This is a genomic window from Parcubacteria group bacterium (genome assembly GCA_041660065.1).
Taxonomy (GTDB): domain Bacteria; phylum Patescibacteriota; class Minisyncoccia; order Moranbacterales.
The window spans coordinates 403,699-461,369 of the sequence record JBAZXC010000001.1; the positions used below are offsets into that span (position 1 = coordinate 403,699).

General features: G+C 42.3%; 63 protein-coding genes and 5 tRNA genes (1 of these 68 running past the window's edge). 8 read left to right on the plus strand and 60 right to left on the minus strand.

Features of this window, described 5'->3' with window-relative positions:
- Together WC819_02065 and WC819_02070 are read right to left on the minus strand one after the other, a co-directional pair.
- Positions 1 to 36, minus strand: partial view of an oligosaccharide flippase family protein gene (locus WC819_02065; protein MFA5986113.1) — the start only. Its footprint begins 1,296 nt before the window's first position; 36 of the gene's 1,332 nt are visible here — the first part of the coding sequence; its start codon is at positions 34 to 36; its stop codon lies off the left edge, out of view.
- A complete protein-coding gene (locus WC819_02070; protein MFA5986114.1) occupies positions 33 to 1,298 on the minus strand; it encodes a glycosyltransferase family 4 protein in 1,266 nt (421 codons plus the stop codon). Before WC819_02070 ends, WC819_02065 begins: the two co-directional genes overlap by 4 nt.
- 70 nt (positions 1,299 to 1,368) lie before the next feature.
- Here WC819_02070 and WC819_02075 point away from each other — a divergent pair, with 70 nt between their 5' ends.
- A complete protein-coding gene (locus tag WC819_02075) occupies positions 1,369 to 2,745 on the plus strand; it encodes an O-antigen ligase family protein (protein MFA5986115.1) in 1,377 nt (458 codons plus the stop codon).
- A 114-nt stretch (positions 2,746 to 2,859) separates the two neighbouring features.
- Here the strand turns inward: WC819_02075 and WC819_02080 are convergent, their stop codons facing one another.
- From WC819_02080 to WC819_02115, 8 genes are all read right to left on the minus strand, one after another.
- On the minus strand, positions 2,860 to 3,399 hold the full coding sequence (locus tag WC819_02080) for a hypothetical protein (GenBank protein ID MFA5986116.1): 540 nt from the start codon (positions 3,397 to 3,399) through the stop codon (positions 2,860 to 2,862).
- A 232-nt stretch (positions 3,400 to 3,631) separates the two neighbouring features.
- Positions 3,632 to 4,549 carry a hypothetical protein gene (locus tag WC819_02085; GenBank protein ID MFA5986117.1) on the minus strand — a complete coding sequence of 306 codons (918 nt, stop codon included), beginning with the start codon at positions 4,547 to 4,549 and terminating at the stop codon, positions 3,632 to 3,634.
- 5 nt (positions 4,550 to 4,554) lie between these two features.
- Positions 4,555 to 5,202 carry a hypothetical protein gene (locus WC819_02090; GenBank protein ID MFA5986118.1) on the minus strand — a complete coding sequence of 216 codons (648 nt, stop codon included), beginning with the start codon at positions 5,200 to 5,202 and terminating at the stop codon, positions 4,555 to 4,557.
- 1 nt (position 5,203) lies between these two features.
- Positions 5,204 to 6,223, minus strand: coding sequence for a hypothetical protein (locus WC819_02095; GenBank protein MFA5986119.1), 1,020 nt, complete (start codon positions 6,221 to 6,223; stop codon positions 5,204 to 5,206).
- A 238-nt stretch (positions 6,224 to 6,461) separates the two neighbouring features.
- Entirely contained in the window at positions 6,462 to 6,965 is a 504-nt protein-coding gene (locus WC819_02100; GenBank protein MFA5986120.1) for a hypothetical protein, read from the minus strand.
- 33 nt (positions 6,966 to 6,998) lie between these two features.
- Entirely contained in the window at positions 6,999 to 7,865 is an 867-nt protein-coding gene (locus tag WC819_02105) for a hypothetical protein (protein ID MFA5986121.1), read from the minus strand.
- 188 nt (positions 7,866 to 8,053) lie between these two features.
- On the minus strand, positions 8,054 to 8,872 hold the full coding sequence (locus WC819_02110; GenBank protein MFA5986122.1) for a hypothetical protein: 819 nt from the start codon (positions 8,870 to 8,872) through the stop codon (positions 8,054 to 8,056).
- Between the two features lie 9 nt (positions 8,873 to 8,881).
- Positions 8,882 to 9,832, minus strand: coding sequence for a glycosyltransferase family 2 protein (locus WC819_02115; protein ID MFA5986123.1), 951 nt, complete (start codon positions 9,830 to 9,832; stop codon positions 8,882 to 8,884).
- 344 nt (positions 9,833 to 10,176) lie between these two features.
- Between WC819_02115 and WC819_02120 the strand changes: the two genes are divergently transcribed.
- Positions 10,177 to 10,419, plus strand: a complete 243-nt coding sequence (locus tag WC819_02120; protein ID MFA5986124.1) for a hypothetical protein — start codon at positions 10,177 to 10,179, stop codon at positions 10,417 to 10,419.
- A gap of 46 nt (positions 10,420 to 10,465) precedes the next feature.
- Here the strand turns inward: WC819_02120 and WC819_02125 are convergent, their stop codons facing one another.
- The 24 genes from WC819_02125 to WC819_02240 form a co-directional block, all read right to left on the minus strand.
- A complete protein-coding gene (locus WC819_02125; protein MFA5986125.1) occupies positions 10,466 to 11,725 on the minus strand; it encodes an ABC transporter permease in 1,260 nt (419 codons plus the stop codon).
- A gap of 4 nt (positions 11,726 to 11,729) precedes the next feature.
- On the minus strand, positions 11,730 to 12,977 hold the full coding sequence (locus WC819_02130) for an ABC transporter permease (protein ID MFA5986126.1): 1,248 nt from the start codon (positions 12,975 to 12,977) through the stop codon (positions 11,730 to 11,732).
- Between the two features lie 18 nt (positions 12,978 to 12,995).
- The gene (locus WC819_02135) at positions 12,996 to 13,790 is read right to left on the minus strand and encodes an ABC transporter ATP-binding protein (protein MFA5986127.1); all 795 of its coding nucleotides are present in this window, start codon (positions 13,788 to 13,790) and stop codon (positions 12,996 to 12,998) included.
- On the minus strand, positions 13,774 to 14,769 hold the full coding sequence (locus tag WC819_02140) for an efflux RND transporter periplasmic adaptor subunit (protein MFA5986128.1): 996 nt from the start codon (positions 14,767 to 14,769) through the stop codon (positions 13,774 to 13,776). The genes WC819_02135 and WC819_02140 overlap by 17 nt, the downstream gene beginning before the upstream one ends.
- Positions 14,770 to 14,990: 221 nt before the next feature.
- The gene (locus tag WC819_02145) at positions 14,991 to 16,124 is read right to left on the minus strand and encodes an NADP-dependent malic enzyme (GenBank protein ID MFA5986129.1); all 1,134 of its coding nucleotides are present in this window, start codon (positions 16,122 to 16,124) and stop codon (positions 14,991 to 14,993) included.
- Between the two features lie 147 nt (positions 16,125 to 16,271).
- On the minus strand, positions 16,272 to 16,820 hold the full coding sequence (locus WC819_02150) for a thioredoxin family protein (protein ID MFA5986130.1): 549 nt from the start codon (positions 16,818 to 16,820) through the stop codon (positions 16,272 to 16,274).
- A gap of 160 nt (positions 16,821 to 16,980) precedes the next feature.
- The gene (locus tag WC819_02155; protein MFA5986131.1) at positions 16,981 to 17,838 is read right to left on the minus strand and encodes a hypothetical protein; all 858 of its coding nucleotides are present in this window, start codon (positions 17,836 to 17,838) and stop codon (positions 16,981 to 16,983) included.
- 172 nt (positions 17,839 to 18,010) lie between these two features.
- The gene (locus WC819_02160) at positions 18,011 to 18,703 is read right to left on the minus strand and encodes a hypothetical protein (GenBank protein ID MFA5986132.1); all 693 of its coding nucleotides are present in this window, start codon (positions 18,701 to 18,703) and stop codon (positions 18,011 to 18,013) included.
- A 335-nt stretch (positions 18,704 to 19,038) separates the two neighbouring features.
- A complete protein-coding gene (locus WC819_02165; protein MFA5986133.1) occupies positions 19,039 to 19,716 on the minus strand; it encodes a hypothetical protein in 678 nt (225 codons plus the stop codon).
- A gap of 366 nt (positions 19,717 to 20,082) precedes the next feature.
- Positions 20,083 to 20,316 (minus strand): 50S ribosomal protein L28, encoded by a 234-nt coding sequence (gene rpmB / locus WC819_02170; protein ID MFA5986134.1) that lies wholly within the window; start codon positions 20,314 to 20,316, stop codon positions 20,083 to 20,085.
- Between the two features lie 29 nt (positions 20,317 to 20,345).
- On the minus strand, positions 20,346 to 20,519 hold the full coding sequence (gene rpmG, locus WC819_02175; protein ID MFA5986135.1) for a 50S ribosomal protein L33: 174 nt from the start codon (positions 20,517 to 20,519) through the stop codon (positions 20,346 to 20,348).
- 390 nt (positions 20,520 to 20,909) lie between these two features.
- Positions 20,910 to 20,981: transfer RNA gene (locus WC819_02180), tRNA-Glu, on the minus strand.
- A 97-nt stretch (positions 20,982 to 21,078) separates the two neighbouring features.
- Complete coding sequence (gene murF, locus WC819_02185) at positions 21,079 to 22,290, minus strand: UDP-N-acetylmuramoyl-tripeptide--D-alanyl-D-alanine ligase (GenBank protein MFA5986136.1); 1,212 nt, start codon at positions 22,288 to 22,290, stop codon at positions 21,079 to 21,081.
- A 31-nt stretch (positions 22,291 to 22,321) separates the two neighbouring features.
- The gene (locus tag WC819_02190; protein ID MFA5986137.1) at positions 22,322 to 24,097 is read right to left on the minus strand and encodes a penicillin-binding protein 2; all 1,776 of its coding nucleotides are present in this window, start codon (positions 24,095 to 24,097) and stop codon (positions 22,322 to 22,324) included.
- Between the two features lie 84 nt (positions 24,098 to 24,181).
- Complete coding sequence (locus tag WC819_02195) at positions 24,182 to 24,559, minus strand: hypothetical protein (GenBank protein MFA5986138.1); 378 nt, start codon at positions 24,557 to 24,559, stop codon at positions 24,182 to 24,184.
- 78 nt (positions 24,560 to 24,637) lie between these two features.
- On the minus strand, positions 24,638 to 25,585 hold the full coding sequence (rsmH, locus tag WC819_02200; protein MFA5986139.1) for a 16S rRNA (cytosine(1402)-N(4))-methyltransferase RsmH: 948 nt from the start codon (positions 25,583 to 25,585) through the stop codon (positions 24,638 to 24,640).
- A gap of 20 nt (positions 25,586 to 25,605) precedes the next feature.
- Positions 25,606 to 26,040 carry a division/cell wall cluster transcriptional repressor MraZ gene (mraZ, locus tag WC819_02205; GenBank protein MFA5986140.1) on the minus strand — a complete coding sequence of 145 codons (435 nt, stop codon included), beginning with the start codon at positions 26,038 to 26,040 and terminating at the stop codon, positions 25,606 to 25,608.
- A 248-nt stretch (positions 26,041 to 26,288) separates the two neighbouring features.
- Positions 26,289 to 26,768 carry a hypothetical protein gene (locus WC819_02210; protein MFA5986141.1) on the minus strand — a complete coding sequence of 160 codons (480 nt, stop codon included), beginning with the start codon at positions 26,766 to 26,768 and terminating at the stop codon, positions 26,289 to 26,291.
- A 77-nt stretch (positions 26,769 to 26,845) separates the two neighbouring features.
- A complete protein-coding gene (locus WC819_02215; protein MFA5986142.1) occupies positions 26,846 to 28,759 on the minus strand; it encodes an alanine--tRNA ligase in 1,914 nt (637 codons plus the stop codon).
- 20 nt (positions 28,760 to 28,779) lie between these two features.
- Positions 28,780 to 29,031, minus strand: coding sequence for a hypothetical protein (locus tag WC819_02220; GenBank protein ID MFA5986143.1), 252 nt, complete (start codon positions 29,029 to 29,031; stop codon positions 28,780 to 28,782).
- 10 nt (positions 29,032 to 29,041) lie between these two features.
- The gene (locus WC819_02225) at positions 29,042 to 29,317 is read right to left on the minus strand and encodes a hypothetical protein (protein MFA5986144.1); all 276 of its coding nucleotides are present in this window, start codon (positions 29,315 to 29,317) and stop codon (positions 29,042 to 29,044) included.
- Between the two features lie 114 nt (positions 29,318 to 29,431).
- Positions 29,432 to 31,210, minus strand: a complete 1,779-nt coding sequence (locus WC819_02230; GenBank protein ID MFA5986145.1) for a CxxC-x17-CxxC domain-containing protein — start codon at positions 31,208 to 31,210, stop codon at positions 29,432 to 29,434.
- A gap of 42 nt (positions 31,211 to 31,252) precedes the next feature.
- A complete protein-coding gene (locus WC819_02235; protein ID MFA5986146.1) occupies positions 31,253 to 32,467 on the minus strand; it encodes a hypothetical protein in 1,215 nt (404 codons plus the stop codon).
- 93 nt (positions 32,468 to 32,560) lie between these two features.
- Complete coding sequence (locus WC819_02240; protein MFA5986147.1) at positions 32,561 to 33,613, minus strand: HTH domain-containing protein; 1,053 nt, start codon at positions 33,611 to 33,613, stop codon at positions 32,561 to 32,563.
- A 255-nt stretch (positions 33,614 to 33,868) separates the two neighbouring features.
- Here WC819_02240 and WC819_02245 point away from each other — a divergent pair, with 255 nt between their 5' ends.
- The gene (locus WC819_02245) at positions 33,869 to 34,396 is read left to right on the plus strand and encodes a carboxymuconolactone decarboxylase family protein (GenBank protein ID MFA5986148.1); all 528 of its coding nucleotides are present in this window, start codon (positions 33,869 to 33,871) and stop codon (positions 34,394 to 34,396) included.
- Between the two features lie 103 nt (positions 34,397 to 34,499).
- Here the strand turns inward: WC819_02245 and atpC are convergent, their stop codons facing one another.
- Positions 34,500 to 34,925: an ATP synthase F1 subunit epsilon gene (gene atpC / locus WC819_02250; protein ID MFA5986149.1), complete on the minus strand. Its 426-nt coding sequence runs from the start codon at positions 34,923 to 34,925 to the stop codon at positions 34,500 to 34,502.
- Positions 34,926 to 34,943: 18 nt separating this feature from the next.
- The gene (gene atpD, locus WC819_02255; GenBank protein MFA5986150.1) at positions 34,944 to 36,323 is read right to left on the minus strand and encodes a F0F1 ATP synthase subunit beta; all 1,380 of its coding nucleotides are present in this window, start codon (positions 36,321 to 36,323) and stop codon (positions 34,944 to 34,946) included.
- A gap of 254 nt (positions 36,324 to 36,577) precedes the next feature.
- Between atpD and WC819_02260 the strand changes: the two genes are divergently transcribed.
- The gene (locus WC819_02260; protein MFA5986151.1) at positions 36,578 to 36,814 is read left to right on the plus strand and encodes a hypothetical protein; all 237 of its coding nucleotides are present in this window, start codon (positions 36,578 to 36,580) and stop codon (positions 36,812 to 36,814) included.
- Positions 36,815 to 37,021: 207 nt separating this feature from the next.
- Here the strand turns inward: WC819_02260 and atpG are convergent, their stop codons facing one another.
- The 10 genes from atpG to WC819_02310 all read right to left on the minus strand — a co-directional run bounded on the left by atpG (position 37,022) and on the right by WC819_02310 (position 45,013).
- Complete coding sequence (gene atpG, locus WC819_02265; protein ID MFA5986152.1) at positions 37,022 to 37,978, minus strand: ATP synthase F1 subunit gamma; 957 nt, start codon at positions 37,976 to 37,978, stop codon at positions 37,022 to 37,024.
- Between the two features lie 2 nt (positions 37,979 to 37,980).
- On the minus strand, positions 37,981 to 39,483 hold the full coding sequence (atpA, locus tag WC819_02270; protein MFA5986153.1) for a F0F1 ATP synthase subunit alpha: 1,503 nt from the start codon (positions 39,481 to 39,483) through the stop codon (positions 37,981 to 37,983).
- Between the two features lie 35 nt (positions 39,484 to 39,518).
- Positions 39,519 to 39,926, minus strand: coding sequence for an ATP synthase F1 subunit delta (gene atpH, locus WC819_02275; protein ID MFA5986154.1), 408 nt, complete (start codon positions 39,924 to 39,926; stop codon positions 39,519 to 39,521).
- A 3-nt stretch (positions 39,927 to 39,929) separates the two neighbouring features.
- Positions 39,930 to 40,424, minus strand: coding sequence for a F0F1 ATP synthase subunit B (gene atpF, locus WC819_02280; GenBank protein ID MFA5986155.1), 495 nt, complete (start codon positions 40,422 to 40,424; stop codon positions 39,930 to 39,932).
- 96 nt (positions 40,425 to 40,520) lie between these two features.
- Complete coding sequence (atpE, locus tag WC819_02285) at positions 40,521 to 40,790, minus strand: ATP synthase F0 subunit C (protein MFA5986156.1); 270 nt, start codon at positions 40,788 to 40,790, stop codon at positions 40,521 to 40,523.
- An 83-nt stretch (positions 40,791 to 40,873) separates the two neighbouring features.
- Positions 40,874 to 41,629: a F0F1 ATP synthase subunit A gene (gene atpB / locus WC819_02290; GenBank protein MFA5986157.1), complete on the minus strand. Its 756-nt coding sequence runs from the start codon at positions 41,627 to 41,629 to the stop codon at positions 40,874 to 40,876.
- A gap of 57 nt (positions 41,630 to 41,686) precedes the next feature.
- Positions 41,687 to 41,917: an AtpZ/AtpI family protein gene (locus WC819_02295; protein MFA5986158.1), complete on the minus strand. Its 231-nt coding sequence runs from the start codon at positions 41,915 to 41,917 to the stop codon at positions 41,687 to 41,689.
- Positions 41,918 to 42,032: 115 nt separating this feature from the next.
- Positions 42,033 to 43,388, minus strand: a complete 1,356-nt coding sequence (rseP, locus tag WC819_02300) for an RIP metalloprotease RseP (GenBank protein MFA5986159.1) — start codon at positions 43,386 to 43,388, stop codon at positions 42,033 to 42,035.
- Positions 43,389 to 43,406: 18 nt separating this feature from the next.
- The gene (frr, locus tag WC819_02305; protein ID MFA5986160.1) at positions 43,407 to 43,964 is read right to left on the minus strand and encodes a ribosome recycling factor; all 558 of its coding nucleotides are present in this window, start codon (positions 43,962 to 43,964) and stop codon (positions 43,407 to 43,409) included.
- A gap of 14 nt (positions 43,965 to 43,978) precedes the next feature.
- Positions 43,979 to 45,013 (minus strand): YCF48-related protein, encoded by a 1,035-nt coding sequence (locus WC819_02310; protein MFA5986161.1) that lies wholly within the window; start codon positions 45,011 to 45,013, stop codon positions 43,979 to 43,981.
- Between the two features lie 110 nt (positions 45,014 to 45,123).
- On the opposite strand from WC819_02310, the gene WC819_02315 reads away from it, so the two are divergent.
- Positions 45,124 to 45,196: transfer RNA gene (locus tag WC819_02315), tRNA-Lys, on the plus strand.
- 56 nt (positions 45,197 to 45,252) lie between these two features.
- On the opposite strand, the gene WC819_02320 is transcribed toward WC819_02315, so the two are convergent.
- Positions 45,253 to 45,705: a hypothetical protein gene (locus tag WC819_02320; protein ID MFA5986162.1), complete on the minus strand. Its 453-nt coding sequence runs from the start codon at positions 45,703 to 45,705 to the stop codon at positions 45,253 to 45,255.
- Between the two features lie 110 nt (positions 45,706 to 45,815).
- On the opposite strand from WC819_02320, the gene WC819_02325 reads away from it, so the two are divergent.
- Complete coding sequence (locus tag WC819_02325) at positions 45,816 to 47,279, plus strand: hypothetical protein (GenBank protein MFA5986163.1); 1,464 nt, start codon at positions 45,816 to 45,818, stop codon at positions 47,277 to 47,279.
- 136 nt (positions 47,280 to 47,415) lie between these two features.
- Here the strand turns inward: WC819_02325 and WC819_02330 are convergent.
- The 9 genes from WC819_02330 to WC819_02370 form a co-directional block, all read right to left on the minus strand.
- Positions 47,416 to 47,489 (minus strand) — tRNA-Ile (locus WC819_02330).
- A 24-nt stretch (positions 47,490 to 47,513) separates the two neighbouring features.
- Positions 47,514 to 47,610 (minus strand) — tRNA-OTHER (locus tag WC819_02335).
- A gap of 99 nt (positions 47,611 to 47,709) precedes the next feature.
- Positions 47,710 to 47,782 (minus strand) — tRNA-Ala (locus WC819_02340).
- A gap of 204 nt (positions 47,783 to 47,986) precedes the next feature.
- Positions 47,987 to 49,384: a UDP-N-acetylmuramoyl-L-alanine--D-glutamate ligase gene (gene murD / locus WC819_02345; GenBank protein MFA5986164.1), complete on the minus strand. Its 1,398-nt coding sequence runs from the start codon at positions 49,382 to 49,384 to the stop codon at positions 47,987 to 47,989.
- A gap of 7 nt (positions 49,385 to 49,391) precedes the next feature.
- Entirely contained in the window at positions 49,392 to 50,942 is a 1,551-nt protein-coding gene (locus WC819_02350) for a hypothetical protein (protein MFA5986165.1), read from the minus strand.
- Between the two features lie 13 nt (positions 50,943 to 50,955).
- Positions 50,956 to 51,654: a site-2 protease family protein gene (locus WC819_02355; GenBank protein ID MFA5986166.1), complete on the minus strand. Its 699-nt coding sequence runs from the start codon at positions 51,652 to 51,654 to the stop codon at positions 50,956 to 50,958.
- A gap of 174 nt (positions 51,655 to 51,828) precedes the next feature.
- Positions 51,829 to 52,788 (minus strand): 4-hydroxy-3-methylbut-2-enyl diphosphate reductase, encoded by a 960-nt coding sequence (gene ispH, locus WC819_02360; GenBank protein ID MFA5986167.1) that lies wholly within the window; start codon positions 52,786 to 52,788, stop codon positions 51,829 to 51,831.
- A 131-nt stretch (positions 52,789 to 52,919) separates the two neighbouring features.
- On the minus strand, positions 52,920 to 53,804 hold the full coding sequence (locus tag WC819_02365; GenBank protein ID MFA5986168.1) for a hypothetical protein: 885 nt from the start codon (positions 53,802 to 53,804) through the stop codon (positions 52,920 to 52,922).
- Positions 53,794 to 54,297, minus strand: a complete 504-nt coding sequence (locus tag WC819_02370) for a thermonuclease family protein (GenBank protein MFA5986169.1) — start codon at positions 54,295 to 54,297, stop codon at positions 53,794 to 53,796. The genes WC819_02365 and WC819_02370 overlap by 11 nt, the downstream gene beginning before the upstream one ends.
- Positions 54,298 to 54,346: 49 nt before the next feature.
- Between WC819_02370 and WC819_02375 the strand changes: the two genes are divergently transcribed.
- Positions 54,347 to 54,517: a hypothetical protein gene (locus tag WC819_02375; protein MFA5986170.1), complete on the plus strand. Its 171-nt coding sequence runs from the start codon at positions 54,347 to 54,349 to the stop codon at positions 54,515 to 54,517.
- Positions 54,518 to 54,552: 35 nt separating this feature from the next.
- Here the strand turns inward: WC819_02375 and WC819_02380 are convergent, their stop codons facing one another.
- The gene (locus tag WC819_02380; protein MFA5986171.1) at positions 54,553 to 55,344 is read right to left on the minus strand and encodes a C39 family peptidase; all 792 of its coding nucleotides are present in this window, start codon (positions 55,342 to 55,344) and stop codon (positions 54,553 to 54,555) included.
- 110 nt (positions 55,345 to 55,454) lie between these two features.
- Here WC819_02380 and WC819_02385 point away from each other — a divergent pair, with 110 nt between their 5' ends.
- Positions 55,455 to 56,030, plus strand: coding sequence for a ribonuclease H-like domain-containing protein (locus WC819_02385; GenBank protein ID MFA5986172.1), 576 nt, complete (start codon positions 55,455 to 55,457; stop codon positions 56,028 to 56,030).
- A gap of 5 nt (positions 56,031 to 56,035) precedes the next feature.
- On the opposite strand, the gene mltG is transcribed toward WC819_02385, so the two are convergent.
- Genes mltG through WC819_02400 form a run of 3 tightly spaced genes read right to left on the minus strand, consistent with a single transcriptional unit; the run spans position 56,036 to position 57,667 of the window.
- Entirely contained in the window at positions 56,036 to 56,527 is a 492-nt protein-coding gene (mltG, locus tag WC819_02390; protein MFA5986173.1) for an endolytic transglycosylase MltG, read from the minus strand.
- Entirely contained in the window at positions 56,410 to 57,042 is a 633-nt protein-coding gene (locus WC819_02395) for an endolytic transglycosylase MltG (GenBank protein MFA5986174.1), read from the minus strand. Before WC819_02395 ends, mltG begins: the two co-directional genes overlap by 118 nt.
- 10 nt (positions 57,043 to 57,052) lie before the next feature.
- Positions 57,053 to 57,667, minus strand: a complete 615-nt coding sequence (locus tag WC819_02400) for a hypothetical protein (GenBank protein ID MFA5986175.1) — start codon at positions 57,665 to 57,667, stop codon at positions 57,053 to 57,055.
- Between the last annotated feature and the right edge of the window lie 4 nt (positions 57,668 to 57,671).

Sequence of the window (57,671 nt, forward strand, 5' to 3'; positions counted from 1 at the left end):
TCGATGCATTTTTTCTCTTGTAAACAGTGTATTCATGTTGTGTGTTTTTTTATCGCTTTATCATATATATCCATGAGACGTGTATAGTATATTTTTTCATTATTGATCGCAGATACGCGTTCGCGTGCTGACACGCCCATACGTTCACCCAATGACGGATCATCGATAAATTTCTGCATTTTATCCGCAAGATTTGCCGCATCTTCCGACTGAAAAACATACCCGCTCACGCCATCTTCGATCATCTCCTTTGTGCCTCCAGCATCCGATACAATCACCGGTGTTGTACATGCCATGGATTCCGAGATTGCGATCGGTGAATTGTCATACCACACTGACGGAAGTACTGCAACCGCCGCCTGTTGCATCAGCATAAACCATTCCCGACTGCCCTTTTGATGAAATCCCGCAAAACTGATCACATCAACCAGTCCCTCTTTGTGCACAAGATCACGTAATCTATTTTCTTCCGGACCTTTGCCGGCGATCACACAGCGCCATTCACCCAGCGTACCGCGTTCTTTGAGTTTTTGTATCGCCGCAATCAATACCGGCAAACCCTTCTCCTGTGCGATCCGCCCCATATACAAGAAGAAATGACTCTTTGGAACGGTTTGCTCGGGATACGACCGAAAATTCAACACGTTGCGCAAAATCACGATCTTCTCTGCGGGTATACCATACGTCACACAGATATTTCGCATAAATTCGCTTGGCGCCACAAAGATGTCCACATCATCATAAAACCGACGCCATCGATTGACATAACCCTCGATCATACCAACGAAACTTTCACTCCATGAATTGTCAATTGATTTGTTCAAAAAGATTTTGTAATATGACCCGTTCTGGCATGAATTATCGATTTTGCCATGGGAAAACAATGTGTAATTTGGACAGATCGCGTGATAATCCGATAATTTAAATACGATTGGCACACCGTGTTTTTTGAGTACGCGAAAAATGCCCGGCGTCAAATAATGATAAATATTGTGCACATGGGCAACATCCGGTTTCTTTTTTTGGAGCAAGAGATCCAATTTTTTCATTGCTTCACGATTGTAGAGCACGCGTGGCAAAAGCCGTATTTTTTGCCACATATTCTTGGTAGCGCGAATATCGAAATGCTCGGCAAAATACACGTTCTCACGCGCATACTCATTATCCGGATCATGCATTGCAAAAACCATCACTTCATGTCCCATTGATTCAAGAAGTTCTTTGGTCTCAAAAAAAGCCGACACTGACCCGCCACCGCGTTTTTTACTGTAATATTTGTGTATTTGTAATATTTTCATATCTCTATCATCTCATCCATGTTATAATAAAGCAATATACAAAAAAAGTCTAAAAAATAATCCCTCCATTATGAACGATGATCTCTCAATTGCCTCAAAAGAAACCTCCGGCATACTCCTCATAATTGGCCTCGTCACCATTCTTCTCGTTCACATCTTTTTTCTCCTTCCCTTTCCCATCACGTGCGGTGTGACAGCGCTTTATGTGCTTGTAATCTTTTTTCTCCATCGACCGCTAGAAGGATTTTTTGCACTGCTTGTCATACGTGCATCTGTTGATTTTTTGGATACATATTTTTCCGTCTCTTTATCCGAAACCATCACGTTAAATGTTGCGGCGATCCTCGGTCTGCTTCTCATCGCCATGACATGTGTACTTGCACTTACACATCGCAAAGACCTGTTTCGTCGCCCACTTGTTGTATCATTTGGACTTTTTATCATTTTCAGCGCAGGAAGTATCTTTTATTCCATTGACCAAGGTGCGACATTTGAAGAAACCTCCCGCATCATCAGTATTTTTGCCGCATTTCTCGGTACGCACATCTTGTGCATAAGAGTACCACACGCACGTAAAACACTCATCACAGCGACACTTTTTGCAGCGATTCTCCCGCTGACATTTGCAATTTTTCAACTGGCATCCGGTACCGGTTATAGCGACAATACCGGTACAGAAGGACGTCTCTTTGGCACATTCAAACACCCCAACTCTTTTGCATCTTTTCTTTTGGTCGTGATCGCACTGCTCACGTATCGTGTCTTTGAAACATTATCCCAGCGGTACAACCGCAACACTGCTTTGACACTCCTCGGTGTTACTGTGACCATTCTTCTCCTCACCTTCAGTCGTGGCGGTTGGTTTGCATTTTTGATCTTTTTTGGACTTTTCGGACTTTTGCGCGCACCAAAAGTGATCTTTGTTATTATTGCGATCGCAGTCACATTCTTTTTTACATCACAAACTGTTCACGATCGCATTGAGGATATTTACAATCCACCGGCCGACAGTTCGATCCGTTGGCGCATTCAGCAATGGAAAAATGCTGTTGCCGCGTGGCAGTTATCACCGATCTATGGCTATGGCGCCGGTACGGAAATTGCGATCTTTGAAAAAGAACAGGGCTATTACGCAGGCAATCCCTACACGCACAATGACATCATCAAAGTACTCCAAGAAACAGGCATCATCGGCACCGGCTTATTTTTACTGCTTCTCGGTGTCACATGCATCCGCTTGATCAAAACATATCACGCGACCCAAAACGCGAGCGAGCGACTCTTTGTATTGATCATTCTCCTGCTCTTTATCGCACAGATCGGCTTTGGCATGAGTTCAAACATCTGGCGTGGTACAGCAGTGCAATGGTTTCTCTGGGCACTTATTGCATGTGCGCTTTCATATAATGCACCACGCAAAAACTCACATCAGCTACACAAAAATTAACTCTTTGGTCATACCAAAACGAAAGGAGCAGGTTACAAACCTGCTCCTGCAAAATCCCACTGTCCTTCGGACATCTCCCTTTACAAAAGGAAGAGTCTTCCATGTTTAGCATTTCTAATAAGCTGCAACCATTGACAATCGATCGATCTCTTCTTGCAATAAGTCCATGTTCTTTTGGATCATGGTTTTTTGTTCTTTGGTAATAGTCGGCGCAAAGACCGCTTGCTCCATACTGCGGATGTATTGCCTGATGTACAATGGTGTGTTGCGCGCCTCGTCAAAATACGCCACCGTGCGTCCTTGTGGCGGAAAGAACATGTGCACAGAATTATCCTCATCATAATAGATCGTCTCACGATCGATCTGCGCCGCGATCTCATCAAGCGTACGCAATTGTCGCATGAATTCTTCTTTATCACTGTCAGTCATTTTTGTTTTTACATTCATCAGTAACGCCTGAGATGTCTGCATCTCATTTACCATCGTGTAGAGACGCGTCATTTTTGCGTGCATGATGTTGTAGTGATCTTGTTGCTCCTCGCGAATGAGAAGTTCACCATACGCCAATCCAGCATTGCACATCAAAAAAACGATGTATATGGTACACGCACCTGCAAAAAGTATTCCCGTAATTAAAAGTATTTTTTTCATCATAATTGATTTGATATATATGCCATTTTTTCTTTTGTATTGAGACTTGCACATTTGTCATCCTGAACTCGTTTCAGGATCTAGTTAAGCCATACATGCGAGATCCTGAAACAAGTTCAGGATGACATGGCTATTAGATAAGCTCTAGCACACATCCATCTTATCAATTTTCTGCTACAAAAGAAAGAAGCCCTGCAAACTGTTATAGTTTACAGGGCTTCGGTTGAGGTCCGTGTTACTTATTCGACACATACGTTTCCGTTTGTGCCGCCCAGAGAGCTCTGAACACATTGTCTACCTTGAGGGTAGCAATGTAGTCGTAGATCCGCGAGCCATCCCCGTTAAACATCCAACGGGGATTGAGGATCCTGATGTCAATCAGCTCCTGTTCGTACCAAGCAAGCTTGGTGCCGAATCCGCCTTGGAGATATCCGGAGTCCTTACCCCAGAGGTACCCGAGATTGGCGTTGAATGTGGGAGTCAGTCTCCAATGATTGACATCATCGAGATACCAGTCATAGAGATCTGCCGACCCAAACAACACGAATTGACGATTATCGTACGGGTCATACTTCCCCTTAGAGTCATGATAACTAACATTATAAGGATGGATGTAGTGAATCCCCACTTCCCAGAATGGAAGAAGTTTCTCACCGGCACCGCGCCCTGACTCATCGCCGTAACGCAGACGAGCCTCGATCTGACTCTCGGTCTGCTGTGAGCTAAGCTTGGAATTCCAGCTATCAGTTTCCTGACGCAGAATACCCAGCTCTGCTTCGGTTTCGCGATGCCTGTCGTGATGATATACACCACTCACGCCACCGCCAACCGTCCTATAGTCGGAATTAGACCATTGGCCTTTTTTCCGATCATAGGTGTCAGCACTCCCTTCGGTATAAGTCACATACCCTCCAGCATCCAACTTGCCCATACGGAGTGGACGGACACGTGCCTTGATGTTTGTGCTCTCACCATGCCGATCCTTATCCCCTCCACCAAATGGTGAGAACTTGGAATGAGTAATGTCGAAAGCGTCCACGGATTGTATTCCGCGGAATTTCACTTTCGGCTCCGGCGGTTGCTCTTCATCACCAGCATACGCCGATGATGCAATGAGCAAACACATTGCGATCAAACATAAAAGTTTTTTCATAATCACTACCTCCCTATTTGTCTTTGATATTCCTTCATAAAATCCCATGTGCTGGCGACTTTGATGACGGCATTGTTTTCCTGTTGTGCCACTTTAGAAGGCTTTGATACCTTTTGTGGCTTTTCAACAACAGCATCTTTTTTCTCCACCACCTGCACAGTTTTGACAACTGGCGATGGCGAAGGAGCTAGCGTTTCCGGCTTTGCAATGACAACCTTCTCCGGCGCCCTTGCAATAACCTCTTGCTTTGGCACTGGTGGCGGTTGCACGCGTGGTTGTGCGATCTCTTGCGAGACTGCACTTCCACGTTGTTCGCCTGCTTCCAGCGTGACGATCTGACGCGTTGCCGCACCGGAACTGTTCACACTGATCGCAAGAGCCGTGATTGGCACTTCTGTACTTACTGGTGTGATGAGTCGCCACCATGTACGATTTTTTTCATCGTACCCGATGACATCACCTTTCACCGTGTAGCGCACAGATGCACTACCGATCTTGCCATTCTTCCACTGCGCTGTATCAGACGACAGGAGCGAACTCCATGCCGACTGCACGACATCAAGACCTTTTAACGTATCTTGCGTCACAGTGGCAGCGAGTAGCATGTGTGGCAGAAGCCACACGAGAAAAGATATAACAAGTATTCTTTTCATTCTACATCCCTCCTGTCATGTTTTGAATATGGGCTTTCTGATACATCCCGAGCAGAAGCTCGAACTGTTCAGAAAAATCCTTCCGTTGACACATACCACGAGCCGTCATCGACTCCCATGCCGTGTCCATAAACGACGCAATACTGCCATCCACCATACTTGACAGAGCACCCAGCCCCATCAATCCCGGCGTACCACCAAGTGGCAACCGCAACCGTGACACAAATTTCTGCCACGGCGTGATAAGGGGGTTTTTGGCAAGCAATTTCTCCATATCCTCTTCGGACAGGTAACTTGCCACAATTTCCCCATCAGGCAACTTCAACTGATATCCGATGTCAGAAAGCATCTTCTTGCGAAAAGCCTCCCACTTCGGATCACCGTCGACGACAGCAATCTCTTGCACATCATCAGTGGTCATCACAACCCCGAAACCTTCAATACGCTTTTTCCACGTATCGTTGATCACAGGAATTGTCTTGCCAAGTTGCTTCATGAGCTCGATCCGATATTTTGGTTCTTTTTCGAATTTCGCCCAATCATAGGTTTGCTCATCTACGATCGTGTACTCGTACCCAGGTACGGCACCGATCGGAGACGCCAGCCACACGCCACCATCCTTATTGGTAACTGCAAAAGCGTATTCACCGCGTAACATATCATCCTTGTCACCAAGGCCAACACACTGCGCAGGGATCATCGCCCACGGATTTTTGTCACCAAATGCCTGACTCGGCACAGAATAACAAAATCCCTTGACCATCGGTGCATTTTCATCTTTCAATGACACACCGACGAATGGGAATACACCCGAGAATGACTTATCCATCTCGACAAGAAATCGCGATGGTACAACACCGGTAAAATTAAAAATTTTACCACCGGCTTTTTCCAGCTGGTCGGGATGCATTACCGTCATCCCTTGCTCTGGTTGTGTAAGTGCAAAATTTGGCATTTGACTAGCACAGCCAGTCAAAAACAAAAACCCTAAACAAATAGAAATCACTGTGATATTTTTCATGATCCTTCTCCTTTTATGTAGATTTATAAAATTTTTAAATTAACACGAACCATTGTGACCTGTGTAGATCACGCATAAATACACAATTTTTTCTGTATTTATGCGCCATATCTCTACAGATTGTTAACCGTTTATTTTATCACAAAATCAAGAAAAAGTCAATAGCTGTGGCAAAAAGAAAAAACCGGGGTAATCCTATTAAGAATTACACCCGGCTCGTGATCACTGACACTGCTACCTACTTATACAGGTTGGCTGGCACGCTGTAGAGCGGTCCCCTGTTGACTGTGAGATGGTGCCCACTTGGTCCACCATCTTCCGATCCATCTTGCCGGAAAGTGTATCCCCGACTTTTCAGCCAGCCAATGGCTGATTCATGGGACGGCAGGTCTCTTGCGCAGTCCAGGTGGATCATCCATCCATCTACGTTGGCGAGAGTCTTGACCTTGTATCCGGAACCTTTCTTAATGATTTCGAATGCGTAGTCATAGTCCTGCGCCCATCCGTCTGCGCGGAACCTTTCACCACACGACAGATTTTCCGTGAATGTGACGTCGGCATTCCTGCTATTTCTTGCAGGCGCCGGTGAGGCACACGCAGAAACGATCAATACCGTCAACATCATAAAAAAGAACCCTGTAACTTTTGTCTTCATGACATTCTCTCCTTGTTTGTATTTTTTTAATATCATGCCATCATGCGATAGCACAAAAAAAATTGGTCTGTCATACTTTAATAGCATAACAGACCATTATACACCTTTTTAGAGTCCTTGTCAAGGGGCTCTGGGAAGGCTTTTCTTGAAAACCAGTGACTCACTGCTTTTGGGCACTGTACTCACTGGCACCGTTGATGTCGGCGATCCGCTGATGATAAAGAGAGAAATCGTATCATAACTCCCTCGATGATCAGTGAATGGCTCTTGTGTACCTGGCTCAAACACTTGTTTGTAACTTTCGCCAGGATATGTCAACTCTGGTAATTTTGCCAAAATAGTGGTTTCGTTACCATAATTGTGCATACAACTACCATCCGGCCATGCGCGAGGATAAAAAACCCCTCCACTCACACGACCACGCTTAGCTTTGTACTGAATGCCCTTTGATTTTGTCGGGCGATACTGCACTTCGATAGCATCAGCGCCATTTGGTTGCAACGCCATGATCGCATCTGGTACACGTCCGCTGAACTCACCTTCATCACACGTCGCCACAATTGCAGCGGATGCAGGATGTTTCACAGCAGGCGTCGGTGGTGGTGCAACGGAAACTGTTGTAGTAACCAGTGGCTGTAAAGCCTCACCCCATACACGCTTGAATTGACTGCCCTGTGTCGGACAAACATCAAGCAGGGTTAATCCTGATTGAGGATTTTTGAGATAATTCTGCAATTTGCGCAGAAGCTTATCACTGATATCAATATTTTCCTTGCCACCAGGTCCGGTAATGATCACCGTTCGACCTGTTCCCGATACTCGCACAATTTCCGTGCCGATCGTGAACGATCGAGTAAGTTTTGCGGCAACATCACCGCGTTGCTTTTCTGCAACAATTGTGACTGTTCTCGCCGCATACGCCGATCTGGCCATGCCAACTAACAGCACACAAAACAACATTACAATACATACACGCCACGTTTTCATACCCAACCTCCCCTATTTAAATTTGGTATTTTCCATACCTTTTTTTTCAAGAACAACCTTTGAAGTCAGACCTCTTCCGACTCTGCATGTGGCGCAACTATTTTGCGCCACACAGCAGAATTGTGATCTTTTGAACACTTTTCTACGGATAGACAAGTGTATCACAGATCACGGGTGCATGCAATCTCTTATGCGTTTCTGGCACGAAAATCACTGATCCGCTTGTGTAATTCATCCATTTCCGGATCAAATTCGATCGTAGCCTCACTGTTTTGAAAGTGTTCCAAAACAACATCCTTTTCTTCATCTTCCTCCTGAACATAAGGAATCGTAGCTATCGGTTCATATACCTCTTCCCGTACTTCATTCACATAATTATTTGTTTTTTTGCCGCCAAATCGTACTGCGGGGAAAAAGTACACGATCACCATCGCGATCATCAAGCCGCCGATTGCACCGGCAATCGTGTTTGGCGCGATGCGTGGCACTGTCGGTCGCAGGGGTGTGTTTGGTCCGTCGATCAGACGCACTTCCACACGCTCGCCACCACCGTGATACGCCTCACTGTTTGTCGTCAGAACATATGCGATCGCCTTGGCTGTTTCTTCTGCCGTTTTGCGCGACCCATCATATACACTAATCTTGAGGATGCCGGTATTATTCACTTTCTTTACATCAATGAATTTTTCCCATTCTTTTTGACGTTGTTCCGGATCGCGGGAAAATGTACGTCGCGCTTCAAACGGCGCGTCTTGCACGCTGTTGAAAAACGATGTGGTATAGATCGCCTGTGCAAAGATATTGCTCAAAAATTCCGCAGATTTGGTCGCGCTGAACGCGTCAACCTTTTCATCGGCTTGTTTTTGGACAACGATCATTTGTATATCGCTCTGGAATTTTGCCGGAAGCAAAGCGGATATGATAAATGCACCAAGTCCAAAGATAATCGTAAATACACAGATCATCTGCCACCGCTCCAGTATATTTTTTATTGTTGTGTGATTCATATGCGTTTATTAATTACTTTTAATGGAAAAATCTTTACCGATATAACTGCCGAAACCTTTTTGCGATTCCCAGAGTGATGTACAGCTTTTTGCCACATACTTCTGGAACGTCAGACGGATCTTTGGCGATTTCTTGCGCATTTCGAGATATTTGGTCTTTGCGACATAATCCTGAAATGCATAGAAAAATGCGATCATAAATCCATAGCGTCCATCCAGAAACCCCAATCGCAACACAAACATATACACAAATCTGATCAGTGGTGTAAACGGGATAAATGTCCATAGATCTTTGACCACTGCTTTTGCATAATACGGATTGGTCATAAACATCGCCAATGAGATCTTTGTCATACCGTTTTCATACACGCGAATCATATAATTTGCCTGCCATGAAGAATATCGGTTGAATTTCTCAAAAAATTGATCCAATGATCGATCGCTGTAATGCAAGATATCTCCTGCGATATTTTTCATACGATCTTTTGCAAGAATGATATGTGCATGCACATTGCGATCCTCATAACGACATTCCTTGCGGAAAAGTCGAATGTTGTAAAGCGGATATCGTCCGCCCCATCGCAAGAACTTCCCCAAGAAATAATGCTTGCGTGCAATACCAAAACCATCGAATTTTTCTATTTCTTCTGATGTAAGCATTGCTTGGATCGTTTTTTGCAATTGATCCGTAACAACCTCATCACTATCCAAAAGAAGGACCCACTCATGCGTTGCTTGCGGGATTGCCCAGTTCTTTTGTTTTGCGCTGTAAACATATTCATGTTGCAAAACACGCGCGCCAAGATCCTTCGCAATTTCCACAGTACGATCTGTCGAGAAAGAATCCACAACCAAAACCTCATCCGCCCATGTTACAGAGCGAATTGCCTGTGCGATCAAATCCTCCACGTTAAATGTAGGAATGATCACAGTGATCTTTTTTTGCAGTTTTTGCGCCATAAAATATGTTATTATTGCTCATTTATTGGTCAATATGCCTCTTCTCCGCACACTTTCGAGATAACAAACTATATTAGCAGAAAAACGCTTATTTGTCAAGTGCTGGTTTTTGGCTAGATTTTGCCATTTTTTGTCGTCCTGACGACCATTGTCATTATCGCAAGAAAACCATTATAGCATAATCCACATATTGACAAGATGTAACAAGACGAAAGAGGCAAGTTGCAAACCTGCTCCTGCAAAATCGCAATGACGATGAAGAAACTACTATCTGCATTTATCCCTTGTTGGTGTTTTGACATAGTGTGCTATAATAAAGATGTTTAATATGTAAAAATACAACAATGGCACAAAAAGTAGCAAAGAAGAAAGTGGACCCACGAGCTCTCGCCAAAAAAGAAGCACAAAAACTTCAAATGATGGCAGAAAAGGAAATGAAGAAAGTCAAAAAAGAACTCGTTGCCGCAGAAAAAAAAGTTGCTGATTTTATCAAAAAAAATCCTGCAAAAGCTGCAGCAATTTCTGCTGGCGCTGGTGCAGTGATCGGCGCAAGTATTGCCGCTCTTCTCACAGGACGCAAAAAATAGATTATTCTATTGATCAAAAAATCGCCCCAATGGGGCGATTTTTATTTTATGAAGAAATCGCTTGCATGGGTGAGATTTCCGCTGCCCGTCGCGCAGGATACACACCAAAAACCACACCAGCCGTCACCGAAAAGATCATTGCGACAAGAATAGCGCGCGTTGGGATAAAAAAGTGAATGTCATCAAACCCCGCATAACGAATCGCACTAAATGCCAGAGAAAGCAGGATTGTCGTGATCACGATCCCGATCACCGATCCGGCACATGCGATCACGATCGACTCAATGACAAACTGTTTGACCACATCTTTCTTGCGCGCACCCAATGCTTTGCGCAAGCCAATTTCCATTCGCCGTTCCTCGATCGACACAAGCATGATGTTCATGATCCCGATTCCGCCCACCACAAGAGAAATGGATGCGAGTGCCAAAAGTAAGATGTTTACACCACCCAAAATCGTATCAAACATATCCTGCGCCTCAATGATCGTCATGGCAGAGAAATCATCCTCGCTTGGTTTATCGATCTCATGGCGCGAACGCAAGATTATGCGCATATCCTCCGCCGTTTGATCGATCTTTGTCACATCCCGTACTTTGAATGTCACGTACCCCAAATAATCCACACCAAGAATCTTTTTTTGTAACGTTGTATGTGGCATATAGATCATATCATCAAAAGAAAACCCAAATGATGCCCCACGCTCCTTCAAGATGCCCACCACTTTATATCGATTGTCATTGAGTGTCACTCGCGTCCCAATCACATCATCTCCTACTGCCGTACCAAAAAGCGCCTCCGCAACAGTAGAACCCAACACGATCACATTTTCCGATGTGCGATGTTCCTCTTCACTAAAAAACCGTCCATATGCAATTTCAACTCCAGGATCAACAAGTGGCGCATCAGCACTTGAGCCGAGCAATGTCACATACCTTTTGACATCCTTATATCGTGCGCGAGCTTGACCGAGTAGACCCGTATTGTATGCCATAACATTTGGCAATAATGCCAAAGCTTTTGCATCATCTTCGGTAAGTGTGGTGATCTGCGCTCCCATCGCCATACTTGACGCGTTTTCTGTCGAAACGTGGCTTGTCTCCGGCAAAGATGGCTCTACTTGGATCACATCAGTCCCGAAAGCCTCAATTTCATTGCTAACATAGGATTGAAAGGATTCTCCCATAGTTACAACGCTCATGATCGCCATCACACTGACAATGATCCCCAAGAGTGTCAAAATCGTACGCGCCGTATGCGAAAAAAGACTTTTGATCGAAATGATAATGAGTGCAAAAATATTCATACAATTATTCGTAACGTAATGCTTCCATCGGCGAAATTTTTGATGCCTTCCATGCCGGGTAAATACCAAAGAAAAACCCCAAAATTGTCGACGTGACCAGCGCCATCACCACCATGTCCCATGAGAGGAAAACCGTCCATGTATAACCTTGCGCACGTGCAATATATCCCACGAGATACACAACGCCCACACCGCACAAAAATCCCATGATCCCGCCAACACTGGCAATTGTCATGGATTCAAAAAGGAACTGCATGACAATATCTCTTTTGCGCGCACCGACAGCCTTGCGCAAACCGATCTCGCGAATACGTTGTGACAACGCGATAAACATGATATTCATCACGCCAATCCCTCCGACAACAAGTGACACAGCAGCAACAGCGGCGAGAAAATATTTCATGATATTTGTGACATTGTTGATGGTCGACAATGCACTCGCCATATTGCGTATGGAAAAATCCCCATCCTCATCATCAGGAATATCATGTCGTGAACGCAACAACGTATCAACATCTTGCTCAGTCTGCGCCATGTATTCTTCACTATCCACACGCAAACGAATAAAATTCAAGTGATTGATACCGAGAAGATTTTTTTGCGCTACATGAAGTGGCACGTAGATCATCTCATCAAAATTAGAAATGAGTGATGACCCTTTTGGCTCCAGCACACCGATCACACGAAATGACTGATCATCGATCTTGATCTTTTTACCCAATGGATCCGCATTATCAAAGATGTCTTTCGCAATTGTCGGCCCTAAAACAGCCACCGGTGCATTTTTTTCGTCCTCCACGACAGAAAAAAACCTCCCGACAGCAATCGTATTGTTTTCCACATTGATCATATCTGCAGATACCCCTTGAAATGTCTGTGATTTTGAATAATTTTTACTTTTGACAACAGCATTACCTGTCACATAACCGGAAATCGCAACAGCGTGTGGCACATTACTCTGCTCTTTCATCGCATCAAGATCATCATTGGTCAGTGTCGTGATCACAATGCCAAAAGCACTCGCAGGTGGCCCATCTTTTTCTGCGGCACCCGGCAAGATGCCGATCAAATTTGATCCCACGGCACGGATCTGCGCCAAGATCAAGTCTTGCGCACTGGCACCAATGCTCATCACAACAAGAATTGCACCGATTCCGATCACAATACCAAGAACCGTCAATGATGTGCGCAATTTCGCTGCAGAAAAATTCTGCCATGTGATACGAAGGGATAGGAGAAATTGACGGATCATAAGAAAAAAATTGTATCATTATTTTACAAGAGTTCCGTTCTGGGCAAAACGACGGTTTTCCACTTTTTCATCAGCGACAATCTGTCCATCACTGATACGCAAAATCCTTTCTGCATGTTCTGCTGTTTCGTGTTCATGCGTGACCAAAATGATCGTATGTCCATGCTTGTGCAACCCCTGCAAAATGCGCAGAACCTGTGTACCCGACTTGGAATCCAAATTACCCGTCGGTTCATCGGCAAAAATCACATCCGGATCATTGACCAGCGCCCGCGCGATCGCAACACGTTGTTTTTCTCCGCCAGACAACTGGTGCGGCATATGATCAATCCGATGCAACATATCCACATCCTCCAGCGCTTTTCTCACACGCTCTTTTTTGTGTGTTGACCCCCACAAACGTCCGAGAAATGTTTTTTTATCCTCTGTATCCTCACTATAAAAATCGTATAGAAGTGGTAGCTCTACGTTCTCTGACACGCTCACCCGAGACAACAGATTAAATGACTGAAAAACAAAACCGATTTCCTGATTGCGGATCCGCGCGAGCTCCTCATCATCGAATTCCAAAGCATTTTTTCCGCGAAATGAATATGACCCACCAGTCGGCCGTTCCAATAAGCTTAGCACATGCATAAATGTTGATTTGCCGGATCCGCTCGGTCCCATGATCGACACAAACTCTCCTCGTCGAATATCACACGACGCATCACATAATGCCTGTGTTTTTGTTTCACCCATATCATACACCTTTGTAAGATGCCGGCATGAGATGATCACTTCCTGCACCATAGAATTATTTGGTTTCATCATATATTGCAAAAATTTCCTGTCCTTCACTCAACCCGCTTACGATCTCCACATTGCCATTATCTCCTTCCAATCCGCGCGAAATGTATTGCTTTTTATATGTGTCCTTGCCGTCAGCAACATAAACAAAATCACCCGCATCATCCGCGCGAACAAATCGAACCGGAATTGCCAAGACAGATTCCTTTTGTGCTACGATAATATCCACATCAACACTCATGCCCGGACGCATCCGCTCTTCCATATGATCCATTGTGAGGAGAGTGCGATAATATGTCACGTCTTGGATCTTTACAGCCTCAGGGTCAATCTGTGTGATCTGCGCGCGAAAAGTCTCATCATCAAAAGCATCAAATGTGATCTGCGCTTCTTGTCCTACATGCATCTTTGGGATATCGGACTCAGACATAAACGCCTCAATGTGCATTGCCGTCGGATCGATCACACGCATCACCGTACCACTTGCCACCTCTCCCACACGTCCATCTTGTTGTGTGACAACACCATCGATCGGCGACACGAGTTCTTTTTTCATCCACTGCGATTGAGTTGCTGATAATTGCGCACGTGCTTGCTCCACATCTTTTAGGATATTATATCGTTCTTCCGGTTTATAGTCCTCCCATTTTCGCCGCGCAAGTTCCTCCGTAGAAATCGCTTTTTCCACAGTTACCCTCGCACTGTGAATTTGTGCTGCCAATTGATCACTGTCGATACGGATCATCGTTTGACCTTTTTTGACCTCATCACCTACATCCGCACCGATCCATTCGATCACACTCGGCACCTCAAAAGAAAGATTGGCATACGATATCGGCTGAACTTCTCCACTGTCGCTCACCGTTTCCACAACGGTGTCCTTACCGACAATTATGGATTCATGTTGTTGATCACTTGATTTACCGCCAAACCGTTGCCACAAAAAAAAGATGACAAAAATGGCAATAAGTCCGTATATGATTTTTTTGATATGTTTTTTCATAGAAGCGTTATATTTCCGTATTCACATTATTTAACTGATTTAACATAAATGTCATTTTTTCTTTTATATAACAATTATTTAAAAGAAAACTTCTGTCATCCTGAACTTGTTTCAGGATCTCACATCTTAGATGCTGAAACAAGTTCAGCATGACATGAATCTTAAATGAACTCTATTAGTATTCATTCTATCACATTCTTGCTGCCATCGCCATCAATTTTTTATTTGATCACCGCCGCAACCGCTTGTGCCACGCGCGCATCAAAAGGATCCGGGATTACCATATCAACAAAAGGCTTCTCCACACACGCAGCGATGGCATATGCCGCGTTGATAAACATGTCTTCTGTAAATTGCGCAATGTGATGATCCAATGCTCCACGAAAAATACCTGGAAACGCTAGCACATTGTTTACCTGATTTGGGAAATCACTCCGCCCAGTCGCAACAATAAGAGCGCCTGCTTTTTTGGCGATATCTGGCATGATCTCCGGCTCAGGATTAGCAAGCGCAAAAATGATCGGGTCTTTTGCCATCAGTGCGATATGCTCTGCCGTAAGCAAATGACCAACTGATACACCAATGAACATATCTGCTCCAACAAGAGCGTCCTCCATCATGCCGGAAACCTTGCGCGGATTTGTTTTTCCCGCCATCATTCTCTTGACATCGTTGAGATTTTCACGATCTGCCGTTACAATTCCTTTGCTATCTGACAAAATAATATCCGTAACACCCCACTGTAATAAAATATTTGTGATCGCAATACCAGCGGCACCTACGCCGTTGATCACTACTTTAAGTTCTTCTTTTTTACCGCCACGAATTTTGACTGCGTTGATGATCCCTGCGAGAACGACAACTGCCGTACCATGCTGGTCGTCATGCATCACGGGTATATCTAATTCTTTGCGCAGACGTTCCTCGATCTCAAAACATCGTGGCGAACTGAAGTCTTCCAAATTGATTCCACCAAAAACCGGCGCGATCCGTTTGATTGTCTCAATGATTTCTTCTGTATCTTGCGTGGTGAGACAAATTGGAAAAGCATCCACATTGGCAAAACGTTTGAATAACGCCGCCTTGCCCTCCATCACAGGAATTGCCGCATACGCACCGAGATTGCCCAAACCCAAAATCGCACTCCCATCCGATATGACAGCAACGGTATTTCCCTTGATCGTTAATTCTCTCGCCATTGTCGCATCTTCACTGATCGCACGCGATACACCGGCAACCCCGGGCGAATATGCCAATGAAAGATCATTTTTTGTGTTGAGATCGACTTTCAGACTGAGAGAAATCTTGCCGTGCGCCTTTTTGTGCAGTGCGATCGATTCCTGGTAGATGTCCATATTTTTTGTAAATTTTTATTTATTAGGACTTATGCATTTACATTTAGAAACGTCATTCCGGACTTGATCCGGAATCTAAGATTATACGAACTGATATTTTTTAGATCCTGACTCAAACTCAGGGTAACAGGTGCATAAGTCATATATTTATTGAATGTGTGAAATAATGTCTTGTAATGTCGTACTATTTGTCCATCGTGCGATTTCATTACCCGCCTGATCAACCTGCACGAATGTGTGTTGTTTGTCCACATGATACTTCTCTCGCAATTGTACATTTGTATCATAATCCACCGCATAGATTGCAACAGCTGTCGGGATTGTTTTTTGCTCCGCAGTCACGTCATTCTCCGCAGTGACACAACTAGGACACCATGGTGCTGTAAAAAAGAGAATGTTCTTTTCATGTTTTGCGATGGAGCTCTCATCAAATTTTTGATAGACTCCTGGCACATCGTTTTCCACCGTAAGCATTTTTTCACCTGTTTCTTTGAGTTTTTCTCCCACTGCCGTACGACCCTCTTCTGCCACTCTATCGATCACCTTTCCCCCGTTTTCTTTGAGCGCTTCCTGGGCTTTATTTTGTACATCTTCTGTGATGTTTTGATCATTGAAGGAAAACATCGTCGCAGACAACCCGATCACGATCACAATGAGCAGAAGAAGGAGTATTTTGATCCCGCCTTTGTGCGTCATAATTATATATTATTACTTATCCTCTCTTATCATACTCGCTCAACACCCATTTGGCAAAACCAAAAGTCGAGGACTGTCCTCGACTTGCATAAATAAAAAAAGACGGAAATGGTTCTTCCGTCTTTTGTACACTTTTCAGTGAATTTAAACCACATGCACTTCATTTTCTCTGTAGTATTTTCCTCCCTATTGCCTCTATACCTAAGCCAATAAGAAAGCAACAGGTGGAGATCATGATAATGAAAATAACATAATTATTTATTGCCGCATTTTCCCATCCTATACGAGCGGCAAAAACACTTGAGTAGCCACTCATGATCAGTCCACAATACGCACCAATAACCGCCCCAATCCAACCAAGAACAGAAGCGCCGACTACGATTCCAAAAAGAAGACTGACGATCATAGCCAGCAAACAACCGTTAGTGGCATAATGTACCCCAAGATATGCCCCGCCTAAAACAACAAGTGGCATGCCTACATAAAAAATCAACAAACGCTTAGTGTGTCGCGTAAAGACCATTATAAACAAAAGGATAACGACCACATCTCGAAAAATTACTTCTGACAGAATTGCATCCCCGATCATGGCAGGTGAAGATTCTTTGGTTACAGAAATTTTTTTCTCCTCATTCAAGACAAACTTCCATTTTTCAAATGATGTCTCAACCTTAAGAGGATGATGCCAAAAATACACTTTTTTTACATTTTCATCTGTCCAACCATAATAACCATGCGTTGGCAGAAACTCTGAAATTTCCCCCTTGACCAATCGACTTAATTCCATCTCATAATGACTGGCTTTGATCTTTTCCACATCGACCGATGCATCAAAGATATCTTTATACGTCTCCAGGATCTTTGGCTTTGCCGGCAATGCATAAACCACCAAATCATTGCCATCGATCTCCACTTGCGGATAAAGATATTCGTCCGGAACGGCATCAGCAATGGAAATCGCGATATTGCACATACTTACGATAACTACCAAGACCATCAATGCGATTATTCTTTTCATCTTTCCTTCCTCCAGTTTTTTATGTAGGATTTTCATCACTGTAGTTGACAAGGTACTTCGACGGAATATAGCACAAATTTTAATTTTTGTCAAGCCACTTTTTCAAAACCAAAAGCCGAGGACTGTCCTCGACTTTTGGTTTATACTCTACTTACAGAAGTATTCAGGAGGTTTATTTGAATTGCGCTTCGCAATCGATCTTGTCTTGTCCGGAAAGCATGTTACAGATCTGTTTCATGTCCACACCGCCACCCGCACCAGCACCCTCTTTTACCGGAGCGCTCATTTGTTCCATCATTGCGCTGAGATCTGTGAATGTCACATTCGTCGGCGGGACAAATAGCGTCGCATCTGCATTCCATTTCTCGCAATCATAATTGTATTTCGCATTCATATCCATTGCACCGTCACCTTTTATGTCCCCAGTATTTTCCTTTTGGATATTTCCTGCCGCTTTTGCGAGGTCTTCTTTTTCCATCTTCATCTTTGTGCCTTGTAGAGATGTTGACGTCCACATATATAACCATGTTCCATCGCTGATCGCATATGCCTCACCGATCTCCCCATTCACACCAACGGGCATATTCATCGTCTTACTGTTCATTTTTTCCCCATCAACATAGGTGATCCCACTCATACCGCTCTCGCCATCCTCCCATGTACATTTCACCGCGCCACCCATGAGCATGATGTCTTTGATGCTTCCTGTCACTTTTTCACTTCCTTCTTTTACCTCTGCCACTTTTTGTTGTGCGGTATTTACCGTTTCCTGTATTTGCTCCTGTGCCGGCAATTTTGCACTGCATGCACTCAACATGATCACTGCTCCAAAAAGCATTGTCATGACAACGATATTCTTTTTCATATGTTGTTATTTAGCTAGTTATTTATATGCCTGTATTATACATGCAGTTTTTTATAGTGACAATATCTATCCTCGTCATCGCGAGTGAAACGAAGCGATCTTTTTGCAATGTGAAATTCTCGTCGGAGATTGCCTGCCTACCGGCAGGCAGGCTTCGTTCCTCGCAATGACAGGTGTGTATTTTCCTATTACCAATTCTATTTCAACATAAAAAAGACCTTATGTATTCACATAAGGTCCCAGATTGTATTCGCACAATCCTAAAGCGTTGACAAAAATTTGCCGATCTTAAGGACAAAGGATCCATAGTTCAAAGATCTCCACAGTTCTCAGGACTAACTTGCGCAACACGCAGACGGACGGTCGGCAGCATACCGAAGGCCAAGCCAAAAGTGGTTCCATGTCCACGTGCCATCATCGCCCCGAAGGAGAAACAGAACATAGCGCCAGCCATTCGAATCGCGAAGAATAAGACCAGAAAAGTCCAGAAAAGTGATTCCGAAATTCTGGTAGAGCCACTCGAGAGCGCCATTGATCCCATTTTCCTGATAATCTTCCCAAATGGCGAGAAAAACATTTCCTCCAAATCGGATGAGATCTGACTTTTTTTCTTTCAGACGACGGATTTTTTCCTCGCAATCGATCGATTTTTCCTTTGTCCGAAGACATGTCTCAAAAACAAACTTTGTGAGTTCAATCTCAGTGAGAGTCTCTGATCGCGGATCGACATCTCTCTCGCCGGTAAGTCCGTCACCATCAGCAGACCCCTTCCAGACAGTCCAACCTTTACCGAGAAACTCAGTTGGGTCAAACGGTTTGGTCAGGAGCAACTTTGAGTTATTGATAGTAAGACGAAATCTATTTTCTATAAAAGCAGCAAACAGCTTTCCTTTTTGATCTGGCGGAAGGTCAATAAAAGGCTGAACATCAACCTTAATTTTGTCCCACGGAATATCAACAGAAAATGATGCAATTAAACTGCGAGCTTGACCACCAGAGATAGCTTTACCCATGACAATTCTCCTCTTTACATGTGCGCTTGACCACATCTGCGATATGCAGAATAAGCTTAACGCATTTATGAACGTAGATATGACACAATATAAAATCCTTTCTTTTGGAGAAAGAATACGAATTTACCATTGTTAATGAGCTAACGTTACATTGTACACCTAAATAGCCTTTTTGTCAATGTTTTTGACTACCCCAAATGCTTTCTTATCACTGTTTTTTTAAACAAATATGTGCGCGCTACATGCAAAAATCTCCCCTGCCCCTCTTTACAAAAGAGGGGGTCTTAAAAAATCATTTTACAAATGATGCAATGCGGAAGCAAGCCTCACAAAAAAACACCGCGTGTTGCGGTGTTCTTCTTTATGCTAGTTTTTGACAAGTTCGCGCAGATCGTACTGCTTGCCTTCTCTTTGCCACTTTTTTAGTGTACGGAGTGCAGTTGTCGATAGACGCACGGACATTTTTGTACCGGTAGCGGGATTGACCAATGTTCTCTTTTGCAAATTGATCATAAATGTTCTCCTTGTTTTCCTCTGGGAATGAGAAACATTATTTCCCACTGCAGTGCCTTTGCCTGTTATTTCACATATGCGAGACATATTTTTCCTTATAGTTAAAAACGAATAATTTATTTCTTTTCACGATATACTGTATGCTTTTTTGCTACCGGATTGAATTTTTTGACCTCAATTTTGATCCCGCGAAGCTTTTTGGTATTTTTGTGCGACCAAATAGTATGGCCTTTGCCTTTGCCTTCTTCATCACCCTGTGATACGAGTTTAATAAGATTGTCCTGTGACATAATTGCTATAAAAAAATAAACAAACATCAACAAACGCACGGTATTATTTCGTGCTTTTCATGTATGAAGGTCATTATACACGATTTCAAAAATATTGCAAGTTCACGCACTTTTTACACAAAAAAACAACTCTACTTCTAAATTCACAATTGTAAACCTGCCTGCCGGTAGGCAAGGTTGAAAATTATACTTGTGTGACCCCACGGAGAAGCTCACACGGTGACACATCACCTTTTAAAAACCCACGCCTGCCTGCCGGTAGGCAGGGTTTTCAATGCTTTCCTCCAGCAGGAAAACAATTGTTTTCCCGACCCCTTTCATTGTTCGATTTTTTCACTGAACAAAAAACAACAAAACGATATGTCCATTCTCATTTTTATTACTTTTTTGTGACCCCACGGAGAATCGAACTCCGGTTTCCAGGATGAGAACCTGACGTCCTAGCCGCTAGACGATGGGGCCGAATTAAGTTAAAAGTCGAAAGTCAAAAGTCAAAAATAAAACATCAAAAAGATACAAAGAGCATTATAGCAGAATCGTGGAAAAAATCAACTTACGCTTACAACGCCTGTGTCGGATCCTCTACGATTGCGCGTACGATCCTTTCCATGTGCATGCCACGCGACCCTTTGACCAAAATCACATCCCCTTGTTCGATATAATCGACAATGCTTGGAATGACCGTCTCCGCATCACTAAAATATTTCTTTTGTATATGTTTTTGTTGCAACTGCTCATATGCATCGCGCATTTTTTCTCCCACAAAAAATACTTCATCAATCTTGTTTTCTTCCATGTATATTGCAACTTTTTTATGTTCTGCAACAGATATATCACCCAATTCACGCATATCCCCCACAATCGCGATCTTTCTTTCTGCCGGAATTTTCCCAAGTGTTTCAATCGCCGCTTTCATTGCTTTTGGCGATGCGTTGTATGTATCATCAATGAGGAGAGCACCTTTTTTTGTTTTAAGAAGTCGCATCCGCCCTGGAGATGGCACAAAATCCTCCAGATCATTTATTGTTTCAATGACATTAAGATGCAATTCATGTGCAACAGCAAGAGCAGCGAGAGCAGCATAGATCATGTGCTCGGCACACAAGTTATGCAAACGCACAGGGATCATCTTGCCCTCATAATTCAATTTGAAAGACAACCCCGTTGTATAGCACTGTTGAAAACAAACATCAATGTCTGTGGCGACAAAGTCCGCACCATGCACCGTACCATATGACAGACAGCGATTTTTGGTCTTCGCGCAAACATTAGCAACGTTACGATCATCAGCATTAACGATCGCCACGCCACCATCTTTCAACTTCGTTACGATCTTTTGTTTTTCTTCTGCAATATGTTCGATCGATGGGAAAAATTCACTATGCGCCGGTGCAATCGCCGTCAAAATGGCAATATCCGGTAATACGATATGCAAAAGTTTATCCATGTCATACATACGATCCACACCCATTTCCACGACAACAATCTCCGGATAACGCACAGTGCACAGCGCATAGATCCATCGGAAAAAAACCTGCATTACATTCAAAACAGAATCCACACTGTGTTCAACGCCACAGATCGTCAAGGGAACACCAACTTCATTGTTATAATTTTTGCGCGTATACCACACTTTTCTGTGACGACGCAAAATATGCACGATCATATCTTTTGTCGTTGTCTTGCCAATGGAGCCTGTAATACCAATTACGAATGGTTTTTGTCGCCACAATACACTACGCGCCATCCACCGCAAAACTGTTTCACACACATAACGTTTCCATGAACTTTCTTTTATATCATTATTTTGAATCAATTTTCTCTGTCGGTGGTATATCATAAAAATTCAACAAATATTTCATCACCTGTCCAAATGTTGGTGCCGCACTGGACTCCGCCCATATAATATTTTTTGGATTATCGATCCGCACCACGATCACAAACCGCGGATCATTGATCGGACCATAGCCCGCAAATGTACCGATCGTTTGTGTATCATCATAGCCCTTTTCACCGGTCTTTGCGACTTGTGCCGTACCCGTCTTTCCTCCGATCAAATATCCCGGTACATCAGCACGCTTTCCGTGCCCATTTACCACAACACTACGTAACATCTCACCGATCTGTCGTGACGCATCCTCACTGATCACACGATGCACGGGATATGGTGGGATCACCTCTTGTGTGCCGTCTGAATACACTTTTTTTTCAATAATTTGCGGTTTCATCATGAAGCCGCCATTTGCCAATGCGCTGTATGCACTTGCCAGCTGTAACGGCGTCACAGTGATCCCTTGTCCGAACGATGCTGTATAATATTCCACATTCCGATTGATATGTGCAAGATTAGAAATGTTACCATCGGCTTCCGCAGGCAATTCGATACCCGTTACACTTCCAAAACCAAATCTTTCCACATATTCTTTAAATTTTTTGTTTCCTACCAACGTCTCCACATGAATGACACCCGTATTGATCGAATTTTCCAGAACTTGCGTCATCGTCTGCAACCCATACACCTTATCTTCAGAGTTTCTGATCGTATACTCGGCAGCTTTTATGGAACCTGTATCAACATACGTTGAATCTTTCGTCACTTTACCATCATCCAATCCCATCGCCATTGTGACCGGCTTAAATACGGAACCACACTCATATTCATCCGAGATAGCGTGATTGCGAAACACGGCGACATCTTCCACTTCATTATAATTATTTGGTGTGAACATCGGATCATTTGCAAGCGCGAGAATCTTTCCCGTCTTCGGATCCATGACAATGATAGAGCCACCCGTTGCCTCATACTGCTTTATTGCACTCTCCAATATCCTTTCAACCTCATATTGTACAGTATAATCGATTGTCAAATACATATCCGTCCCGTCTTTTTTTTCAGAAACGATACGATCCGTATTGGCGAGCCACCCACCACGTGCATCACGCTCCTGAACTACTTTTCCATCACTGCCTCGCAATTCCTCATCAAAAAATGCCTCAATACCATAACGACCTCGATATGTCTCTCCATCCGATCCCACAAATCCCACAACATGCGATGCAAGCGATCCTCCTGGATAGAATCGGAAATATTCAGATAAAAAATTCAGTCCTTTGATATTTTTTTTCTCAATGTCTTCCTTTTCTTCTTTTGTTATTTTATGTTTCAGTTCCTCATGGATATCATTTCTTTTGGCAATTTTTTGCAAGACTGCTCCTGTATCCAACTGTAGAGCTTGTGCGATCTGATCAGCAACCGTAGACATTTCTTCGTCAGGCACATCTCGTGGCGACACATATGCCATAAAATATTCTCGGTTTACACCAAGCGGATACACATCATCATTGTTTTTGAGAAAAATTTCTCCTCGAGAAGATAAGATATTTTTTTCAACCGTATGTTGTCGAAATGCCAAAGAAGAATATTTTTCGTATCCAAAAACCTGAATGAAGACCAACCGTACCACAACTACAAAAAATACCGTTATGACAAAAACAAAAATGACCGATGTGCGCGTCCAACGCATAGCATACCTGCTTTTTTCAGAATTTTTTGTTGTTGTATATTTCTTATTTTTCATTGCTAGGACTTACGCGTTTGAGCACAGTTCGAGATGCAATCAAGGATCGGCTGGCGAGAAATGTGCCAAATGCGCAAGTCCTAATTACATTGCGCCATCCAGTGCAACATAGGTTTCCTTATCGATATACACCGGATCAGATATTTCTTCCATACCCTTATCTTTCACAATGCTCTCAATGTTTTCCAATGAGCGCAACTGTGCCTCCTGAATCGTCAATTGTTCATTTTCACGCGACAATTCACTGATCTCTTTTTCCACTGTATAAATTTCTCCCCCCTTGATCGCAACATCATTTGCGCTAAAGAGATACAAAATTCCCGTCAAGACAACACAAGAAAAAACAAAAACACCAACTGACCCAAATCCTTGCGCCGTGGTACGTTTTTTTGTATTTTCTTTTTGTACACCGCGACGATACACGCAGTATGATCGTCGTCGTGCAGTATTACAATATGGCATGCCGGTTATATTAACCAACGTGCCCCCCTCACACGTTATTTTTTTGTTTTACCTTTTCCCGCGCCGTAAATTTTTATTTTACACGGATAACTTCTGCACAACACGCAATCGTGCGCTTCGTGCACGCGGATTTTGTCGTACTTCCTCTTCTGATGGAGCAATCGGTTTTTTGGCAACAACACGCACTGTCGGCACAATATTACATGTGCAAATCGGCGCATCCTCCGCACAAATGCATCCCCTCGCATGTGTACGAAAAACATTTTTTACCAATCGATCCTCTCCAGAATGGAAGGAAACGACCACAAATCTTCCTGAATCCTGTAATGCTTTTATTCCCTCTGTAAGAAAAATCTGCAAATGCCGGTATTCATCATTCACGGCAATCCGCAACGCTTGAAATGTTTTTGTTGCCGGATGTACTTTGAGCGATCGTCGAACACTTTGCGGGATCGCATCACCAACGACCTGCGCGAGTGCTTCGGTTGTTTCCAACGGACGGGATGCACAAATTGCACGCGCAATTCGCTGTGCAAATTTCTCATCACCATACGTCGCAATAATATCCGCAATATCCTCTTGCGCATACTGATTGACGATCTCCAAAGCGCTTACCACATTGTCCTGATCCATGCGCATATCGATCAACCCGCCATACTTGAAACTGAATCCCCTATCAGCTTCATTGAGTTGGTCTGATGACACGCCAAGATCTGCGACAATTGCATCGACTTTTTCGATTCCTTGCTCTTGCAAGACTTTTCTTATATGAGAATAATTTGAATGAACAATTGTGATTTCCTGTGCTATTTTTGGGTTGTGTGCGATAAACCGATCAATCGCTTTTTGATCCTGATCAAGTGCGATCAGCCGTCCTTCCGGTCCGATTTTTTCATGGATCATCTTTGCATATCCTCCGCCACCAAGTGTTGCATCCACCACCGTCATACCACGACGCAATTGCATCATCTCCAACGCCTCCAGAGCCATTACCGGTATGTGCTGTGTCTTTTCCAGTGCATTCATGAATATCCCGCTTTCCCAAATTAATACATGCCAATCTTTCCCAAATTTTCTGCTATTTCATCCGTATTTTTCTCCGCATTTTCTTTATACTCTTTCCAGTTCTTTTCATCCCAGATTTCCAATCGATTGAATAGTCCCGCGACAACAACGTCTTTACCGATTCCTGCATACTGCTTCAAATAATCCGGAATGAGCACACGACCCTGTCCATCGGCATTTACATCTGTTGCACCTGCAAGCATGAGTCGCACAAATGATCGTGTCGCAGATTCACCGATCGGCATCGTACCCAACTTTTGTGCCAGCTCTTGCCACACAACAAGTGGATAGACAAAGAGACATTTATCCAACCCTCGCGTCACTACAACCGTCCCTCCAAGCTCTGCACGAAATTTTGACGGTAATGCCACTCTGTTTTTTACATCAACAACATGATTGTATTCTCCAATAAACATATATGACACAACATCTAAATTTCACCACTTTTCACCACCTATCTGTTCTCTAGTGACATTCTACACCACTTTACATTTCCCCGTCAAATTTTTAATATACCAGCCCCCACAAAAAATGGCCACTTATCAACATCTTATCCACAGATCAGATATTTTGCTTAATTCCGTAAAATTGCACTATTGTCCCCCACAAGGAAAAAACTGAGTTTTGCTCAGTTTTTACAGCTTTTCTTAAAAAAGTTACATGATCAACGCCCCCTCATGCCGGCAACACGACTGACACTAGCGCCCCCACCCAGCCGTGATGACAAATTGCGATTTGCACCGATGTTCAAATTCATATTCGTCAATGGTTTATGAGCAAGTGATGACGGTTTGACAATGGGATTTTTTTGCATATCGGTTTTTTCTAGTGACATTTTCGGCGAGCAGTGTTTTTTTTCAATTCTTCCAAGATCAAAACTTTCCGCGATTGCATCAATACCCTTGCGGTCAAAATGATGTTCTCCATACTTATGATCTGCCAGGATCGTCTTTAGTTCTTTTTTTGTCACATTATTATCGCGCACATTCTTTAGTTCTTGAAAAATTTCTTTGGTCCGCGCATCACGATTGAAAACCGAATGGCGCGTATCACTTTCCTTTAATACATCTATTACATCACTGGTATGCATATTGCCACCAAATAATGTATTTTTCTTAAAAATCACTTTTTTATCATCTTTCATATTTTTTAGACTTTAGCTAAAACTTTACAGACTTTTCACTTTACAAACTTTATGAACTTTCCACCTTATAAACTCTTTTACTCAATTATCGCTTTGATCCTCCGGACACCTGCGCTGGACGATTCTTCTTTCTTGATCTTGAATACACCTTTGATATCTCCCGTATTGGTCACATGGGGACCACCGCAGATCTCATTGGAGAATCCTTCCACAGAATATACTTTCACCACATCACCATATTTATTTTCAAAAGCACCTTCCGCCCCACTCGCTTTGGCGTCGTCCAAGCTCATTTCTTTCATCACCACCGGCACCTTTGCGTGAATTGCCTCATTGACATAATCCTCTACAGCCTTTTTTTGTCCATCGGTCATTTTCTCCGAATGGGAAAAATCAAAACGTACACGCTCCCCGTTGATATTGGATCCCTTCTGATGCACGTGTTCACCGAGAACTTTCCGCAACCCAGCTAGCATCAAATGAGCCGCAGTGTGCAACTGCATCGTTTCTTCTTTATTATCAGCCAAACCACCCTTGAACATACCCGCACTTGCCGTACGTGAAAGTTCTTGATGTTTTTTTAATTCTTCTGAAAATTCTTTTTTTAATAACTCCTTCTGTTGATTATTTATTTTTTTTCCTGCTATTTCTTCCAACTCTTCCAGTGTCATTTCCAAAGGAAAACCATAACTTTGGTAAAAATCAAAAAGCCATTTACCTCTTTTTGTCTCAGGTAGCATTTCTGTATTTCGATTTTCTTCATCATACAAAAATAATATTTTATACTTTTCTTTAATTCTAAAACGTTGTTTTTTGATTTCTTTTATTCCTCTTTCTATAGTTTCTCTAAATTTCTCCTCCTCCTTTCCCAGTGCAGCCAAAATATTATCATCCAAAATTTCCGGATAAATTTCACCATAAATTATCTGTACCACTTTGGCAATTTCTACGGTAAAATTATTTTTAATATCTAAAAAATGACCTTGTCTCACAGCGCGACGAATTAACCGACGGAGAATATAACCTCGTCCTGTGTTTTCTGGAGTTACTCCATCGGCAATAATAAAAACACTTGCCTTAATATGATCAGCAATAATTCGCATCGCGCGCATATCGCCAATCCAACATTCTGGCATTTCATCAAAACCTAAATCACCTTTTTTAAAAGAATATTTTTTTCCAGAGAGTTCTTCAATTTTTTCAATTATTGGGACAAACAGACTAGTTTGATAATTATCACTGAGACCGTTGATAGCGGATAACACACGAATGAGCCCCATCCCCGTATCAACATTTTGACTGGCCATTTTTACATATTCACCTTTTTCATTTTTGTGATATTCCATGAAAACATCATTCCAGATCTCCACCCACAGATCATTGTCATCGTTAAAACTCTTCGGAACATCATTTGCATCCCCTACCCAATAAAACATTTCCGTGTCCGGTCCACAGGGTCCAGTCTCTCCTGCAGGTCCCCACCAATTATTTTTGCGTGGTAACTTGGCAATTCTTTCGATCGGCAAACCATTTGCGTCAAATATCTCTTTCCATAATCCATATGCCTCACTGTCAAAAGGAATTTCACTGGAAGTCCCTTCATTTTCTCCCGTAAATACCGAAACAGCAATTCTGTTTTTATCAAGCCCCAACCATTCTGAAGATGTCAAAAACTCCCAACTCCATTGAATAGCATCTTTTTTGAAATAATCTCCCAGCGACCAATTCCCCAACATCTCAAAAAAAGTATGATGTGTCGCATCTCCCACTTCATCAATATCGATAGTACGAATGCATTTTTGCGCATTTGCCAATCGCGTCCCTTCAGGATGCTTTTCCCCCATCAAATATGGCACAAGCGGATGCATCCCCGCTGTGATAAAAAGCGTGGTCGGATCATTTTCCGGCACGATCGACGCTGATGGAATGATCCTGTGTCCTTTGGATTGAAAAAATTCCAAATATTTTTTTCGTAATTCTTCTGCTTTCATAAATATAATTATCTTGGCGTTTATCTAAAATACTCTTTCTTTAACTTTGTGGTCACATCGCGGAAATCACTGATGAGCAAACCCGCACTCTTTAATCGATCGTCCAAAAGTGAATAGTTTGTCATGACTGCATCGAATTCTTCCTCATTAGACGTTTTTTCCAATTCTTCGCTACATGATCTCAACGTATAAAGCAGTGATGATGGAATCTTTTTTTCTTTGGCGTCAAAAATTTCCTCGATCATTTCATGTAATGTTTTTTCTCTTTTCATAGATAATTGTTTACGATAAATCGATCAAACTCTTTTTGAGATGACGCAACTCATCGGTTATAAATGTCGTGCGATCCACCATTGTCCGTGTTTCTTCCTTATTCTCCTTGATATACATTTCAAGTCTGCTCCGCTCGTCTTCCAAGCGTCGCAGATCATCTTTCAATTCACCTTGGCGACGTTCCAATTTTTTGAGATCGGATTGATATGAAATCTGCTGCATCATCAGCTGTCGCCTCTTTTTTGAACGATCTTCCTCCGTCATGTCCCGTGTATCCGTATACATAATTGTGTCTCACACTCAATAATTATTCCCCCACAGTATTATGATACGACAAAACACTGTGGAATTCAAGTGATTTCACTCTATTGAAGAAAAAGCTTATGTCAATCAAAGATATCATTCCGTATCCTTGCGTGTTTTGTCAATCAGACTTCTCACCGATTGCAGATCCACTGACGGTTTTTTGGACGAGTGTTGAAATTTCTTTGGAGCCACATGCTGCAATCGTGACAGACTCATCGTTTTTTCCCCCGTGGACAAGATGATATCCTCTTCAACGATTTCTTTTTTTTCCACCGGTGGTTTTTTTTGATATGGTTTTTTTTGTGGAGATTCACCCGCATTTCCTTGCACTTTTGCCACTACACGCTGATGATCTTTGAAGCATTCTTTGCAAAAAACAGGACGATTACCATCCGGCTTGAACGGTACCTGAATCGCCAAATCACATGTTGCACACACAGCATCATATATTGGTTTATCCACTACAACCGCGTTATTCTCATTATTGACGACAATGCGTGGTTCCTCGCTTTTTGTTGCCGGAATAACTACAGTCGTTGTTTCTTGCGGATTTCTCACAACACTTTTTTCTCCAGCATCACTTTGTGGTGTTGCCGTCACGACCATGCCACTCCATCGTGCAATTTTTTCTTCCACTTCTTTCTTGTCTTGCGAATATCGTTCTCGTGACACCTTGATCACTTTTTCCGTACTATCCTCAAATCTTCTTTCAATCGGAGGCAACGTCGTTGCGCTAAAAGCATCGCCTGCAATACCATCGATCATCAACTTCAAATAGATATTGAATTTTGGCAAATTCACGATATCATTCATTGTGAAGATCGGTTCAAATTCTTTCTCCAAATATTCCGCATCCGCCGCGCCAACACGAAACGATACCAACGTCCCGACGTTTCCAAAAATTGCATCACGCACCACTTCTTCCAACTGTGTGATATATTGATTTGCCAATATGAGATTCAAACGATACTTACGCGCCTCGGACAAGATGTTCGCAAACGATTCTGTTGAAAAGTTTTGAAACTCATCCACATATAGATAAAAATCCTTACGATCACCCTCTTCCATATCCACACGAGCCATTGCGGCAAGCTGGATCTTTGTGATAAGCATCGCACCGATAAGCGCGCTATTGTCTTCACCGATCCGCCCCTTGGACAAGTTGAGTATGAGGATCTTTCGTTCATCCATGATCGTTCGCACGTCAAATGCTGATTTCGTTTGTCCGATAATATTACGAATGATCGGATTTGTAATAAATTGTCCAACTTTATTTTGGATCGGCGAGATCACTTCCTGCAAAACACGCTCATTCCATTTGGGAAATTCTTCCGCCCAAAAAGCCTTTACTACAGGATCTTGGATGTGATTGACAACACGAATGCGATACTTTTTGTCCACCAAGATACGCATAACGCCGAGTAGCGTGCTACCCGGGTATTCCAATAGCGCAAGGATCGCATTGCGTAAAATATATTCCAATCGCGGGCCCCACGAATCCGCCCATAATTTCTGGAAGACGCCAATCATACCTGACGCAACCAACGGGCGAAATTCCGGAGCAACCTCCTCCATAACATTGAATGAGATCGGAAAATTTTGATCCGCGGGATTGAAATAGATCACATCATTAATGCGGTTCGGCGGGATCATACTGATCAACTTTTCAGCAGTGTCCCCATGCGGATCGATAAAACACACACCATGCCCATTGAGAATATCTTGCACAGCAAGATTTTCCAGCATATTTGTCTTTCCCATACCGGTCTTACCAATAGCATACATATGTCTGCGACGATCATCAGTTTTGATACCAAATGCTGCTCTTCTGTTGCGAAAATTTGTTTCTGCAAATGCTGTAATTTCACTCATAAATACACATTAAATTACTATTCTACGATTATACCAGCTTTATCACCCAAACGGAAGATTGCTTGGTGCACTACCACGACGAGAATCCGTCCATCGCACACCCGGTGCGGCAACCGACATATCCGGCAAATGAAACACCGTTGCCAATTCCTCCGTACTAAGATGAAACTGATACCCCGTATCATCACGATCGCGATAGCGTTCGAGGATCTTGCGCATACGATATGCCGATCGGCTCTCTGTAAACACATAATCCGCATACACCTTTGAGCGATCAACAGGAACAAATTGGTTGGTATGGTTGTCAGAAAATTGTTTGATCGAAGACATCGCACCGGACAACATCGTTGCTGTAAAAAAATCTTTCTTTCCCACAACAACTAATCGCATATTGACTTGAAACATCGCCTTTGCAATATTTTCTTCGAGAGATTTCAACGTTTGTTTTTCTCCCGGCGTCAAGCGAAACTCCAAGGGACCCTCCTCTTTTTTTTGTTCGCCAAAGGGCGTAAACTCCGGCGGTTGAAACAATCCTGTAAACAGATTGCCAAAAACATCTTTTATATCATGAAACACACGATCAAAAATACTTTTTGGTTTTGCCTTCTTTCCTAAAAATTCTTGTACGGTGTCCTTGCCCCAACTATCAAACCAGTCCGGACGATCTGTCTGAATGATATATTGCAACCAGATATGTTGTCCCGGACCCAATACACTGATCGACTCCAAAATACTCGCAAGCGGATCAATCATCTTTCCTGTGACGTCTTCTTCGAAATATTTATATGTTTTGATCGGATATGCGTCTGCTTTTAATAATTTGAGATCAAAGCCCTTGAGCGTCCATTCCTTATTTGGGATTACACGCGGAATTTTATATACATAATCTTCCACCTCCATGATCTCGAGACCGGGATATTGTGCATAGAGAGAACTTTCCACAAGTGAGCGAAAAATACCTGGCGTTCGAATATAGAAATGTGCCACACCCTCCGTGCCAACGATCTCCAAACTAAAAAATGGATTTTGTGCACAATGGCAATATTTGTTGATCATGTTAACGCCCGCATCTGTTGCCGCAATACTGTCAAAAAATCGCTCCATGATCTTTGGGCTTTTTTCTATATCGCGTGGAGCAAAAAGCTCCAATAACACTTCATTTTGACTGCCCAAAAAATCCTTGATACACACATAGCGCATCCATAAACTGCGAAAAATCAAATAAAAAGTCACCGGTATGGCAATATACCAGGTCATGTGAAATACATATAGTAGTTGAGAAAAAAATTCTATCATGAAAACGCTGATCACATATGATCACATATTATCCATCACAGAATTATTATAGCATTATTTACGCTTCGTATCTAGAGTATATTTTTTGTTGAGTTTTTTTGCAACCGCATTCAGATTTACCTTGATCGTTGACGGTTTGACATAACGCATTGTCAATACGCGCTCAACCACTTCCTCTGCTGTAAGAGGTTCATCAGAGTTGTTCAATACATTTTCAATCACATCTTTCACCGTTCCTTTAATATAGCTCTCCGTATTAAGCGCGTAAACGCCACGTCCAACCAAGACGAAATTTTTATCACGGATCAACTCGTTATGCACTGTTTGTGGATGAGATTTTTTTCCTTTTTTCCCAAGTCCGTAGTGATCGATCGCTTCTGCAATCTCGCGAAAATGCATCGGTTTGTTTTGCTCTTTCATAATGAGCAACGCTTTCTCACGCACACCGCGCGGTGATACATCATCCCATTCAACAATCCCCCATTTATCAAATGGATTTTTCCCAATTTCACGTGAAACAATGAGATATTTTATCAGCTGATCATGGTCAATATTTTCGTGTGTAGATGCAACATGTTTATGAATATGATCGATCGTATGCACTTTTTGTTGCGCCTCTAATAGTTCTTTGACGAGATTATGCACAGCAAACCACTTTTCCACATCAAAATCAGCGTGCATGACAACGCGCTCTTCAACCGGATACTTCTTTACATTCACAAACTCCACATCTGTTAAACCCTCTATAAAAAAACGCACAGAGCCTCGTGAAGAATATTCTTCTCCACCAAGAAAATCAATGATCGCATTCTCTGCAACAATGCCATGATGCTTTTGCACAAAATCCGTAATTGCATTTTGTACCATTTCCAGATCATCATGCTCTTCGACATCCCGCATACTTTTAAGACCGGATTGGACAATTTGTCGCACCCTCTCTCTCGTAATGTTATATTCATCACCGATTGCCTGCAATGTCAGAGGTTTTTTTTCTGTTACACCAAATCGTTTTGCAATGATATCCTGTGATCTTTCCGGCAAATGACTTAAAACAGCACGAAAAACGCCGTGCAAATCAATGTGTTCTTTTTTTTCATCATTTTTCATATAATTCCTCAATTAATAACCGATAAAAAACGCTTAAATATTCCATTACTAATGCAACTTTTTCATAAAAACGAGAAAGAAACACCTATAAGGACCGGTTGTTTATTATAATACAAAAATACTACTATGCCAAGTCCTTCCTTTCGTCTTTATGCATAATTTTTATACTTCGTGCCATTCTACCAAATATTTGATTTTTTGTCAAGTTTTCCGTCCCGTGATATACTGTACGTGTAATTAATAAATATAAAGAATATGTCCCCCACACAACCAGTTGTACACTGCGTTTCTTGTGAAGAATTACACGGTGACGCACGAAAGATCTTTGACGACTTCATCCAAAAAACCGGCAAAGTACCAAAGTGGCTCCAAGTCATGGGTAATTGTGAAGACACGATGGTCGGATTCTTTTCACTGTTCAAATCTGTAATGGACAATGCTCCCGTATCAGCAACGCTCAAATGGAAAGTGGCATATGTCGTGTCAGACATCAACAAATGCGAATTTTGCATTGGCGCAACAAAAATGAAATTAGTAGAATTTAACGTCTCAGAAGAAGATCTTGCCAATATCGACCAGTCAACAGACGAGAAAGAAAAACTCGCGATCGAATACGCGCGCGCAACAACAGAGCATGCATATAGCATTGATCCGGAACTGATCGCAAAAATGCAAGCGACATTTACCGACGAAGAAATTGTCGAGATCACTGCGGTAATCGGCACATTCAACTTCCTCAATCGTTTCAACGACGCTTTGCGCATCCTGCCGGATACAAAATAACAAATTTTTCCTCTACTATTTAGAATAAAAAAACAACCGTTCGTGTATAAACGGTTGTTTTTTTATTATAAGTCGCATACAGCATGTTCCTTGCACCGTATCTTTATAATCCTCTGCGTGAAAGATACTTTTTGGCGATCTTGATCTTTGATAACTCTTGTTCAAGTGCCGCCGCAACGCGCGCGTATTCCACTTCATCTGTACGAATGACGTTGTTTTTGATATCCTCTGCACGTTTGCGCGCCGCTTCTGCCGCTTCGATATCAATCTCTTCTGCACGAAGTGCCTCATCCGCAAGCACTGTCAATTGATTATCCGCAAATTCCAAGAAGCCTCCCACCACAGCAATATTGCTCTCCTGCGTACCTTTTTTTGTCGTGATCTCACCCACCTTGAGAGACGCAATGTACGATCGATGTTTTGGCAAGATCGTCACTTCTCCGTCACTGACCGGCAATGTGACTTGGTCCACCTCGCCCTCAAATACGACTCTTTCCGGCGTGATCACTTTTAGTGTAATAAGTGACATAATATACTCACGTAAAAACTATTTATCTTTTTTTACTTCTTCAATTGCGCCCTTCATGTAGAAATCTTGCTCCGGCACATCATCCAATTCACCATCGAGGATCATTTTAAATCCACGTACGGTATCTTTGATCTTTACATATTTTCCTGTCGCACCGGTAAACTGCTCCGCCACAAAAAACGGCTGTGAGAGATACTTTTGAACCTTGCGCGCGCGCATCACTGTCACTTTATCCTCATCTGACAATTCCTCCATACCCAGAATTGCGATGATATCCTGCAGATCCTTATAACGTTGCAGGACTTGTTGTACACCGCGTGCAACAGTATAATGTTCTTCGCCCACAATATGCGGATCAAGGATAATCGAATTTGAGTCAAGAGGATCTACCGCAGGATAGATACCAAGCTCAGTAAGCGGACGAGAAAGTGCAACAGTTGAATCAAGATGTCCAAACGTTGTCGCCGGTGCAGGATCAGTAAGATCATCGGCTGGCACATATACCGCCTGAACTGAAGTTACTGATCCATCTTTTGTCGACGTGATGCGTTCTTGCAGTTGTCCCATTTCTTCTGCGAGCGTCGGCTGATAACCCACAGCTGATGGAATACGTCCCAAAAGTGCGGACACCTCGGAACCCGCTTGTGTGAAACGGAAAATATTGTCGATAAAAAGAAGCGTGTCTCGTCCTTCACGGTCGCGGAAGTATTCTGCCATTGTGAGCGCAGAAAGTGCAACACGTTGACGCGCTCCAGGCGGTTCATTCATCTGACCAAACACAAGTGCTGTCTTATCCAATACGCCGGAATCTTTCATTTCATGATAAAGATCATTTCCCTCGCGCGTACGCTCTCCCACACCGGCAAAGATCGAGTAGCCACCGTGTTCTTGTGCGATATTGCGAATAAGCTCTTGGATAAGCACCGTCTTCCCCACACCGGCACCGCCAAAGAGTCCGATCTTACCACCCTTGATAAACGGACAGATCAGATCGATCACCTTGATCCCTGTTTCGAGAATTTCCGCTTCTGTCGCTTGCTCGGAAAATTTTGGTGATTCTCTGTGGATTGGGTGTCTTTCTTTTGCTACAACCGGCGTATCGATCCCATCGATCGTATCACCAAGCAAGTTAAACATGCGTCCCAACACACCCGGACCCACCGGTACGGAAATTGGCGCACCCGTGTCTTGTACTTCCATCTGGCGTTTCAAACCATCCGTCGAAGCCATTGCAACAGCACGCACTTTACTTGCACCGAGATGCTGATGCGTTTCCAAAATAATGGACGTCTTGTCATCCACAATAACCTTGAGGGCATCATAGATCCTCGGCAATTGCCCGGAAAATTCCACATCCACCACAGGTCCAATTACTTGTATGATCTTACCTTTACTCATAGAATTATCTTTTAGTTATAAGTTTATAAAGTCTGTAAAGTTTACAAAGTATTTTTTTACTTTATAAACCTTATGAACATTACGAACTCCTTGCTCTACAAATTTCATCTGTGAAAATCACGGTCAAAACTCAAATAATTTTAAGTTTTGAATGGTAATTTTAGCTATTGACTTTTGCTTATAAATATGCTATAATGAAAGAAAGTGATAAATCCAACAAAACTCTCAAAACGTTCTTTTAAAGGAGTCAGACCATGAAAAAAATAGCAGTAATACTTTTGGCGTCAGTGTTGTCCATTTCCCTTGTGACAAGCGGGGTTGGGACACTGGTTGACGATTGGAAAACCGCCAATTTATACGGTTCAACTGATTGGGGTTGGGCACTTAGCAGTGTGCCCCTCCTGATATTTATGGTCATCACGGCGATTTTTATCATAATCTGTTCGATAGGATATGCCTCCTTGACACCATCAGAACAGCAGACCAACTGACCCACTGTTGTTCATATACCACATTTTGCAAACAATATTTGCAGAGTGTGGTTTTATTTTTTAAATAACTTTTTTCCAAAATTTCAATTTTGGAGTCTGGATCATTGTGTATTGATCCACAATTCAAAATTGAAATTTCTTTTTATTTCTACTTTATGAACTTTACAAGCTTTACAAACTTTCTACTTTATAAACTTTACAAACTTTCTACTCCAACGCTGCTCTCCCTGCGCTGATCTCCGCGATCTCTTGCGTGATCTTCATCTGACGGATTTGGTTATAGGCGAGTGTCAGGTCTGCGCTCATATCCTTTGCAGCATCTGTGGCGTTTTTCATCGCAACCATGCGTGCGGATTCTTTGGATGCGTTGGATTCCAAGATCGCATGATAGAGTTGCATCTCGATGAGTCTGGGAAAAATGTGCGTCAAAACCGCGTCAGGACTCGGCTCAACCTTATATTCTGTCAACGGTTTTTTGAGGCCATGCTCTTTCGCGAGATTGTTCATCTCCACAATTTGTTTTTCGAGATCCACTTTGGATATCGGTAATATTTGTCTGATCTTTGGCTGTTGCATCACTGTGGACACATAATCCGTATAAGCGATCACCACCTTGTCATATTTTTTCTCCAGATAATCATCGATCACAATTTTTGACAAAGGACGCACTTGCTCAATGCCCGGGAGATAGGTCAGATCCGGGAAGGAGGCAATGATCTCCCTGCCCAGTTTTTTGACCAATGATTCTCCTTTGCGGCCAACAGTGATAAAATCGATCTTCAAATCTTCATTCGCAACATGTGACTGAATTGTTTTTGTGCCGATACGATTGACCTTGAGTTTTTCCGGATGCGTGATCTCTTCTTTGATCTTTTTCATGATCTGTGCATTGAATGAACCACATAATCCGCGATTTGATGTGATCGCCACGATCAAGACGTTCTTCACCTCACGTACCTCCAACAAACCGTAATTGTACTGGTCAAACGACCGCGCGAGATTGGTCAAGACGCTCCATGCGGCATGCGCATAAGCACGAATTTGCAATACACGCTCTGTGGATTTGCGCATTTTTGCAGCAGAAACCATCTCCATCGCACGTGTGATCTTGCCCGTATTATTGATTGATTTGATCCGTCGCCGGATTTCCTTGGAATTTAACATACCTATTCTACAAAAGTTTCTTTAAAATCTTTGATCGCTTGTTCCAGACGCGCAGTGATGTCATCAGTGAGCTCTTTCTTTGCAACGATATCTTGTAATAATTCTTTTTGCTGTGTACGCAAATACAAGCAGAACGCCTTTTCCCATCCGAGAACTTTTGCCACGTCCACATCATCGACAAAACCGTTGATCAACGCATAGATCACTGACGCCTGCTCTTCAAAAGGCATCGGGGAATACTGATCTTGTTTCAATAATTCTACAGTACGACGACCGCGTTCGATTTGCGCTCGTGTCTGTGCATCGAGATCCGACCCAAACTGTGCAAACGCTTCCAATTCACGAAACTGTGCAAGATCCAAGCGTAACTTTCCCGCAACCTTTTTCATCGCCTTTGTCTGCGCACTTGATCCCACGCGTGACACCGAAAGACCCACATTCAACGCCGGACGGATGCCCTTATTAAACAAATCTGCTTCCAAGTAGATCTGACCGTCTGTAATTGAGATCACATTCGTCGGAATGTATGCACTAACATCACCCGCTTGTGTCTCGATGATCGGCAGTGCAGTGATCGAACCTCCGCCATATTTCTCGTCGCGTTTTGCACTGCGCTCCAACAAGCGTGAATGCAAGTAGAAAATATCTCCAGGATATGCCTCGCGTCCCGGCGGACGCTTCAAGATCAGAGAGATCTGACGATATGCCCACGCATGTTTGGAAAGATCATCATATACCACCAACACGTCTTTCCCTTGATCCATAAAATATTCCGCAATTGCCGCTCCCGCATACGGTGCGATAAATGAATATGCTGCCGGATCTGACGCACCCGCAATAACAATCGTCGTGTACTCCATAGCGCCACGCTTCTCCAATTCATTCATGATACGTGCAACTTTAGACTCCTTTTGACCGATTGCTACATACACACAGATCATATCTTGTCCCTTTTGATTGATGATCGTGTCAATTGCAATCGCCGTCTTGCCCACCTGTCGATCACCAATGATCAATTCACGCTGTCCACGACCGATCGGGATCATTGCATCGATCGCTTTGATGCCTGTTTGCACCGGTTGGTGCACAGATTTACGCTCGATCACACCCGGTGCAAGTTTTTCGATCGGATATCGAACATCTGATACAATTTCTTCTTTCCCATCAACCGCTTTGCCGATTGGATTGATGACGCGACCGATCACTTTTTCTGACACAGGGATAGAGAGAATATTTCCCGTTGAACGCACCTCGTCACCCTCTTTGATACCCTTAAAATCACCTAAGACCATGGCACCAACCTGATCCTCCTCAAGATTGAGAGCAACGCCCACCGTACCGTCTGCAAATGTGATCATCTCCGACGCCATCACGTCCGACAGACCATCCATGCGCACGATACCATCACGCACTTCGAGCACAGTGCCCACTTTTTCCGATCGCGCATCCATCTCAGCTTGCGTGATCTGCTTTTTAAGTTGTTCAATGATATAATCTTTGCTCATAAATATTGTATAAAAATTGTTACTTTTTGAATTATTTAAAAATTACGCATCAAGGCCTTTTTCATATTTTTCATGCGACCCGCTATGCTTGCATCGATCACCTCATCACCCACACGCACGATGATACCGCCCTTGATTGATGGATCAACACTGTATCTGAGTTCTGCATTGCTTGTGCCAAAACGTTTTTGCACAAATTTCATGATATGCGTTTTTTGTGCGTCATCAAGAGAAATTGCACTCGTCACTTTTGCCACAATGATACTGTTCTCTGCATTATATACATCCTCAAAGCGCGAAACAATTTGAGATCCCATCTTGACATGACCATTCTTTTTGAGCAACTGCATAAATTGAACAATCACGCCGCGCGCATCCTGTTGATCTTTTCCTTTTGTGAGATCATACACTGTCTGTGCATATTGTTTTGCCGATACCTTCATAAACTATTTTGTATTAATGACATCCGCAATGATCTTTGCATCGAGTCTCTCGTCTATTTTTTCGCCAATCACTTTCTCCACTGCAAGTGACACAAGAGATGCAATTTCCTTTTTTGCCTCGCTTACCATTTTATTTTTTTCTTCTTCGATGCTTTTTTGCGCCTTTGTGATCATTTTTTGCGATTCATCTTTTGCCAGTGCGATCAATTCTTCACGTTGCACCTGCGCTTGTCCTTGTGCTTTTTCGATAATATCCTTTGCCTGCTTTTTTGCTTCAATAATTACCTCTTTTTCTTTCTGTACGATATCCTCCAGCTTCTTTTGTGATTCTTCTGCATCTGCAAGACCTTTCTCGATCTTTGTCGTTCGTTCGTCGAGCATCTTTAATACGGGCTTGTATGCAAAGCGATACAACACAAAAAGCACAATACAAAAATTTATGACTTGTGGAATAAACAATTTTATATTTAGTCCGAGACTGGATAGCAACTCACTCATATTGGTAATTTTAAATTTTCTAAATAGTAATCAAATGACCACAATGCAATGAGCGGGACTTCACCCACCCACTGTATGTATTCACGTGATCCTTTATTATACAAAAAGAATAATAAGGGCGATAACCAATGCATAGATCGCGATTGCTTCCGTGAAAGCGATTGCCAAGATCATGTTTGTCTTGATCTTTGATTCTGCTTCAGGATTGCGTCCGATTGCCTCTAGTGCCTTTGATGCGAGAATACCGATACCGATACCGGGACCGATTGCACCAAGACCGATTGCCAAGGCTGCACCAAGCGCTTTTGCAGATTCCACATTGTTCAGCGCACCTTCGACAACTGCCTTTATTTCTTCATTTCCCATATTCGTCTTGTTTTACTTAGTTACGAAGTTATTTATTCGGAAACAGTGATCCGATCAAATAACTATTTAACCAACTAAAAAAATTAATGATGTGCCTCTGTTGCCATCTTGAAAAAAACCAATGTCAACATTGCAAACACAAGCGCTTGAATAAACCCCACAAAAACCTCCAACAACATAAACGGTATCGGCACGAGCGGTGGCACGAGCGACAACATCACCAAAAGCAAAACTTCTCCCGCAAATACATTGCCAAAAAGACGAAAGGAAAATGAAATGACTTTAGCAAATTCTGAAATGATTTCCAACACACCCACAAAAGTCCCAATACCATACGGTTTTTTAAGCGGACTGACAAAAAACTTCCCAAGATATCCTCTGAGACCGACAGCACGCACGCCAAAAACCTGCGCCGCAATAACAGCAAAAAGCGCAAGCGTGATCGTCAAATTCAAATCCGCACTAGGACTGCGCACAAAAGACACGAGTACATTCTCCTCGCCATGCATCTGCTCCACACCAAATGTCCCCATACCAGGGAGAAGTCCGATCCAATTGGATAAAATGACAAAAATAAAAATCGTGGCAACGATTGGAAAAAATTTCTTACTTTGCGCACGATCCCCTGTCACACTATCAACAAGATCCAGAAGTGCCTCCAATACTATTTCAACAATATTTTGAAAGCCACGCGGTACAATAGTCATGCGACGATTCAAAATGTACGACCCTATGATGATCAAGAGGCTTACGACCATCGTCATAAAAAAAGTATTTGTAATTGGAAAACCCGCAACACTCGTCAATACTTCCGGCACCAATGAAATGTCTATGTCCATAAAATTTGTATGTGAATCTTCACCAATTACATGAGACCTGCAAAAAACCGTAACATCCTACTGTAGTTGCTTCACTTTTTTGTACACCAGATATGATGACAACATGAGTGAACCCACGATACCAAGCAGAAGAAATAGCGGTGATGTCCCAAAATGGATGTCCAGATATCTCCCGCCAAAAGAAAACCCAACAGCTGGGATAGCGATCATATACCCTATTTCAAAAACTAACGACAGCGCAATAAACGTGCTGCCTTCTGCGGTTTTTTGTCCTTTATTTTTCAACATATTTAATATTACCGCTACTTTTTTGAATTGTCAATATTTTTTAAATAGTTCTACCATCCCCAGCACCGTCAAAAAATCCTATTGTCATATATATGACAATAGGATTTTTCATTCTTTAGAAAAACTTTGTCACATCACGAATCGTGATCACTGCCATCAGGACCAATAATGCAATAAAAAATGCAGAATGCATGATTCCTTCAATGCGCTGATTAACCGGTTTCCCTTTGATTTTTTCAATGATCAAAAACAAAATTCTCCCGCCGTCAAGCGCAGGAATTGGCAGGATATTGATGATGCCCAGGTTCACACTCAAAATTGCGGCAAATTGCAAAAGATATGCGAGTCCCATATCACGCATTTGTTGTGTCATCATTGCAATTCCCACCGGACCGGCAATTTCTGCATGCACTCCCCCACCCGCAAAAATTGAAACAATGAGCGCACCAAACGCAGAGAGGATCATGATCGTCAAGCTGATCACGCGCATAAGACTCTCCCACAACGCCGCATACCACGCATACCGCACGATGGTAATATCAGCCAAACTCACACCGATCATTCCTTTTCCGTTTTGGTTTTTTGGCGTCATAGAAAGAGAAATATCCTCTTTTCCGCGAAGAATATGCACGATGATCTCTTGATCCGCATGACTGCTGACAAACTTTTGAAATTCTCCACTATTTTCAATGGTGCTACAGACATCATTCTCACACAAAGAAACAATTTTATCTCCGATCTTTATGCCGGTTGCACTTGCAACAGAATCCTCCTGCACGCTCTCGATCATTACCGTCGGTAGAGAAAGTGTTGTGATCTTTTTTATTTTTTGTGCCGTGTCAAAATTGATTTGTCCAAAAAGTACGCTTTTTCCACCGGATGTTCGCATGACATACCCCTCCTTTATATGTGAAAAATCATATGTATCCTCATTGTGCCGTGAAAAAATCTCAATGCCGAAAGGACTAAATGAAAAATCTCCCATATTATCATTAAGCGGTTCTGGTGCACCGATCATGAGCACAATGCTAATCAATACCCACGCAAGCACAAAATTCATCATAACGCCCGCAACAAGGATCTTGAAACGCGCCCAAATGGATTGGACCGAAAAGCTATCAGGATCCGTTGCCATGCGAATATACTCTTTATCTGCTTCTGTCAATTTGTCAAAATTTTTAACATCTTTTTCATCCACAGGATTTTCTCCCTTGATCCGCACAAAACCCCCTAGAGGAATTGCATTAATCGAATACAAGGTCTTTTCTCCGTAATATTCCTGATTACCGAAAATAATTTTTTTCTTTTTTGTAGATGGATTTTCTACGATACCAATAATACGTGGCGGAAAACCAAAACCAAACTCATGTGCAGTCACGCCGTTTCGCCTCGCTGTAAGAAAGTGCCCAAGTTCATGTACAAAAATCAAAAGACCCAAAATCAGCCCAAAAATAATGATTGTTACAAACATAGTAATATATATTTCAATTTAAATAGTCATAATCTCCTGCTCTTTCTTTTTGCGAATTTCTTCGATTGTCTTATTGTACGCATCAACCACCTCTTGCAATTCGTCTTTACCAATAAACTTTTCATCTTCTGTGATCTCACCGGACTTCTCCTGTTTTTGAATATCTTTCCACGCATCTTCCCGTACGGTGCGCACGCCAACACGCGCCTCTTCCGCTTTTTGATTGAGCACTTTTACGAGACTTTTACGATTTTCCTCTGTCATCGGCGGAAATGATAGTCGCGTTGCAATACCGTCATTAGACACATTTGCGCCAACGTCAGCAATTACAATCGCCTTTTCTATCGCCTGCAAATTCGAGCGATCCCACGGCTGCACAAGCAACTGACGAGCCTCCGGCACAGAAATGTTTGCAATTTGTTTGACCGGCGTTGCCGTACCATAACAATCCACCATGATATTTTCCACAATTCCCGGATTAGCCCTTCCTGTGCGAATTTTTGTAGTCTCCCCCTCAAAATGCTCGATCACATCTTTTAATTCCTCCTTATGCAAAGCAATGATTTCTTTATACATACTATTTTTTATGATTAATTAGCTGCTTTTCTCAAACCGATATATACAACATTTGGATCGATCGGATCATGCCTGATCACGTCCACAACACGTTCACTTGTCGTATCCGTAATTGCCCATCCGCCCGGCACGCTGGTATAAACCGCCTTCGCAGCAGCATATACCAACTGATTTGGATCATGCGGACTCACCTTAATCGCATGAATAGGAATGCCGATCGTACTCGCAATCACATCAACACTTGTCCATGACAATCCATAATCCGCAGATCGGAAGACACCTTGATCAGTACCGACAAAAATCACACCGGACACTGCCGGACTTACTGCTATAGAAAATAGATTACCATCATATACCCCCTCAACATCTCTTACGCGCTTCAGATCACCAATGCTTTCAAACGTCGTACCTCCATCCCGCGTCCGCACAATGTCATCATTGCTCACAAGTGCATATAGCGTATTGAGGTCGCTGGCATCGATCAACAGATCATTGATGATACTGTTTGCATGATAAAGATTTTCCCAACTCTCGCCACCGTTTCCTGTGCGTGCAATTGTTCCGCCACTCGTGCCAATATATACAATATTACCATTTGTCAGTGATGTGATCATTGATGTAATATTTGTTCCATCTTCCGGTTCTACATATACCCGTCGCCAATTCACACCACCATCATCAGTGAGGATCACACTTCCGCGACCATTATACATCCCGCTAACATATATTCTTTGTGTATTTATAGGGCTGATCGCAACATTGGTGATATCGCTCAAACCAACATCGATTTGTTTCCACGACAATGCTCCATCCATACTGACATATACCCCGCTACGGTCTGTGCCGATATATACCGTACTATTATTTACAGGATCGATCGCCATGGATAAAACATTTGTCCGTGCAAGAGAATTTTTCTCATCAATTGTCACACGCGATTCAAACGTCTTGCCCGCATCCACGCTCTTCATGACGCCACCTGTTGTACTACTGCTTCCGCCAAGAGTACACCCAAAAAGCATCATGATTCCAGCAATCAAAATTGTCATTAAAAAATATCTCATATATACAATCATACAACATCACACGAAAAAAAACCACTGTTGACACACCGCTCATTCTTCTATATAATCAACACTGTTATTATGTATTATTGCGCGGGCGCATAGCTCAGTCGGTAGAGCAACTCCCTTTTAAGGAGATGGTCGGGGGTCCGAATCCCTCTGCGCCCACAACAGCAGTCTCTCGATCATATCGCGGTGGCTGTTTTATTTTGCTTTGATAAGCGTTATCTTTTTATAAATAGGATCACAAAGATGAGCGGTGCAACGGCAAAATAAAAGATATAATCTATGAACACTTGCCACACCTCTTTTGTCATAAAAAAACTTATCAAAGAAAAAGGAAGAAAATAACAAAATAGTGCAGAAAGATAAAAAACTGTCAGTACGGTCAAAACAAAAGCCTGATAGCTAAACCGTCCCGTCATCCACTCTCCCGTATCAAAAAGTCGCCATTTTTCCACCAAAGCAAGCCCCAACATGAGTGCTGTAAAAAAAATGACATCTGCGTACGGATTGAATGCAAATTTGTCCGGCATTAGCAAAACAAGGGCATAGGCAACGTAACTCGCCATAAGAAAACGGGATGCCCAGACAACCTGAACAACTGGCGCAAGGACAACGCCAATAGCTACAATAATTCCAATGATCATCCATGAGTTTGTTGAAAAAAAATCCATACGTTTTTATATTATTGAGGGACTACATCATTATACATCACTTTATGGTTGATTTGTAGTATAATGTATACTATACTGGTAATTCAACATCATTTATTGTTATATTTGTTATGAAAACCCCTATTTCACGACGTATTTTCTTTTGGATCCTTTTTGTTTCCTATTTTGTCACAACAGCATCCGTGCTTTTCTTTGTCTTTGGCTATCGCCATGATTTTGCACAAAAGATATTTGTGCACACAGGTTCGATCACGGTAAAAGCGAACCCCAAAACCATTTCCGTATATGTAGACGACCGCGCACCTCAATCGAAACTGATCAATGTCATCAATGATTCTTACTACATTAGTGGCATCCGCCCAAAAACACACACCCTAAAAGTTTCTGCCGAAGGATTTAGAACATGGGAAAAATCAGCCATTGTACATAGTGGCCTCTCCACAGAATTTTGGAACATTACACTGTTGCGCAACGCTTATGAACCAACAAGCTATGCTATTTCTGATATCGATCAATTTTTTCCTGCTCCGGATGAAAATCTCTTTGCCTGTTCAAAACAAATTGGCAAAGTGCAAACTGTCCACATTTTCGATGCAAAAAAAGATGAAACCACAAATACCTTTCTTTTTATGCAAAAAAAATTCACAGCAAATACACGTGAAAATATCGAGTGGTCACCAAACAGTCATGAGCTGATTATTCCTCTTGAAGATATTGAAAATTCCTCCAACAAGGACTATGCGATCGCTTATAGTAAAACGAATGACTCATTTCTCCTCTCGGAAAAAATCTCTCTTGGTCAGTTACAATCGGTACGCTGGGATCCCAAAGATCGCAACGCTCTTTTTTTCCTTGCTCAAAATAAGTTATGGCGAGCACAAATAGATGACGAGAATACTGTCGTTCCGGAAATTGTTGCCGACCGCGTACTCGCTTATGACTTTACCGATGACGGTCTCTATGTGTTTACAAATGAATACGCTGTGCTTCATGACCGAGATATCAATGGAAAAAATTTGGAACAAATCACTGCTTTTGATATTCTACAAGGAGCAACAAGCATTCGCCTTGACGCTTATGATACACATCGCATTGCCGTTTTGGATGACACGAATAAAACTGTATACATATATAACAAGGGCGAGCGCAATATTTACAATAAGAAAATCGGATCGGATATTATTGGCGCAAATTTCTCAGATGATGGGAAAAAATTGTTGTTTTATTCTCCTTTTGAGATCTTTGTCTATTTCACACGTGATTGGGATGCACAACCTGTACGACAAGAGGATGATGCGCACTCCATTGTACGATTTTCACAATTTATCAATAATGTACATTTTGCGAAAGATTATGAACACGTCATTTTTACAATCAACAATGATATTAAAATTACCGAACTAGACTATCGTGGCAGTCGTATCACAGACACAATTATCTCACTCAATGAAAAAGAAACCAAAGTGATCGACAAGCAAAAAATGGATCGACTTTATTTCATTGATTCTTATGACACAGTCAGACGAGGATTGCGCTCGATCGAATTTCCCGAAAAAGAAAGTCTTATATTCTAAATAATTCAAAAGGAAAACACATCCTCAAGGGATGTGTTTTTTTATGAACAACTCGCCGTGGCGAGCTTGAACATCGGACATCGTCATTACCCGCCGCGACGGGCGCGCTTTGGTTAGCGATTTATTTAAAAATGTGTGGGCGATCGAGGACTTGAACCTCGGACCTCGTCATTATCAGTGACGCGCTCTAACCACCTGAGCTAATCGCCCTTATACTTTTATTCTTTTCTTTCTCCAGCGATCGAGGACTTGAACCTCGGACCTCGTCATTACCCGCCGCGGCGGGCGCGCTCCCTGCCTACCGGCAGGTAACCACCTGAGCTAATCGCCCGTTAATAAGTAAAAAGTCAAAAGTATAAAGTAAAAAGATTTTTTGCAAAACATCCTTCTCAATTTTTTACTTTTAATTTTTGACTTATAACTTATTTTGTGGACCGGACAGGACTCGAACCCGCCACTTCCTCAGTGCAAGTGAGGCGCTCTACCAGATGAGCTACCGGCCCAAACTTATGCTATATTTTCAAACAATCATCAAAAATGTGTTCTGCAAAACCACAATGATGACCACTACCCATCCACCTTTTGCGGAATCCGCTAAGTCCATACGTGTTACGGACGACTTCATATCACAGTGGCTATTATATCAATAAATAAAAAATAACGCAAGGATCCATTATGACTCACGCTTGAATTAGTTCCCGCCCCGTCTACAAAGACATCACGACTGTTCTAAATTGATTACCTCGATCAAATTCATTGGCAAACACACCAAAGCTTGCAGCTCCAGGCGACAGGAGAACGACGTCCCCTTTTTGTGCACCCATCGATGCAATTTCCACAGCCTTATCCATTGCATCCACGATCTCAAAGGAAATCTTGCCTTTATCACCACTCAGCTCCTTTTTGATCAATCGCACAATCTTTTCTGTGGCATCCCCTTTTATGAAAACGACACCTTTCACTTTTTCTACAATCGCTTTTGCAAATTCCGTATACTCTAAATTTTTGTCCGCACCGCCTGCGATGAGAATGATCGGCTCAGTGAATGAATTGAGTGCTGCAATCGCAGATTGTGGATTTGTAGCTGCGGTGTCGTTATAATATTTTACACCCTTTTTCTCATCCACAAGCTCTAGGCGATGTGCAATACCACGAAAGTTTTTTACCGCTGAAACAATCGTTTTTGATGGTACGCCATAAGCAATTGTCGCTGCCATGGCGCACATAACGTTGTTGATATTGTGTGTACCGCGCAAGGGACTTTCTTTCACAGACATAACGGGGGAAATATCAATACCATCGTTGATATAAATCTCATCCTTTTCGCAAAACACGCTACGCCCACCGGAAATATGGTGTGATGCAACCATCATCACATGTCCTTTTGCTTCACGACAAAGACTGCCGACTGTGGCATCGTCCTTATTACAAATAAACCAATCTTGCGGTTTCTGATGAATAAAAATATTTTTTTTATCAAAAAGATAATCTTCCATTGATCGATAGTAATTCATATGATCTGGAAAAAAATTCGTAAAAACACCAATGTGCGGACTAATTTCGGATTTTGTCAGTCCGGACAGACGCCAACTCGATAACTCAAAAACGACAACGGAATTCTTTTTAACCAGCTTTAACCGATCAAGAACCGGCATTTGTCCAATGCCGATTTTAATCGGATTTTTATTTGCTTTTTTCAATATATGATGAATCAAGTGTGATGTTGTTGTTTTGCCTTTTGTGCCCGTAATCCCGATGATCGGCGCTTTGCATAATTTAAAAAACAAACTGGAATCAACTTCAACAGAAATACCTTCCTTCATAGCAAGTACCACATGCTTGTTCGTCCATTGTGCCTGTGGCGTCTTGATCACCATGTCAACCTTGGTGAAGTCCTCTCGTCGATGTTGTCCCAAAACATACTCAACATTTTTCAAGTCTTTCATTTGCTCCAATGAATGTGCCAATTGCTCTTTATTTTTGATATCGGTTGCAATCACTTTTGCACCATTTTCCACCAAAAAACGAATCGTCCCAACTCCTCCACCGAGCAGTCCAATGCCAAAAACTGTCACTCTTTTCCCTTTAAACCATTTTACATCCATACACGCATCATTTTTTAATTATTTCACCAGACCGTACGCCTGTATACTTACCATATTTAACCGCAATTTGTCCATTAATGATCGACCATCGAACACCTTGTGCATAATGATATACATATACTTGTTCCACATGGTCAGCGAACTCCTTCGGATCGATAATGACAATATCCGCTTTCATATTGTTTGCAATCTTTCCCCGATCACGCAAGCCAAGCTCTTGCGCTACTTTATATGTGCATTTATTGATCATCGTTTCAATATCGCACACGCCTTGTTGTTGTACATATTGTGCAAATACTCGCGGAAAAGCACCGAATGAACGGGGGTGCTCAATATTCTCATTTCTTTTGGTAATCGTCAAGCCCATGCCATTTGATGATATAACGGAGTTTTTGCTACGAATACCTCGTGCAATATTTTCTTCACTGATACTCTCACAAAACACAACGACTTGACCATCCGATGCCAGTAGAACATCCATAACGGCTTCGTTAACACTGTTGCCTTGTTTTTTTGCAATATCGCGAAATGTTTTTCCGCAATAGTAATGCGACCGTTGCGTTTCTGCAACAACAACATCGGAGAGATCATATCCATTATTCATTTCGGACACAACGCGTTCACGAATTTTTTTATTGCGCAATCGTTCCAGCATCATCCGGCGTCCACCTTCACTCACCCACTCCGGCAAAAAAGTATACAGAACGGTTGCCGAAAATGTATATGGATAAATATCAAAAACAACCGGTGTTTTTTCGATTTTTTCAATTAGTTTTTCCATAAGTGACCAGTTTTTCTTTTGCATGACTTTGAGATGCGAGATGTGCGTGCGTGCGTGCGACACATTTTGAACATCCAACACCTCATCAACCGCTTCGAGAATACGCTCTCCTTCATCCCTCAAATGCGCAACAAACAATCCTCCATTTTCCGCAACAATATTTCCAATCATCATCAGTTCCTCTTTTGTTACTTTCTTTTCATGCGAATACACCAACCCTGTCGAAACACCCAGAGCACCTTGTTGTATGCTTTCTGTAATGTGTTTTTTGATCGATACCAATTCCGTATCAGTAAGTGTGCGTGATACATCACCGGTAATCCCTCGTCGCAAAGTTCCATAGCCGACAAATGTGCCAAAATTCACCGCGAGATTTCGCTTTTCGATCACGGCAAGAAAATCTTCCATGCTTTGCCAATCGATATTGATACTGCTTACATCATGCCATTTGCGCAATGCCTGCATCATTTCTTCGTTATAGATCGGCGCCAACGATGTGCCGGAATTCCCTCCAATGATTGTCGTGACGCCTTGATAGATCATACTCTCCATCTGCGGATCCAAAAACAATCGCCATCGCGTATCCGATCGGTTGGAAATATCAATGAACCCCGGCACAACGGTCAATTCACTCGCATCAATGACCTCTCGCGCTTGATCACCTGTGAGATCGCCGATTTCCGTAATCATACCACCATTGATCGCGACATCTTTTTTTTCTCCCTTTGCACCTGTGCCATCCACAACAGTGCCATTTTTGATCAAAATATCATGCATACTTTTATTTTATTTAAAGCGACAAGTAGAAGAAAATATTCCACATAAACATTATTCCTCCATAGAAAATGGAAGAAAAAACGGGGATCACCAGCAGTGCGATAATAATGAGAAATCCCCATTGTTCAAAAAACATTTGTGTCTGCGGTCTCATGCGAAAGAAAACATATAATATCTTCGATCCGTCCAGTGGCGGGATCGGAATGATATTAAACGTCCCCAGCAGTACATTCCAAAATATCACCATCGCGCAAAGTGTGAACAGCACCATCGCCGGTGACCCAACAATGTTTTGTGCAACAGCATACCATTGCGCGCTCATCAAGTTATTTATCACGATCATTTTTTGATCCACAGAAACATTGATCATCGATGCGATCAGTGCCGCAATCAATGCGATAATATAATTTGTGATTGGCCCGGAAAATGCAACGATCACCTCTCCCCATTTTTTGATCCGCAAATTGTTGGGATTATATGGCACAGGCTTCGCCCATCCAAACGCAAATCCCGTCATGACGATCATGACAATCGGCAAGACGATCGACCCAATGAGATCAATGTGACGCAATGGTTCCAATGAAAGTCTCCCCGCATATTTAGCCGTCTTGTCTCCCAACCACAGTGCAACAACACCATGCGACACCTCATGCAAGATGATGCTGTAAATAAGGATGATCAAATAAAAGACAATCAAAAAAAATTGTTCCATAATCGCGCAACAATACGGTGATAAAATCTTACTCCTTTATCATTATATACCACATTCAACCTCTTGGTAAGACACAAGGTCACCAGTCATTGCATGCCGATAGACAAACTTTGTTTCACTCGCAATAACATATGCATAATATGTATTGCCTACATTTATTAAAAAATGGAACAACTATGCGCCTCCATGTGATTGTCGCGCCTTCATGAGTTCGATCGGTTCGGTAAATACCATATTTTCTTTTACAGTACTTACATGTTTTACAATCGCACTATCCTGTACAAAACGACCTACAATTTCTTGCACTTTATACTCAGGCGCACTTGCACCGGCACTGATCCCGACATGCTCAATGCCTTCAAGCCAGTCTGACTGAATTTCCTCAACAGAATCGATGAGATATGCGTGGCATCCATTTTGTTCTGCAACTTCTCGCAAACGATTAGAGTTTGATGATGTCTTCGATCCGACAATCAGCATAAGATCAACCATGTGTGACACGTGGCGAATAGCCTTCTGACGATTCGTCGTCGCGTAACAAATATCCTTTGCCGGCGGCTCTACGATCTGTGCACACCGCTTTTTGATCGTTTCAATAATTTCCCTTGTTTCATCAACACTCAGTGTCGTCTGTGTCAAACATGCGACCTTTTCATTCGGTTCACAAAATATTTGTTCTGCGTCTGCGACACTCTCTATAGTAGGCACATCAACACCATACTGAAGCGCCTCGCCAATCACCCCCAGACCTTCCACATGCCCTTTATGTCCGATATAAATGATCTTATATCCATCTCTGATATATTGCTTGATCTCCATATGCACTTTTGCGACCAATGGACATGTTGCATCAATAACGCGAATATTGCGCCTCACGGCCTCCTCATAGTGTTCCGGCGGTGACCCGTGTGCGCTGAACACAGCGACCGATCCTTCCGGAATATCAGAAACGTGTTCCACTGTGATTACGCCTTTTTTTTCCAGATCACTTACAACAGTTTTATTATGCACGATCGCATGTTTGACATAAATTGGTGCACCAAAGATTTCCAAGCAATCTTCCACCACTTTGATCGACCGCGCCACGCCGGCACAAAAACCGCGCGGTGACACAACAATAACCTCTTTTATCATAAAAATATCATCAAAAGTTAATTTCCACCTTTGTCATCCTGAACTTGTTTCAGGATCTTTGTAAGCTATAAGTATGAGATCCTGAAACAAGTTCAGGATGACATAAATATTACATGAGCCATACACTTATGCTATTTTAACATCCACACATCATTTTTGCACAGTACCATCTGGTCTTTTTTTAATCCATCCAAAACATTTTTACACCATTCATGATCATTTGCTTCATGCCAGTCCTTTTTGATCACTTGCCCGATATCGTTAATTGTTCCATTTCTCTGTCGTAAAAATTCCACTATGCGTCCTCGAAATATCCTCCGTGGCACATGTTTGTCACATTCACTCCGTCCAACTTCTTTGCGCGCAACCTTTTTTTCATCCTGCGGATTCGGAAATGACAAACACATATCCATAAGGGGGCATTGCAAACATTGTGGCGCACGTTTTGTACATATGATCGATGCAAAATCCATCAGCGCATTATGCCAATCTCGCGCATGCCCACGATACAAGAATTTTTCTGTCCACTTTACAACCTGTTTTTCCGGTGCACTTTTTTTCTTGTGCAGTCGGCGCATGATACGCGCGATATTTACATCACATGCTGCCACATCACGATTACGTGCAAATATCAATATTGAGCGACTTGTATATGTACCAATACCCGAAAACTCTATCAGTATTTCTGGCTCATCAGGAAATATACTTTGAAAATCTTTTACGATCGTTTGCGCCATTTTGTGTACATAGATTGCACGTCGATTGTATCCCAATCCCTGCCATTGCGTGATCACATCTTTTTGTGAAGCTTGCGCAAGCCGCTTGATTGTTGGAAAACGTTTGAAAAAACTTGTATACTTTTCAATAACCTTTGGTACATTTGTCTGCTGTAACATGATTTCCGCAATTGCAACATGATAGATATCTGTGGTTTTTCTCCACGGCAAATAATGGCGTCCGTATTTTCTATACCAAAGCATGATCTTTTTATGCATGACATCAACTTTATTTTGCATAGGCATTTTTACCATCAATTGACCATATCCCACTCTCCGTTTCTCGCGCCCGCGTTTCCGCTTCCTTGAAATCCTGCACATGCGCAACATCCGGCGGATATGTTACGAGTCGTGCATAGCCATCCTCGATCATTGTTTTATTGACCCATTGCTCTCCAACGTATACATGCCGCAAGAGACGCCCATAGCGATCTTTTTCGGATACATCTTTTTTTAATATGACATCTTTATCTTCTATCAAACTTTTCAGGTGTGCTGTTGCCTCCGCATAATATGGTTTGCCTCGCTCCGGCGTATCCATACCGATCATACGCACACGCTCACCGGTTTCTATATCAAATGTATCCCCATCCACTATGTGTGTAACATGATGTGTCTCCATTGGAATATCTGCAGATCCTTCCTCTACTTGTGGCAAATCCATGCGATCTGCCATATACAGAATTGCCAACATAATGATGAGTGGAATAGCTTTTTTGAGGATACTTGACATTTTGGTTAATTTATAATACAGTCGGTGACACAACACAGGGGGTTGAAAAATGGCAAAAATCGATAAAACCCACACGAGTTTCTTGGCCGAAATGATCAAAGCGTTGACCCAAGTGACACAAGAAACAGAACCACTTCCCAAAGAAATGTCGACAGCAGAATGGGACAGTTCAGTAATTCGTGATGACTTTAAGAAAATTCTGAGATCATATAAACAATAATACCTCTTATCGGCGATATTCACCAAATATCGCCTTTATTTTTTGATCACGATCACATTTTTGTTTGCGCCGGAAATTTTTTCCTTTTCACCTGTTATGTAATCGCGAATCGCATTATAGAGGACACTGTCTTTGTATTTGTATCCCCTGCCCAATCGCGTACCGGGATCGTTTGTAATAAATTCTTTGTTCTTTTTGTCATACCCAATGATCACTACCATATGTCGATCCGGACCGCCATTGGTAAAGTTCGGATTATTAAGCATTTTTCCATTAGTCGGCACAATGACGATTGATCCTTGTGCAAGAATGGCATAAATATCTTCCATTGTAACGCCCGTGCGCAGTTCCGCCGGATAATGATAATATTCCTGAAAGATCTTTGCCGTATCCGCAGTTGACGTATCAATACTTCCGCCGAAATTTTTATCCTCATAGGAAAACAAGCTTTCCAATTCATTTTCTGCATCATTTTTTGAGATAGAACCTTCTCCGGTGACCCATGCATGTGCCATGAGCATGGACGCCTCTTCACATGCATCTTGAAACCGCGGATCATCCCATTGCGCATGTGGCGCCTGCGCAGTAAATGGCACAGATTGCTTGATCGATTCTTTGACCTCAACTGTTTTTTGCTCAACATCATTGGCGTGTGTTTCGGCAATCACTGTTTCTTTTTTTGTTTCCACTTCTTGTTGTTTTTCTCTCTCTGTTATGATTGACGCATCAGAATACTCTACAAAAAATTTGTCCGGTACGATATACCATATAAAAACCACCAAGAAAAAGACACATAGAAGAGTACCCCGAATCATTATGCTTTTCATATAATTTAACAAAAACCAAACCCATCTGTTTCCCCGAAAACAGATTTTACACTATTGTAACACTTTTTTACACATGGTAAAATAGACCTATTGTATTTTAATCAATTTTTATGAGAAAAATCGTACTTGATATTGAAACAAAAAACACTTTCCAAGAGATTGGGTCAAATGACCCCGCAAAACTCGACATATCCCTTCTTGTGATTTATGACTATAAAACAGACAACTATTTGACATTTATGGAAAAAAATCTCAATGAATTGTGGCCGATCCTCGAAGAAACCGATTTGATCATCGGGTACAATTCAGACCACTTTGACATCCCACTCCTTAATAAATATTATCCGGGAGATTTGACTGCGGTTGGCAGCTTGGATCTTATGACAGAGATCAAGAAAGTGATTGGACGGAGCATCCGACTCGACAATATCGCCGAAGCTACGCTCGGAGCAGGCAAAAGTGGCCATGGACTTCAGGCCATTGAATGGTGGAAGGATGGCAAGATCGACAAAATCGAAAAATACTGTCGTGATGATGTAAAGATCACGAAGGAGATTTATGAATATGCGCTAAAAAGCGGGAAGCTGAAATATAAAGATCTGCTTGACGTTGTCACATTCGATATAAATACAACGGCATGGGACAAAAAAACAAACCAAGCGATCAATTACACCTTGCCATTGTAAACCCCTTATAAACCATGTGTCTGTTTATTGACGATGTGTTCTTCAAAAGTTTTGGAAAAGATTGTTTCTCCGGTGGATGGATCATTCAAAAAATACATGTAGTCAGTTTTTGCTGGTGCAATCGCCGCATCAATCGAAGCCAATGACGGATTATTGATCGGTCCCACAGGCAATCCAGGATATTTGTACGTATTGTATGGTGAATCAATTTCAATGTCCTCTTGTGAGTGTTTGATCTCCGCATCACCTTTGATATAATCGATTGTCGCATCACTTTGTAATGCCATATTGATCTGCAAACGATTGTTAAAAATGCCCGCAACCACACTCCGATCACCATGCAGCGGCACCTCTCCCTCAATAACACTCGCAAAAATGATTACATCATGCAAATTACGACCATGTTCCTTGATTGCGGTCCGTCTGCCGTCATCAACCTTTTTGTTAAAATTATCCAACATTTTTTCAATAATTTCCTGCGCTGTCGCAGTAGGCAAAAATGAATATGTGTCTGGAAATAAATATCCTTCAAGAGACGCTCCTCGTGTAAGGAAATCGTACTTTTGATAAGTTCCGCAGGCGGATCAAGTGCGATCTTTTGAAACTCCTCCCCCGGCAATCCCTTTGCATTAAGTCGATCTTTCATTTTTTCCGCTGACCATCCCTCAGGAAAAAGAACATCAATATCTTGATCGACTTTGATCATTGCCTGCCCATCTGTTGTCAATTTGTATACAATATCAGCAATAGTACTTTGTGGTTCGATCATATAATCACCTTCATTGAACTGTCCACGCAATTTATTTTTCCATGCATAATAATAAAAATAAAACCTGTTTGCAATCAAATCATCGTCCGCAAGCTTTTGTCCAATCACAACAATATCATCACCTTTTTGTACCGTGAATTGAAAACCACTCGTATTGAGTGACACGCTTTTTTGTGTTCGCACATGTAAAAAAAATATACTACACACAAGTATGCCCAAAACAATGATAATCCATTTTTTCATACATTTTACGTTAAACCGGCAAATATCTCATACTGTCAAAACGTTCCTCAACGTTATCTTCATTTTCTCCACGGTAATTGAAATAATAAATGATATTATCAATCGGTGCAACCATTACACCATCAATCTTGAGCAATGTAATAAAATCGTATAACGTCCACATATCGGGATTGATCACGATAATACGATCATATTTTTCATCGGCAGGTATATCCTCCGAACCATTGATCACTTGCATCGTCACAATGTTGTCACGCGAGATAAAATTGAACTTGTTAATATTATTTTCCGTTTCCTCTTTCATGTCCGCAATCATGTCGATAGCCTTGATATGTCCCTCACTACCAACGATAAAACTCAGCATAGCAATTACCCACCCCCCACCAAAACCAACAACTAAAATATCTTGTCCGCGACTTGGACGCAATAACTCTAGCATAAAGGAGACAACGGACGGCTCGGGCAAGACTTGTCCATGACCGATCGAGAGTGGGATATCCGAAGCTGCCGCAATGCGAAATTTGTCAGATACAAACTCCGCCCGATTAATTTCCGAGAAAGCATCGATGATATTATCTGTTTTCAGATACCCTCGATGAATCAATTTATTTGCAATTTCACTCATAAAG

Bases quoted from the DNA above. Each gene is read 5' to 3' on its own strand.
- WC819_02070 (MFA5986114.1), bottom strand. From the start codon at position 1,298: ATGAAAATATTACAAATACACAAATATTACAGTAAAAAACGCGGTGGC.
- WC819_02075 (MFA5986115.1), top strand. From the start codon at position 1,369: ATGAACGATGATCTCTCAATTGCCTCAAAAGAAACCTCCGGCATACTC.
- WC819_02080 (MFA5986116.1), bottom strand. From the start codon at position 3,399: ATGATGAAAAAAATACTTTTAATTACGGGAATACTTTTTGCAGGTGCG.
- WC819_02085 (MFA5986117.1), bottom strand. From the start codon at position 4,549: ATGAAAAAACTTTTATGTTTGATCGCAATGTGTTTGCTCATTGCATCA.
- WC819_02090 (MFA5986118.1), bottom strand. From the start codon at position 5,202: ATGAAAAGAATACTTGTTATATCTTTTCTCGTGTGGCTTCTGCCACAC.
- WC819_02095 (MFA5986119.1), bottom strand. From the start codon at position 6,223: ATGAAAAATATCACAGTGATTTCTATTTGTTTAGGGTTTTTGTTTTTG.
- WC819_02100 (MFA5986120.1), bottom strand. From the start codon at position 6,965: ATGCTATTAAAGTATGACAGACCAATTTTTTTTGTGCTATCGCATGAT.
- WC819_02105 (MFA5986121.1), bottom strand. From the start codon at position 7,865: ATGAAAACGTGGCGTGTATGTATTGTAATGTTGTTTTGTGTGCTGTTA.
- WC819_02110 (MFA5986122.1), bottom strand. From the start codon at position 8,872: ATGAATCACACAACAATAAAAAATATACTGGAGCGGTGGCAGATGATC.
- WC819_02115 (MFA5986123.1), bottom strand. From the start codon at position 9,832: ATGGCGCAAAAACTGCAAAAAAAGATCACTGTGATCATTCCTACATTT.
- WC819_02120 (MFA5986124.1), top strand. From the start codon at position 10,177: ATGGCACAAAAAGTAGCAAAGAAGAAAGTGGACCCACGAGCTCTCGCC.
- WC819_02125 (MFA5986125.1), bottom strand. From the start codon at position 11,725: ATGAATATTTTTGCACTCATTATCATTTCGATCAAAAGTCTTTTTTCG.
- WC819_02130 (MFA5986126.1), bottom strand. From the start codon at position 12,977: ATGATCCGTCAATTTCTCCTATCCCTTCGTATCACATGGCAGAATTTT.
- WC819_02135 (MFA5986127.1), bottom strand. From the start codon at position 13,790: ATGATGAAACCAAATAATTCTATGGTGCAGGAAGTGATCATCTCATGC.
- WC819_02140 (MFA5986128.1), bottom strand. From the start codon at position 14,769: ATGAAAAAACATATCAAAAAAATCATATACGGACTTATTGCCATTTTT.
- WC819_02145 (MFA5986129.1), bottom strand. From the start codon at position 16,124: ATGGACATCTACCAGGAATCGATCGCACTGCACAAAAAGGCGCACGGC.
- WC819_02150 (MFA5986130.1), bottom strand. From the start codon at position 16,820: ATGACGCACAAAGGCGGGATCAAAATACTCCTTCTTCTGCTCATTGTG.
- WC819_02155 (MFA5986131.1), bottom strand. From the start codon at position 17,838: ATGAAAAGAATAATCGCATTGATGGTCTTGGTAGTTATCGTAAGTATG.
- WC819_02160 (MFA5986132.1), bottom strand. From the start codon at position 18,703: ATGAAAAAGAATATCGTTGTCATGACAATGCTTTTTGGAGCAGTGATC.
- WC819_02165 (MFA5986133.1), bottom strand. From the start codon at position 19,716: ATGGGTAAAGCTATCTCTGGTGGTCAAGCTCGCAGTTTAATTGCATCA.
- rpmB (MFA5986134.1), bottom strand. From the start codon at position 20,316: ATGTCTCGCATATGTGAAATAACAGGCAAAGGCACTGCAGTGGGAAAT.
- rpmG (MFA5986135.1), bottom strand. From the start codon at position 20,519: ATGTCACAGGACAATCTTATTAAACTCGTATCACAGGGTGATGAAGAA.
- WC819_02190 (MFA5986137.1), bottom strand. From the start codon at position 24,097: ATGAAAAATAAGAAATATACAACAACAAAAAATTCTGAAAAAAGCAGG.
- WC819_02195 (MFA5986138.1), bottom strand. From the start codon at position 24,559: ATGCCATATTGTAATACTGCACGACGACGATCATACTGCGTGTATCGT.
- rsmH (MFA5986139.1), bottom strand. From the start codon at position 25,585: ATGAATGCACTGGAAAAGACACAGCACATACCGGTAATGGCTCTGGAG.
- mraZ (MFA5986140.1), bottom strand. From the start codon at position 26,040: ATGTTTATTGGAGAATACAATCATGTTGTTGATGTAAAAAACAGAGTG.
- WC819_02210 (MFA5986141.1), bottom strand. From the start codon at position 26,768: ATGAAAGATGATAAAAAAGTGATTTTTAAGAAAAATACATTATTTGGT.
- WC819_02215 (MFA5986142.1), bottom strand. From the start codon at position 28,759: ATGAAAGCAGAAGAATTACGAAAAAAATATTTGGAATTTTTTCAATCC.
- WC819_02220 (MFA5986143.1), bottom strand. From the start codon at position 29,031: ATGAAAAGAGAAAAAACATTACATGAAATGATCGAGGAAATTTTTGAC.
- WC819_02225 (MFA5986144.1), bottom strand. From the start codon at position 29,317: ATGTATACGGATACACGGGACATGACGGAGGAAGATCGTTCAAAAAAG.
- WC819_02230 (MFA5986145.1), bottom strand. From the start codon at position 31,210: ATGAGTGAAATTACAGCATTTGCAGAAACAAATTTTCGCAACAGAAGA.
- WC819_02235 (MFA5986146.1), bottom strand. From the start codon at position 32,467: ATGACCTGGTATATTGCCATACCGGTGACTTTTTATTTGATTTTTCGC.
- WC819_02240 (MFA5986147.1), bottom strand. From the start codon at position 33,613: ATGAAAAATGATGAAAAAAAAGAACACATTGATTTGCACGGCGTTTTT.
- WC819_02245 (MFA5986148.1), top strand. From the start codon at position 33,869: ATGTCCCCCACACAACCAGTTGTACACTGCGTTTCTTGTGAAGAATTA.
- atpC (MFA5986149.1), bottom strand. From the start codon at position 34,925: ATGTCACTTATTACACTAAAAGTGATCACGCCGGAAAGAGTCGTATTT.
- atpD (MFA5986150.1), bottom strand. From the start codon at position 36,323: ATGAGTAAAGGTAAGATCATACAAGTAATTGGACCTGTGGTGGATGTG.
- WC819_02260 (MFA5986151.1), top strand. From the start codon at position 36,578: ATGAAAAAAATAGCAGTAATACTTTTGGCGTCAGTGTTGTCCATTTCC.
- atpG (MFA5986152.1), bottom strand. From the start codon at position 37,978: ATGTTAAATTCCAAGGAAATCCGGCGACGGATCAAATCAATCAATAAT.
- atpA (MFA5986153.1), bottom strand. From the start codon at position 39,483: ATGAGCAAAGATTATATCATTGAACAACTTAAAAAGCAGATCACGCAA.
- atpH (MFA5986154.1), bottom strand. From the start codon at position 39,926: ATGAAGGTATCGGCAAAACAATATGCACAGACAGTGTATGATCTCACA.
- atpF (MFA5986155.1), bottom strand. From the start codon at position 40,424: ATGAGTGAGTTGCTATCCAGTCTCGGACTAAATATAAAATTGTTTATT.
- atpE (MFA5986156.1), bottom strand. From the start codon at position 40,790: ATGGGAAATGAAGAAATAAAGGCAGTTGTCGAAGGTGCGCTGAACAAT.
- atpB (MFA5986157.1), bottom strand. From the start codon at position 41,629: ATGGACATAGACATTTCATTGGTGCCGGAAGTATTGACGAGTGTTGCG.
- WC819_02295 (MFA5986158.1), bottom strand. From the start codon at position 41,917: ATGTTGAAAAATAAAGGACAAAAAACCGCAGAAGGCAGCACGTTTATT.
- rseP (MFA5986159.1), bottom strand. From the start codon at position 43,388: ATGTTTGTAACAATCATTATTTTTGGGCTGATTTTGGGTCTTTTGATT.
- frr (MFA5986160.1), bottom strand. From the start codon at position 43,964: ATGTATAAAGAAATCATTGCTTTGCATAAGGAGGAATTAAAAGATGTG.
- WC819_02310 (MFA5986161.1), bottom strand. From the start codon at position 45,013: ATGACAATTTTGATTGCTGGAATCATGATGCTTTTTGGGTGTACTCTT.
- WC819_02320 (MFA5986162.1), bottom strand. From the start codon at position 45,705: ATGGATTTTTTTTCAACAAACTCATGGATGATCATTGGAATTATTGTA.
- WC819_02325 (MFA5986163.1), top strand. From the start codon at position 45,816: ATGAAAACCCCTATTTCACGACGTATTTTCTTTTGGATCCTTTTTGTT.
- murD (MFA5986164.1), bottom strand. From the start codon at position 49,384: ATGGATGTAAAATGGTTTAAAGGGAAAAGAGTGACAGTTTTTGGCATT.
- WC819_02350 (MFA5986165.1), bottom strand. From the start codon at position 50,942: ATGCATGATATTTTGATCAAAAATGGCACTGTTGTGGATGGCACAGGT.
- WC819_02355 (MFA5986166.1), bottom strand. From the start codon at position 51,654: ATGGAACAATTTTTTTTGATTGTCTTTTATTTGATCATCCTTATTTAC.
- ispH (MFA5986167.1), bottom strand. From the start codon at position 52,788: ATGATAAAAGAGGTTATTGTTGTGTCACCGCGCGGTTTTTGTGCCGGC.
- WC819_02365 (MFA5986168.1), bottom strand. From the start codon at position 53,804: ATGCAAAATAAAGTTGATGTCATGCATAAAAAGATCATGCTTTGGTAT.
- WC819_02370 (MFA5986169.1), bottom strand. From the start codon at position 54,297: ATGTCAAGTATCCTCAAAAAAGCTATTCCACTCATCATTATGTTGGCA.
- WC819_02375 (MFA5986170.1), top strand. From the start codon at position 54,347: ATGGCAAAAATCGATAAAACCCACACGAGTTTCTTGGCCGAAATGATC.
- WC819_02380 (MFA5986171.1), bottom strand. From the start codon at position 55,344: ATGAAAAGCATAATGATTCGGGGTACTCTTCTATGTGTCTTTTTCTTG.
- WC819_02385 (MFA5986172.1), top strand. From the start codon at position 55,455: ATGAGAAAAATCGTACTTGATATTGAAACAAAAAACACTTTCCAAGAG.
- WC819_02395 (MFA5986174.1), bottom strand. From the start codon at position 57,042: ATGAAAAAATGGATTATCATTGTTTTGGGCATACTTGTGTGTAGTATA.
- WC819_02400 (MFA5986175.1), bottom strand. From the start codon at position 57,667: ATGAGTGAAATTGCAAATAAATTGATTCATCGAGGGTATCTGAAAACA.